Here is a 57671-nt window from a genome sequence, read left to right on the forward strand (position 1 = left end):
CTGCCCTGGTACCTGTTGATCGGTGAACCGCGCAGTGGCAAGACCCAGTTGTTGGCGGCAGCCGGCTTGCAGTCACCGCTCGATCAGGCGGACGCGCGGCCGACGGGCAGTGGCACGCAGTGTGACTGGTACTTTGCCGACGAAGGCGTGCTCATCGAAACCCCAGGGCGCTATCTGACTCAGCCAGACCGGTCGGTGGATGCCGCTGGCTGGACCACACTGTTGACCAGCCTGAGGCGGCGGCATCGGGTCCGCCCGCTTAATGGCGTGGTGGTGACGCTGTCGGTAGACAAGCTCCTGGAGGGTAATGAGCACGACCTGGAGCAACTGGCACGCCATGTTCATTCGCGCGTGCAGGACATTCAGCAGGTGCTGCATGTGGACGTACCTCTGTATCTGGTGTTGACCCAGGCTGACCGACTGCCGGGGTTCATCGAGTACTTCGACTCACCGTCAGGGGACGATGCCGATGCGGTGCTGGGCCAGCCTCTGAACGCTGACACGGCGGGCAATGACATCACCCAGTTACGTCAGGCGTTTGAGCAGTTACTGCAACGCTTGCACAGTGAGTTGATCGAGCGATTGCACCAGGAGCGAGATGTCGAGCGCCGGGGGCAGATGCTTGAATTTCCTCAGCAGACGGCGCGAATAGGCGAGCGTTTATGCCTGTTCATCGAGTGGGCGTTTTGCGCCCATCGCTACCAGCGCATCAACGGATTGCGCGGGTTCTACCTGACCTGCGCCAGCGAAACGCGCAACCATTTTGTGCAGGGGCTGTTCAGTCGGGTGATCTTTGCCGAAGCGGATCTGGCCGCTTTGCAGACCCGCGAGCAACAGCGTATCTGGCGGCGCAACGCGTTGCTGGGGATGGCCGCTACGCTGGTTCTGGCATCTGCCTGCGGGCTGTGGATGCACAGTTATGCGGTCAACCACCAACGTTTGGCTCACATCGCTGCGCTCAGCGCGCCCGTGGCGCAGGCCAGTGATGAAACCTCGACGCTCCTGGCGCTGCTGGACGCTCGCTGGGCCGCGACCCAGGTGTTTCCCGCATCCAGCAACACTGCGCTGATCGAGCGAGCCGGCCTGTACCAAGGCGAGGTCAGCCGCCCGCGTGTGGCACGCGCCTATGAGCTGGCATTGCAGCAGCAACTGCTGGGCCGCACGGTTGGCCTGCTGGAAGAGCAGGTACGCGCCAGCCTCGGCGACCGCGAGCGCCTGCTCGACAGCCTGCGTGCGTATCTGATGCTGAACCTGCGCGAGCGCCGCGATACCCCATGGCTGGCGCAGCATATGGCGAGCTACTGGTCGCTGCGGTTTCCCGGTGATATACCGGTACAGAAGCGCTTGAATGAACACTGGGCGCGACTGCTCGAGCAGCCGTTTGCAGCACCGCTCAATGACGAGCTGGTGGCTCAGGCGCGTGCTGTTCTGCGGGGTGAGTCACTGGCCGATGTGGTGTATCGGGTGCTGCGCGAACAAGCGCGGGACCTCGAGCCATTGCGGCTGGCCGAGGGCAAGGTGTTCGCTGCAATGGAATCGCACGTGCCGGGCTTTTACACCAAACGCTATGTGCAGTACTTCGAGGCGCAAGGCCCACGGCTGGTGAATGCCATCGCCCAGGATAACTGGGTACTGGGGGAGGGCACCGACCTGAGCAGTCAGGATTTGCAGCGCCTGATGGTCCAGCTGCAACAGCGCTACTTCAGTGAATATGCCCAGGCTTGGAGCGATGCCCTCGGTCGCGTCAGGCTGTTGCCAACTGACAACCTGCGCGAGGACGCCGAACGGCTCGCGGGGCTGACCTCGGCTCAATCGCCAGTCAGTCTGCTGTTGCAGCAGCTTCGCGAGCATACCCGCTTACTGCCGGGCCTTGAGCTGCCGGCCACGCTGGCCGAGCCGCCAGGCGCGTTGGGGGTCATTGCCAAAGCTGCGATGGCGCAAGGGCAGGCAGCCTTGGGCGACTCGGCTCGTCGGGCCTTGCAGCGGCGCTTTGAACCGCTGCATCAATTGCTCGATGAGCAACACAACCCAAGCGCTGAGCTGACCCAGGGGTTGCACCTGCTAGGTCAATTGCACCTGCAATTGGCGGCGCTGAACCGTGAGGGCTCGCCGGAGCAGGCGGCCTTCATGCAGGCAAAGCGACGAATGGACGGCCAGCAGGACGTGCTGGGTAACCTGCGTGAAGCGTCCGCCCGTTTGCCGCTGCCGCTTGCCGGTTGGTTTGAAGGGATTGCCGATGAGGCCTGGCGCCACTTATTGGACCAGGCCTACGCCCATGTCAATCAGCGCTATCAGAGCGAGGTGCAGGGGCTTTACGCCAGGGCGATTCGCCAACGGTACCCGTTCAATGCCCACGCGAGCAGTGATGTGGCCCTTGACGATTTCCGTGAGTTCTTTAAACCCCAGGGCGTGTTGGCGCGTTTTTACGAGGGGCATTTGCGCTCTTTTGTCGGCGCAGAGGGCAGTCGCTATCGGTTGCGTGGACTGGACGGACAGAGTTTGCCCATCTCGCGCTCGCTACTGGAGCAACTGACAAAAGCCCAGGTAATTCGACGCAGCTTTTTCAGCGAAGACCAGGGCGAGTTGGCTGTGCGTTTCACCTTGGCGCCCTACAGCCTGGATCAGGCGGTGAACCGGGCGACTCTGCGATTGGGGGAAAAGCAGCTGGAATACCGGCACGGCCCGATCATACCCATGACGTTCCGCTGGCCCATCGAAGCAGACAACGGTCGCGCCAGCCTCGTACTGGAAAGGGACACTGAACTGCGCCCCCTGGGTATCGAGAAAAACACCGGCGCCTGGTCATTGTTCCGGTTCTTCGACTTGCTGCACCGAGAGCCTGCGAGTGACCGCAATGCGCAGATCGTCAAGGCCAACCTGGCCGGGTTGCGCGCCAATTACCTGCTGACCAGCCAACGCACACCCAGCCCATTTGAAATGGACACGTGGCGTACCTTCCGTTTGCCGGAGCAGCTGTGAACCCGGTGCTCCCCACATGGCGCAGCGCCGGGCGTACTCAGCGCGGTCAGGCCCGGCCGCGCAATGAGGATGCCTTGCTCGATTGCCCGCAACGAGGTTGCTGGGCCGTGGCGGACGGCATGGGTGGCCACCGACACGGCGATGTCGCCAGCCAATGGGTGGTCGCCAGCCTGGCTTCGCTGTCTGCGCGGGGCAGCCTTGATCAGCGAGTCAGTGCGGTCCGGCAAAGCTTGCAAGGCGTCGACCAGCGGCTGGCGGATGCGCGGAGGCGGTCTGGGGCAACCGGCAGTTCCATGATGGGGAGCACGGTGGTCGCATTGTTGCTGGAGAATGGACGTGCGGCGTGCGTGTGGGCGGGGGACAGCCGCTGTTATTTGTGGCGCGAACGCAGCCTGTACCAATTATCAAGAGATCATTCGCTGTTGCAGCGGCTTATGGACGAGCGTCGATTGACTGCCACCCAGGCCCGTGCCCACCCCGAGGCCAAAGCCTTGACCCGCGCCATTGGCGCGCACTCGCCGTTGCGGCTTGAGGTGCTGGAGCTCAGCACCCGCCCTGGCGATGTTTTTTTGTTGTGCAGCGACGGCCTGTACCAGGCACTCAGCCCAGTCGAACTGGGCCTGGCGTTGAGTGCAGGCGGCCCGCAGCAAGTCGTGGAACGCTTGTTTGCCAGCGCGCTGCATACCCCGGCACGCGATGATCTGACCGCCGTCGTGGTGCAGCCATGAGTTCTAAATCGACCCTTCCGATTCTGCTCGCCGGGCGTTACCACCTTGAGCATGTATTGGGCCGCGGCGGAATGGGCGTGGTGTACCGCGCGCGCGACCTGTTACAGGAGCAGTTTGGCGAGCCGTGTTCCGGTGTGGCGCTCAAGCTGTTGGACGGGTCTTTATCAGCCTGCCCGGATGCTCATGTCTTGCTGTACAGCGAGTTTGCGATGTCGCGTCGCTTGCGGCATGAGCACGTGGTGAGGGTGTATTCGTTTGAGGTAGATGCGGGCAGCCAGACTGCCTTTTTTACCATGGAGTTGCTACACGGCATGACGCTGGACCGGCTGATTGTGGAACGCCCCGGTGGATTGCCTTGGGAGGAGTTGCAGCCGATTGCCCTGCAACTGCTGGATGCGTTGGGTTATGCCCATCGACACAACGTTCTGCATGGCGACGTCAAGCCGGCCAACGTGATGCTGGGTGAAGAGGGCGTGCGCTTATTTGATTTCGGCTTGGGGCGGTTACTTGCCCAGACCACGGCGGACTTGGCCAGTGTGAGTCGCAGCCGAGTGAACGCCTGGACTCGCGCCTATGCGGCGCCTGAATTGCTGGAGGGTGGCGAGTTGACTCCCGCTGCTGACCTTTATGCCGTGGCATGTGTGCTGTATGAGCTGGCTCACGGGGCTCGCCCGGGTGAACACCCACTGGCTCAAGGACTGCTCCGGCCCAGGCAGTTGCCGCGACGCTGCTGGCCAGCACTGCGGACCGCGTTGGCGCAAGAGCCCCAACGCCGGGCCCTGACGGTTGCCGAATTGCGCGAGGTCATGGGGTGCCGGCGGACTCGCTGGTACCGCTAGCCAGTATCTCAGCCCGCCAAGTCATGCAGTTGGCAGTAGTCGGCCCAACTCATGCCGGCCATTTGGGCGACTTCCTTGTGCACCTCCAGGCGCTGGGCTTCAAAGGCTTCGCTGGACTCGGCAGTCAGCTTGAGGGTCAGCTCCCAAGCGAACAGGCCCAGGCGCTCGGCCTGTGCCTCGAACGCTTCATACAGACGCTCGGTACGATACTGCGCCACCGTTTCACCCCTGGCTTGGGCTGCCAGCGGGTTGAGGCTGTTCAGCTCCGCGGCCACGTCGGGGTTTTCGCGCAGGAACCGGTCCAGTGCGCGTTGGTAATTATCGCCAGGTGCGGACAATGGCTGGCCCTCAGTGAGAGGGGTGGGAGTCGACGTCGGGCGCGTGACTGCTCACGTGGCGCCGAGCGCGCTTGCGCGATCTGCGCTGGATCCAGCGTTGCAGGGGCGCCAGTAAAAAGAACATCAGGTAGGCGACGAGCACCAGCGTCAGGTCTATCCAGGTCTCTGCGACAGGCCCGGTGTACAGCTCAATGACATTCTTGATGATAAATAACAGCGCCACGCTGCACAGCCACAACAGGATGGTGACAAACAGGGGACGCATGGTGCTGGACCGCTTATCGTGCATGGTAAGACTCTCTCTCCTTTGTGCCTGCTTCTGTCCAGGCAAGATTCCCTGAGTAGGCACCTGGTATGCACCAGGTTGTAACATCCTTTAACACACGGACAAGCCGCGGATAATACCGTCTCAGACCGGTTTAGGGGGCAGTTCACGTCGGAAAGTTCGATTTTTAATATAGGAAATTGTCCCGCACCCCGATTTTTTCTGAATACTCCTAGGGGACATGGCGAAAAGCTTTCGCTCCGAGTATCAGGGCGTGTAGCGTTGACGCGTATTCCGGCGCTGATCTCCAGCCCTCGTGAATACGGGCAGAGGGCGGCTCATGAGGCAAACGCTGTTCAAACTTTTCCTTACCCGGCGCCTGGCGACCCTGGCCAGTATCGAATCGTTGCGTGCGATTCGGGAGGGATTGTTGTGGATCCTGCCCTGCCTGCTGGTGTCTGCCGGTTTTCTGATCCTGTCTGAATGCGCCAGAGTGCTGGGTTTCAGCCCGCAGGCAGTGAGCTTCCTGGCGGGCCTGCATGACCGGATCAGCTCGGTGATTCCGCTGCTGGTCGCTGCTTCCATTGGTTATATGCTGGCCATCCAGCACCGCCTGCCACAGTTGCCGATCGCTTTTCTGTGCCTTGCCCATGTCGTGGTGGCCACGTATCTATTGCGCGACTATCCCCGTGCTTCGGCCACCTTCCTGCTGTTTATCGCCATTGCATCGCCCCTGCTCAACGTGCCCGCCATCGCCTGGCTGCACCGTTTGCGCTGGACACGCCTGGTCCACGAAGACCTGATCGGGCACAACCTCAAAGGCACGATCAATATGGTGTTGCCCGGCGCGATCACCGCGTTGGTGTTGGTGGTGGTGCTGTCGTTGCTGTTGCAGATTCCCTATGTGGCGCAACTGCAGGGGCCGCAGGTGCTCAATGTGCTGCAGACGCCTTATGGCAGCGGTTTGTTTGTGACCCTGATGAACTCGCTGTTGTGGTTTTTCGGGGTTCACGGCGTGTACGCCATGCAGCCGCTGTTCGATGTGCTGGATCAGGCCGTGGTGCTCAATGGCGCGGCGCTGGCGGCGGGTGAACCGGTCCAGTACCTGCTCAACAGCGGCCTGTTGGGCAGCTTCGCGTTTATCGGTGGATCGGGCGGCGCGTTGTGCCTGCTCCTGGCGATCCTGCTGTTTTCCAGGAGCACGTCCATGCGGTTGCTGGCGATGGCGAGCTTGCCGCTCTCGTTATTCAACGTCAGCGAAGTGCTGCTGTTCGGTCTGCCAATCATCCTCAACCCGCGGTTGTTCATACCGTTTCTGGTGGTGCCGGCGTTGAACGCGACGCTGGCGTTGGCGGCGGTGCAACTGGGTTGGGTGTCACCGGCGGTGGCCAGTGTGCCGTTTACCGCACCGGTGTTGCTCAATGCTTACCTCAGTACCCAGGGCGACGTGGCGGCCGTGGTGCTGCAGATTGGGCTGATGGGCCTGGGGACGCTGGTGTATGCGCCGTATGTACGTGCGATTCATCGCCAGGCCAGCGAAGGCGGCACGGTGTACCTCAAGTCGCTGGACATGACTTTTCGCGGCCTTGAGGAGAAAGGCCGGTTGCTGGAGTTCGACCCGGTACTGGCTTCGCACCGCACCCTGGCTCGGCAGGCCACGCAATTGAACCGGATCCAGCAGATCAGCGACTACGAGTTCTATCTTGAGTTTCAGCCGCAGGTCTCCACCCGCACCGGGCTGTGCACCGGCTGCGAAGCCTTGATGCGCGCCCGGGACAGCCAGGGCACGGTGCATTCGCCCTGGGAGTTCCTGCAATGGTTGGCGCAGGCCCGGTTGATGCCGGATGTGGACGTGTGGGTGGCGTCCCAGGCGGTACGCCAATACCAGAAGTGGAAGAAGGCCGGGTTTGAATTGCCCATGACCATCAATGTGTCCAGCGTCACGCTCAAGGACGCGGCTTACGGTGATCGCCTGGTGGAGATTCTCGCCCAGGCCGACGGTTGGGTGTCGGTGGAAATCACCGAAGATGCGCTGGTCAGCGATATCCAGGCAACCCGCCAGACCATTCAGAAACTGCAGGCCTTGGGGGCAAAGGTGTATATCGATGACTTCGGCACCGGGTTTTCGGCGTTGAGTTATCTGCACCAGTTTCCGGTCGACTTCATCAAGATCGATCGCAGCTTTGTGGTTGCCCAGCACGACCCCAAGGGCGCTCAGGTGCTGACCGGCATGCTGCGTTTCTGTGAGGCACTGAACCTGGGCGTGGTGGTGGAAGGGGTCGAGACGGCCGAGCAATTGGCATTTTTGAATACGGGGGCTGAACTGTTCATTCAGGGCTGGTATTTCAGCAGGGCGTTGCCGGGAGATGAGGTGCCGCAGTTTGTACGCAAGCGCGCGGCGCTGGCCTGATCTGGCAGTCCTGGGGCCGACCGATCGGGCAGTCGGCCCCGTTCAAAGCATCAAGCCGGCTTGCTAGATCGCCTCGTAGCTGCGATTGGTCCGCTCAATTTCCTCAACCAGTCCGTCTATGGCGTTCAACCGTGCCCGATTGTCATGTTCCCAGGGATGAAAGCTCGGTTTGAAATAGTCCAGCCACGGCCGCAGCATGCGTGGAAAGACACCCTTGGGCCCGTACAGAAACTTGAGCATGCGCCAGAAGCCCTTCAGATGCCCGCCGGACTTGCGGTCGGCAATCAACAGGCGCACGTGGAAGTCGAACACCACCAGCCAGAACAGCAGCGTGGTGAACAGCATGGTGCCGGTGCGCAGCAAGTAGCGCTTGGGCCCAGGCTTGATCACGGTGTTCCACACATCGAAGGCCACCGCTTTATGTTCGGTTTCTTCAAGGGCGTGCCAGTACCACATCTGCCGATAGCCCTTGAGTGAGTCGCCAAAACGCGACGGATCGCTCAGCAGAATTTCCGCGAGCATCGCCGTGTAGTGCTCAAGGGCAATGGTCACCGCGAGGTTGAAGGACGGCGGCAGGTGTTTCTTTTGCAGGTTCAGGAAGAATTTCAAGCGCCGGTCGAGGCTGTGCGCCGGCAGGCCCGCCGTGTGCAGCAGGTTGTTGTAGGCCACGTGTTCTCGGCTGTGCATCGCCTCCTGGCCGATAAAGCCCTGGATCTCCTTTTTCAGAGCCGGATCGTCGATGCGCGACCGGTAGTGGCGCACGCTGTCCATGAAGAACAGCTCGCCCTGGGGAAACAGCAGCGACAGGGCATTGAAAAAATGCGTGATGAATGGGCCTTGTTCATGCCAGTTGGTAATGCGCTCGGCGGGCAGGGCGAAGCGGATGTCACGGCGAATCGGCAACATAGTGAGTGCTCCTGTTCAGAGTCGAGGCTCGTCGTTGGTTTCAAACACGGGCGTGCGTGGTTTGGGGGCCATGCGCTTGCTGGCAAACACCACCAGCGCTTGATAGGCCGCCGGCAGGCAACGGGCGAGCAGGTCGAGGAAATACGCATCGCGGCCGATCAGCACGCGGCGTTTGTTTTTGCGCACACCTTGCAGGATTACGTGGGCGGCCTGATCGGCATCGGTGATAAACAGCTTTTCGAAATCGGCGCGCGCTTGCTGTTCGCTGTGAATCAAAAAGCCGGTCATGTTCGCGTCGATACGGCTGCTGCGGCAGATATCGGTACGAATCCCGCCGGGATGCACGCAGGTGGCGGAGACGCCGCAGCGTTGCAGGTCCAGCTCCTGGCGCAGCGCTTCGGTAAAGCCACGTACCGCGAACTTGCTGGCGTTATAGGCGCTCATGCCAGGCTGCGCGAACAGGCCGAACACGCTGGAGGTGTTGACGATATGCCCGTCGCCGCTGGCCTTGAGGTAAGGCAGGAACGCCTTAGTGCCGTGCACCACCCCCCAGAAATTGATGCCGACAATCCACTCCAGGTCGGCATAGTCCACGCCTTCCACGGTGCTCGACAGCGCCACTCCGGCATTATTGAAAACCAGGTTGACCTGGCCATGCTCGGCTGCACAACGCGCCGCCCAGTCGAGCATGGCTTGGCGGTCGGCGACATCCAGTACCTGGGTGGTGACGTTCACCGGCGACAGGGTCGACGTGCTGATCAGCTCCAGCGTGTGTTCCAGTCCCTGGCTGTTCTTGTCGGCCAGGGCCAGGTGGCAACCTTCTCGTGCCAGGGCCAGGGCCAGTGCGCGGCCCATGCCAGAGGCCGCTCCGGTAATCGCCGCGACGCGGCCGCTGAATGACTTCATGACAGACTGCCTTCTGTGGCGCAATGAGGGGTTTGCGCTGTGCGCGGGATGGACGCAACCGGTTCACGGCTGACGTCATAGTCCTTGAGCGCAAAATGCCGGGTGACCTGCTTGAAGCGCCACGTCGAGGCGGGCCACAGCGTGGTGTTCTTGCCGGTGCGCGGGTCGAGGTACCAGCTCTGGCAACCGCCGGTGTTCCAGATGGTGCGCTTGAGCTTGTCCTGCAGTTGGGCGTTGTAGGCCTGCTCCACGGCGGGTTTGACGTCCACCACGGCGATGCGCTGGCGCTGCATCTGTTGCAACGCATCCAGGATGTAAGTGACCTGGGCCTCGATCATCAGGATCATCGAGTTGTGCCCCAGGCCAGTATTGGGCCCGACGATGAGGAACAGATTGGGGTAGCCCGGCACCGTCGTGCCTTTGTAGGCATGGGCGCCGTCGCGCCAGGTGTCCATCAGGTCGACGCCGTTGCGCCCGATGATGCAATCACGGGGCAGGGGATCGGCGGCCTGGAACCCGGTGCCGAAGATCAGGCAATCGGCGGGGTGCTTGATGCCGTCGCGGGTGATCACGCCATCGGCTTCGATGCGCAGCACGGCGTCGGTCACTACCTCGACATTGCTGCGTGACAACGCGGGGTAGTAGTCGTTGGAGATCAGCACGCGCTTGCAGCCGATGGTGTAGTCCGGTGTAAGGATCTTGCGCAGGGAAGGGCGAGCCACCTGTTTGCGCAAATGACGCAGGGCGATTTTCTGCACCATCTTCATCAGGCGCGGGTGCAGGGCAAAGCCCACCACGCGGCCTTCCAGCGCCCAATAAAAGGCGCCGCGCACCAGCCTTTGGGTAAACGGCAGATGCTTGAACAGCCAGCGTTCAACACTTGATATCGGCCGGTCGGGCTTGGGCATGATCCAGGGCGGGGTGCGCTGGAACAGGTCCAGGTGCGCCACGTGCGATGCGATCTGCGGCACGAACTGAATCGCACTGGCGCCGGTGCCGATCACTGCCACGCGCTTGCCCTTCAGGCTGTAGTCATGATCCCACTGCTGCGAGTGGAAACGCTTGCCCTTGAAACTTTCCAAACCAGGAATATCCGGCAGCGCCGGGCGCGACAAACCGCCCATGCCCGACACCAAGACTCGCGCACTGACCTTTCGACCATCGCTGAACGTCAGTTGCCAGCGCTGCTGCAGTTCATCGAACACCGCCCGTTGCAGGCCTGCACCGAAACGCAGGTACGGCGCCAGCTCGAAACGCTGCGCGCAGTGCTCCAGGTAAGCGCGAATCTCCGCTTGCGGGGCAAATTGGCGCGTCCAGTCGGGGTTGGGGGCGAAGGAAAACGAGTAGACATGGGACTGCACGTCGCAGGCACAGCCAGGGTAGTGGTTGTCACGCCACGTACCGCCGAGCGTGTCAGCCTGCTCGGCAATGAAGAAATCGGTCAATCCTGCCTGCTTGAGCTTGATCGCCATGCACAGGCCGGCGAAGCCTGAGCCGATGATGGCGATGTCGACGGTGTCGCTGTGGGCGTTCATAGGCTGTCCTTGGTGGGCATCGGATGCGCTCCTGTTTTTGTTTTGCGTTTTAGATAGAACACCATTGCAAAGGAAAATTGAATTAATTATTTTAAAAAAGATTTTAAATAATCTACCTGAAAATTTCGCCTACGCTAGGACCTTGTTCGATCTGCGGGACTTGTCCGACAGACGACACAGAAGTTGAGTCCAGGGTGTGGACGAAGGCTGAGCCATGATCAATCCCGATCAGGTCGTCAGCGGCAGGGAAGCAGAGGACCGAACTATGGCTGTCGAGTGGGTTGTCGCTGCGGGTGTGGTGGTAGCTGCGAGCGCTGTGTTGTGGGCGTTCAGTGCCTGGATGACACGGCGCATTGAAGTGGCCGTTCCGATCAACGGGCGCTTCGTCGAAGTGGATGGCGAGCGCTTTCATTATGTAGAAGAAGGGCAGGGCCCAGCGCTGGTGATGATTCACGGGCTGATGGGCAGCAGCCGCAATCTGACCTACGCGTTATCCGCTCAGTTACGTGGGCAGTTTCGCGTGATCAGCGTGGACCGCCCAGGGTCGGGCTATTCCAGTCGGCGCAGCGGCACGGCGGCAGATCTTCCCGCCCAGGCACGCCAGATGGCCGCGTTTATCAAGACCCTGGACCTGGACCAACCGCTGGTGCTCGGGCACTCCCTGGGCGGTGCGATTGCCCTGGCATTGGCCCTCGACCATCCCCACGCGGTGTCCGGCCTGATCCTGGTGGCGCCGCTGACCCATCCCCAGCGCATGTTGCCGTTGGTGTTCCTGGCATTGGCGGTGCGCCCCGCCTGGTTGCGACGCTGGATGTCGCGCACCTTGACGATGCCCGTCGGCCTGCTGACCCAGGGCTCGGTGGTCAAGGGCGTATTCGCCCCCGATGCCGCCCCGCCAGACTTCGCCACCCGTGGTGGTGGTTTGCTGGGTATGCGTCCCGACAATTTCTACGCAGCGTCCACTGAGATCAACCGGGTAAACGATCACTTGCCCGGCATGCTCAAGCGCTACCCGCAGCTGACGCTGCCGATCGGCCTTATCTACGGCGCCAGGGACAACGTGCTCGACTTCCAGAAACACGGTCAGGGCTTGGCCAGCACGGTGCCAGGGCTGAAGCTGCAGGTGGTAGAAAACCGTGGGCACATGTTGCCAATTACCGCCCCGGAACGTGTGGCGGCGTTGGTTGAACAGGTTGCCAAACGGGTTCGACCTGCGCAAAGCGCCACCGTATTGCAGGCGCCGTTTGCCATGGCGAGCAAATAAACATGCCATCCGATCCGCGGTTCCAACCCGTCGACGCCTGCCCTAGACACCTGACCACAGCACTTGAAAAGAGACTGTCCGGTCACGGGAAAAAGGCGTGGATAAACCAGTTGACGACCTAACGATTCCGCGCTATTTATTTAAAAAATTATTTCAATTTCTAATTTGAAACAGTTTTTGAAATGCCTAAGAGCGAATAAAATAATGAAAAAAACGCCTTTTATCGCATGTATGACTTTTCGCAGTGTTCAGCGCTGCGTAACCCTCTCGGCCGCCTCCGCACGCGTTCGGAGGCTGTCATGAACCAGACCCTCGCTGCGCCAAATGTGTGGGCCGACGGCAAGCGTCACCTCTGGTGGCTCGGCATCATGCCCCTGGCGACCCCACTGCTCTCAGGTGCCCTGGCCATCGGCACCGGTGTTCAGCAACTGTGGTGGGTCGGTGTACTGGTCATCTTCGGCTTGATCCCACTGATCGACGGCCTGTTGGGTGAAGACGTCAGCAACCCGCCTGAATCCGCCGTCAGCCACCTTGAATCCCAACGCTACTACCGCTGGATCGTCTACACCGGCGTGCTGTTTGTGATCGCCTCGGTGGTGGTCACCGGTTGGCTCGCCGCCGGCGGCATCGACTGGATTATCGGCGGCGGGCTCATGCACGCCACCGCCTCGCTCGACCCGTCGAGTTGGGCGGCAAAAGCCGCTGCTTTCATCACCGCACGCACTGAGCTGCATGGTGAAGTCAGCGTGTTTACCTATCTGGGCATGGCGATGTCCACCGGCGCCGCCACCGGCATCGCCATCAATACCGCCCATGAGCTGGGGCACAAACCCAAGCCACTGGAAGTGTTCCTGGCCAAAGTCACTTTGGCGCCGACGTTCTACGGGCACTTCTACACCGAACACAATCGGGGCCATCACGTACGCGTTGCCACATCGGAAGACCCGGCCAGTTCGCGCCTGGGTGAAAGCTTCTGGGCCTTCCTGCCACGTTCGGTATGGTTCAGCGCGCGCTCGGCCTGGAACCTGGAGCGCGAACGCCTGCGCAAACTCGGCCTGCCAGCCTGGCACTGGAAGAACGCCGTGCTCAGCGCCTGGATGTACAGCGTGCTGCTGTGGGGCGCGATGATTGCCTGGCTCGGAGTGGCCGTGATTCCGTTCCTGATCATCCAGGGCATTTACGGCTTCTCGTTGCTGGAGGTGGTGAACTACGTCGAGCATTACGGCCTCAAGCGCCAGAAATTGCCCAACGGTCGTTATGAACGGTGTTCACCGCGGCACTCCTGGAACAGTAATCGGATTGTCACCAATATCTTCCTGTTTCAATTACAACGGCATTCCGATCACCATGCCAATCCAACTCGTAGTTATCAGTCGTTGCGCCACTTTGATGAGTCGCCGCAACTTCCCTATGGTTATGCAAGCATGATTGTCTGGGCCTACGTTCCGTACTTGTGGCGGCGGCGTATGGATCATCGTGTGTTAAATCATTATGCCGGTGATATCAGCCTGGCCAATCTGCAGCCGTCACAGCGTTTGAAGTACCTGGAGAAGTATAGCGGCAGCGCCACTCCGTTCTGATTTGAAATAAAACGTCTTATCGACCGTATGTCGAGACGGACGCTTTCGCCCACTGTTTTCTGATTTAGACGAAAGAAAGTTGTTTAACTCGAACAAAAATAAAATAATTTCAAGGGAAGGGCGTACTATGCAAGTAACTGCCAAGTTCACCAGCCACATCGTATTGGCCGCGCTGGGCCTGATCGCCTATCACCAGGCGCAGGCTGCGCGCATTGAACCGGCCGGCAGTGCCTTCACCGCGCAGGGCCCCATCAGCTTTTCCAAGGGCAAGCTGATCAGCGCGGACTGCACCATCAAGGTGGCCGGCAAGGTGGCGGCCGATGGGGCATCGGTGAATGTCGACAAGGTTGAATTTGACGGCGGGCTCAAATGCAGCCGAGTTGAAGCCATCAACTTACCCTGGGTGTTAATTGCAAAAAATACAAAGAGCGGCTCGATGTCGAACATCAGCGTAGATGTGCATGCCTTCGGCCTGGGCGGCAAGTGTGGTCCTTCGACGGCGGAGGGGACTTGGGATAATGCCACTGGAAAGTTGGAAGCCGCGAATGTACCCATTGGTGATGACTGTCAGATAAAAACGGTGTCGATCAAGATGCCGCCCAGCTTTAAGGTCGTCGAATAAATCAATCGAATCGAAATGAATTTGGCTGGTGTGCGTCGTTCTGCAGTTTCACCGTAACTTCGTGCTCATGGCCATTACCCAGGCGAAATCATTCGCCATTCACTGTGAGGCAAAAATAATGAAAAGTTTGAAAACCCTCGTTTGTGCTACTTCGTTCGCCCTGTGCTTCGGTGCAGTTTCGGTGGCCAATGCAGCCACCATCGCGCCTGCCGGTACCGCATTCACCACCGCCGGTTCCATCACTGTAACGTCGCCCGCTTCGTTGAACCTGCCAGTCACTTGCAACATCGTCTTCACCGGTTCCGTAGCTGCCAATGGGGCGAGCGCCGCGATTACCGGTGCACAGGTCAGCGGTTCCAACGCGCTGTGTGGCGTCCCTCAGTTGCTGGGCCTGCCATGGACCTTGAATGTGGCCAGTGGCGGTCCTGACGCTTTCAACGGTACGGTTTCGGGTGTGAATTTCAAAATTCTCAACAACTGCTCGGCGTCGCCGGTGACCATCAATGTCGGCTTCAAAAACTCCACCAACACGCTGTCCGTACCCAGCGCACAAACGGTTGGTTCCTGCAAGATTACGGCTCTGACCGCTACACCAAGCCCGGCCTTTACCGTTACCCCGTAAGTGCCGTGAGTATTTGACGTGATGATCACACGTTGAAAGACGCCAGTGCCTCGCAAGAGGCACTGGCTGCGGGAAGCCAGGTCGGGACAACCGATCTCGGAGGATAAAAACAATAAGGAGTGGAGCATGAATAATAAGAAGCAACAGGCACGTACGTTATTGAGCCTGGCAATTCTCGGCGGCCTGATCACGGCAACCGGGTACGCACACGCCGGCGGTTTTTCCACGCCGACCTTCGGCGCTCCGGGATGGGGACGTGCCTTCGGTGGTGGCTCACTGTTCCAGAACGATCCTTCTTCGGCCTACAACAACCCGGCCGGCATGGCTTTCATCGACCGCACGATTTCTCAATTCACCGTCGATTACGCGCGTATCAATGTTAAATACAAGGGCACAGCCACGGACTATGCCGGCAACGCACCGGCGGCAGTCGACCCCACGGATTTGAGTTCCACGCCCCGCACGGGCGATGGCGGACAAGGCGGCTTTACCGCCTGGTTGCCAACCGGCTTCATGGTGATACCGATCAACGACCGTTTTGCGTTCGGGCTCAGCCAGGTGGTACCACTGGGTGCGCGCACCACCTGGGACGAGGACTGGATCGGGCGCGATTTTGCCGTCGACACACGCATTGAAACGGTAGGGGTCACAGGCTCCCTGTCGTTCAAGGTCAATGACCAGTTTTCGGTGGGTGCCGGTGCAATTGTCCAGCACACCAAAGGCTTCGTCAGCCAGAACCTCGACCTGTATTCCGCGGCGGCGTTGTCGCCTGAAATCGGCATTCCATTCCCGTCCGGCGTGGGCTCATCACTGATGCGGGTCAAGGTGGATAACACCTCGGTCGGCTGGTTTGCCGGTGTGGTCTGGAAGCCGACCGAGTTCGATACCCTGGGCTTGAACTACCACGCCAAGATCAAAAACAAACTGGAAGGCAAGTACAGCATCTACGCCGACGAGGCCAACAAGTCCCTCATCGAAGGCGGTTTGCCAGCGCTTGCATACCCGGGGCTGGACCTCAACGTGAATGGCGCCAAGGCCTCGACGCAACTGGACGTTCCCGCCAACGCGTCCATCGACTGGGTGCACCAGTTCAATGACCGCCTCACGCTGGGCGCCAGCGTCACCTGGACGCAATGGTCGTCGTTCAAGGCGCTGACCTTGAAGTCCGAGGGCACGCAGATTGTGTCGATTCCCTATAACTACAAGGACGCCTGGATGGTGTCGCTGGGTGGCGACTACAAATTCACCGACGACTTCACCTTCCGCGCCGGTGTCGCGACCGACCAGACGCCCACTCGCAACTCGACGCGTGACCCGCGTATCCCGGACGGTGATCGTATTTTTGCCTCCCTGGGGTTTGGCTACAACATCCGTGCCGTTCCCGGTCTGAGCATCGACGGTGCCTACTCGCGGCAATTCGTCGAGAAGGCCAAGCTCAGGACGCACAACCAGGATCGCCTGGGCGGCGCAACGCTTGATGGTAAAGCGGACGCCAAGGGTGAGGTTGTCAGCCTTTCAGCGACCTACGCGTTTTGATCTGCCACAGGCGAAGGGGTTGAAACACGCCTGTGATCAACGGGTCGCATAGGCGACCCGTGTTGATGCAATCGGATTTGAGTGGAGGAGGCTGGCTTGTTCAGCCGATATTTTTTCGTCCAATCATTAAATAAAAATTTCAAAACAAAATTTGAATTTGTCTTTCCGAGTTTGTAGTGTGGCTCTACGCCGTCGCTCAATCGGAGCGACCCACGCGGGTGTCACGCCCTGAATCAAGTGAGGTATCCCATGGTTATCTGGTTATTGGTGGGTTTCGCCGCGGCGATGGCCCTGGCGTATCGACAAGCCGCTGCCACGTCGTGGCTGGTCGCCGGCCTGGCATGGTTGGCGGCGGGCTATCTGTTCAACGTCGTCGGCGCATTCGGCGCCGGCGTCGCGGCGGTGCTGGTGGTGCTACCGGCCTTGCTGCTGGCGATCAAACCCCTGCGCCGGGCGCTGTTGACCAGCAAGGCCCTGGGGCTGTTTCGGACGATCATGCCGGCGATGTCCGACACCGAACGGGCGGCCATCGAGTCTGGCACCGTGTGGTGGGACGCCGAGCTGTTCAGCGGCACGCCCAACTGGCAGCGCCTGTTGCAAGCCGCACCGGCCAGCCTGAGCGCCGAAGAGCAGGCCTTCCTCGACAACGAAGTCGAAACCCTGTGCGACATCGCCAATGACTGGGAAACCACTCAGGTATGGCAAGACATGTCCCCCGAGGGCTGGCAGTACACCAAGGACGCCGGCTTTCTCGGCATGATCATTCCCAAGCAATACGGCGGCAAGGGCTTCTCCCACTACGCCCACTCCCAGGTGGTGATGAAGCTGTCGACGCGCTGCTCGGCGGCGGCCATTTCGGTGATGGTGCCCAATTCCCTGGGCCCCGCCGAACTGTTGCTGCATTACGGCACCGACGCCCAGCGCAACTACTACCTCCCACGTCTGGCCCGAGGTGAGGACATTCCGTGCTTTGCCTTGACCAGCCCCTACGCCGGCTCCGACGCCGGGGCCATCCCCGACGTAGGCGTTGTGTGCAAGGGCCTGCACGAAGGCGAGGAGGTGTTGGGCTTCAGCGTGACCTGGGACAAGCGCTACATCACCCTCGGCCCGATTGCCACGGTGCTGGGCCTAGCCTTCCGTGCCGAAGACCCGGACGGCTTGCTCGGCGTTGCAGGCTCACTGGGTATCACGTGCGCGCTGATTCCCACCGCCCATCCGGGGGTGAACAGCGGCCGGCGTCATTGGCCACTGAATGCGGTATTCCAGAACGGCCCCACCACCGGCAAGGATGTGTTCATTCCGCTGGAATGGGTGATCGGCGGCCGCGACCAAGTCGGTAACGGCTGGCGCATGCTGATGGAATGCCTGGCGGCGGGCCGGGCGATTTCGCTGCCGTCGGCCAACGTCGGCCTGGGCAAAGTCGCGGTACGTGGCACCACCGCCTACGCCGCGATGCGTAAACAGTTCGGCCTGCCCATCGGCAAGTTCGAAGGCGTGCAGGCACCGTTGGCGCGCATGGCCGGGCACCTGTATGCCTGTGATGCGGTGCGCAAGGTGTCGGTGGCGTCGCTGGATGCCGGCGAGAAACCGTCGGTCATCTCCGCCATCGCCAAGTACCACGTCACCGAGCGCGCGCGCATGATCGTCAACGATGGCATGGACATTGTTGCCGGCAAAGGCATCTGCATGGGGCCCAACAACTTCCTGGCCCGTGCCTACCAGCAAAGCCCCATCGCCATCACGGTGGAAGGCGCGAACATCATGACCCGCTGCCTGATCATCTACGGCCAGGGCCTGATCCGCTGCCATCCCTATGTGTTCCGCGAAATGGAAGCGGCGCGCAACCCGGATCGGCGCAAGGCCCTGGAGGCGTTCGACAGCGCGATGTTCGGCCATGTGAGTTTCGTGCTGGCCAATACCGTGCGCGCGGCGGTGCATGCGCTGACCGGCGGCCGACTGCTGGCTGCCCCGGCCAAGACCGACCCGGCGCTGGCGTCCTACTACCGCCAGGCCAATCGTCTGTCGGTGGTGCTGGCGTTGGTCTCGGACGTGTCCATGGGCGTGCTGGGAGGGGCGCTCAAGCGCAAGGAAAGTATCACCGGGCGCCTGGGCGATGTGCTGTCGCAGTTGTACATCCTCTCCTGCGTGCTCAAGCGCTTTGAGGACGACGGCCGGCCCCAGTCCGATTTGCCGCTGGTGCATTGGGCGGCCCAGGATGCCTTGCTGCGCGCCCATGAAGCACTGGCCGAGGTGCTCGACAATTACCCATCCAAAGCTGCGGCAGCGGTGCTGCGCACCTTGAGTTTTCCATTCGGCATTCCTTTGCGCAAACCGTCGGATCGCCTGTTGGCGCAGGTTGCCGATGTGGTGCAGACCCCCGGCGAGACCCGCGACCGTCTGCTGGCCAATTCCTACATCCCCCGTCCGGAAATCGACAAGCTGGCGTATGGCGAACTGGGTTTTCGCTTGTTACCCCAAGTGGAGTTGATCGAGGCGCGGCTCAAGCCCGCCGTCAAGCAAGGCCTGCTCGCGCCGATGCCGATCTCGTCTGCGGCCTTTACCGGCTGGCGCGTCAAGGCACGGGCGCTGGACCTGATCAGCGACGACGAAGACGCGTTGCTCGCACGCTATGTGGAATACGCCGACCACGGCATCCAGGTCGACGATTTCCCTCAGGACTTCGGTTTGCTGGAGGCCCTGCAGCAGCGCAAACAAGCGTTGGAACCGGCCACCAAGCGTCGCACCAGCCAAAGCGAAAGCGCCTCGGTGAACTAAGTGCAACCGGGTCAATGTGGGAGGGGGCTTGCCCCCTCCCACATTCGATTGGGTTTTCAAGACAGGATGGTGATATGAGTGACCGCTACCTTTCGTTCGTCAATTCCCCCTGGGGTCGCCGCCTCGCCCAGGCCGTCGGCTTGCCGCAACCCTTGGCATTGCAACGCCATCGCAGCGGCCAGGCAGGGTTGGTCAACCCGGTGATTCTCGCCGGGGCAGGGCGCCTGGCTGAGTCTGTACAACGCCTTTTCAGCGCCACTGACACCGTCGCGGCCACCCCGGCAACCCTGCGGGCGCCGTCCACGGTGAAGGTGCAGGGCGCGGTGTTCGATGCCACGAGCGTGACCGATCTGCCGCACCTGGACGAGCTTTACGCCTTCTTTCACAGCAACGCCAAACGCCTGGGCCAACACGCCCGCGTGGTGGTGCTCGGCACCGCGCCGGAACACTGCAAGGACTTGCCCCAGGCCGTCGCCCAGCGTGCGCTTGAGGGCCTGGTTCGCTCATTGGCCAAGGAGTTGCGCCGGGCGATCACCGTGCAACTGCTCTACGTGGCGCCGGGCGCCGAAGACGCGCTGGACAGCAGCCTACGCTTCTTTCTGTCGCGTCGTTCGGCCTATGTGTCGGGGCAAGTGATCCGCCTGGAGCCGCCTGTCGACAGCACTACCGCCATCCACTGGGACACGCCGCTGGCCGGCCGTCGCGCCCTGGTGACCGGCGCGTCGCGCGGCATTGGCCTGGCCATCGCCCAGGTGCTGGCGCGCGACGGTGCCCACGTGGTGTGCGTCGACGTACCCCAGGCCCAGCAGGCGCTGCAACAGGCCGCCGACAGCGTGAACGGTTCGGCGTTGCCCCTGGACATCACCGCGCCGGATGCCGCCGCGTTACTGCAGGCGCATGTCAGCCAATACGGCGCCTTCGATGTGGTGGTGCACAACGCCGGCATTACCCGCGACAAGACCATCGCCAAGATGACCGACGCCGCTTGGCGCAGTGTGCTGGCGGTGAACCTTCAAGCACCGTTGCAGCTCAGCCAGGCGCTGCTGGACCACCAGGGCCTGAACCCCGGCGGGCGTATCGTGTGCGTCTCGTCGATTTCTGGGATCGCCGGCAACCTTGGGCAGAGCAATTACGCCACGTCCAAGGCCGGGGTGATCGGCCTGGTGCAAGGCCTGGCCCCGCGCGCGGCGGTGCGGCAAGTGACGGTGAATGCCGTGGCGCCGGGCTTTATCGAGACGCAGATGACCGCGAAAATCCCGCTGTTGATCCGCGAGGCCGGACGGCGCATGAATTCCCTGTCCCAGGGCGGCCAACCGGTCGACGTGGCCGAGGCCATCGCCTGGCTGGCGCATCCGGCGTCCGGTGGGGTCAACGGCCAGGTGGTGCGGGTGTGCGGGCAAAGCCTGCTGGGGGCCTGAATGGACTACGTGACGCAGATCATCGACCCGCCGCCTTCGCGCGCCCAACTGTTGCTCGCCGGGGTGCGCGGCTTGCGCAAGCCCCAGCCCGAAGCCGTGCCGTTATTGCCCAGGGAGCGTCTGGTACGCCCGGCGGTGGAGTTGTCGGGCGGCGCAATCGCCGCCTATGGCCGTGCCTGTGGTTTTCGTCCCGAGCAGGGCGTGCCGCTGTCCTATCCCCATGTGCTGGCGTTCCCGTTGCACTTGATGCTGCTGACCCGGCCCAGTTTCCCGTATCCGGCCAGCGGCATGGTGCACCTGGCCAATCGTATTCGTCAGCACCAGCGCCTGCATGAAGGCGATGCGCTGCGCCTGGAAGTGTTCTGTGAGCGCTGGGTCGCCCATCCCAAGGGGCAGGCATTGAGCATCGCGACCCGGGCCTACGGCGCCGACGCGCTGGTGTGGGAAAGCGACAGCCTGTACCTGCGCCGTGCGGTGAAGAATCCGCTGGGAGAGCCGTGGGTGGACGCACTGCCGTTGCAGGAAGACGGCTTGCTGCGCACCCAGCGCTGGGTGTTGCCCGCCGATCTGGGGCGCCGATTTGCCAAGGTCTCGGGAGATTTCAATCCGATCCATACCTCGGTAATAGGCGCGAAGCTCTTCGGCTTTCGCCGCGCCATCGCCCACGGCATGTGGACCTTGGGCCGCGCACTGGCGGCGCAGCAGCCAGCGGGCGGCCTGGACCGCGCCGAGGCCCACTGCGATTTCAAGGTGCCGATCTTCCTGCCCGGCCAGGTCGCCCTATGGAGTCGCCCGGTGACGGGCCCGCTCCGTGAGTTCGAAGTGCGCAATGCCGCTGGCGACACACCGCATATGCGCGGGTTGCTGCTGTGGGATCAAACGCCAGGAGTGAGAGCCTTACATGAGTGAATACAGTTTCAATCCGCCGCCGACTCGACGCGTGGCGATCATCGGCGGCAACCGCCTGCCGTTTGCGCGATCCAACACCGTCTATGCCCATGACAGCAATCAGGACTTGCTGGTGGCCGCGCTGCAAGGCCTGGTGGATCGCTACAACCTGCACGGTCAGTGCCTGGGTGAATTTGTCGCCGGCGCGGTGATCAAGCATTCGCGCGATTTCAACCTGGCCCGTGAGTCACTGCTGTCCACCACATTGTCGGCGCGGACGCCGGCCTACGATGTGCAGCAAGCCTGCGGCACGGGCCTGGAAGCGGCGTTGCTGGTGGCCAATAAAATCGCCCTCGGCCAGATCGAGGTGGGCATTGCAGGCGGCGCGGACACCACCTCCGACGCGCCGATTGGCATCAACGAGTCCCTGCGCCACACCTTGCTCGCGGCCAATCGGGCCAAGGGCATGGGCGACAAGCTGAAAAGCCTGCTGAAGGTGCGCCCGTCGATGTTTTTCAAGCCGCTGCTGCCGCGCAATGGCGAACCCCGCACCGGCCTGTCGATGGGCGAGCACTGCGAAGAAATGGCCAAGCGCTGGCAGATCAAGCGCCTGGCCCAGGATGAATTGACCCTGTGCAGTCATCAACGCCTCGACGCGGCGTACCAGCGCGGCTTCTTCGATGACCTGATCAGCCCCCATCGCGGCCTGGCCCGTGATAACAACCTGCGCAACGATATCAGCCTGGAAAAACTCGCCAGCCTGGCGCCGGCATTCGACCGCCAGAACGGTACGCTTACCGCCGGCAACTCAACGCCCCTCACCGACGGCGCCTCGGTGGTGCTGCTGGCCAGCGAAGCCTGGGCTGCTGCAAATGGCTGGCCCGTGCTGGCCTACCTGCGCACCGGCGAAACGGCGGCGGTGAATTTCGTCGACGGCACCGAAGGCCTGTTGATGGCCCCAGCCTACGCCGTACCGCGCATGCTCAAGCGCGAAGGCCTGGGGCTGGCCGACTTTGATTTTTTCGAGATTCACGAAGCCTTCGCCGCCCAGGTGCTGTGCACGCTCAAGGCCTGGGAAGACCCCGACTACTGCCGCGAGCGCCTTGGCCTGGAGGCACCGCTGGGCGCCATCGATCGCGCAAAGATGAACGTCAACGGCGGCTCGCTTGGCTGCGGTCATCCGTTTGCCGCCACGGGTGGCCGGCAACTCGCAGCATTGGCCAAGGCCATCCATGAGCGCGGCGGCGGTCGCGGCTTGATCTCGATCTGTGCGGCAGGCGGGTTGGGTATTACCGCCATCGTCGAAAAGTAGCCCAAACCACAACAACAATAAGGACACTGCCATGAACGCCATCAGCCTGGAACACACTGAACGTATCTGGTTGAACGCCTACCTGCCCGGCGTGCCGGCGGACATCGATGCCGCCATCGAGGAATATCCCTCATTGCGTGAAGTGTTCCTGGAACATCTGGAAAAATTCAGCGAGCGGGTGGCGTATGTCAGCATTGGCACGCCCATGACCTACGCCGACTGGCACATTCAGGGCAGCGCCTTTGCCGCCTGGCTGCAGGGCCAGGGGGTGAAGAAAGGCGACCGCGTCGCGCTGATGATGCCTAATTGCTTGCAGTACCCCATCTGCCTGTTGGGCACGATCCTGGCCGGCGCGGTGGTGGTCAATGTCAACCCGCTGTACACCTCCCATGAGCTCAAGCACTTGCTCAAGGACAGTGGCGCCGAGACGGTGGTGATCTTCGAAAACTTCGCCCACACCCTGGAAAAAGTCATCGCTGGCAGCAGCGTCAAACGCGTGGTAGTGGCGGCCATCGGCGACTTGCTCGGCACCTTCAAGGGTGCGGCGATGAACTTCATCCTGCGTAGCGTGCAGAAGCAGGTGCCGGCCTTCAGACTGCCCGGCTCGGTACGTTTCAACCAAGTGCTCAAGCAGGGGCGGGCGCTCACTTATCTGCCCGTCAGCCTGAACCGCGATGAACTGGCCTTCCTGCAATACACCGGCGGCACCACCGGCGATGCCAAGGGCGTGATGCTCAGCCATCGCAATATCATTGCCAACCTGTTGCAAGCCAAGGCCTGGGTCGGTGACCAACTGGACCAGGACAAGCAGGAGACCAACGTCACCTTGCTGCCGCTGTACCACATCTTTTCCCTCACGGTGAACTGCCTGATGTTCATGTGCCTGGGCGGGCGCAATATCCTGATCGCCAACCCACGGGACGTGAAGCGGGTGCAGATGATCCTGCGCAAGGAGCGCTTCAACGGCATTGCCGGGGTCAACACGCTGTTCAACGGTTTGCTGGAGAACAAGGAGTTTTGCGCGCGGGACTTTTCCGACCTGCGCATGGTGATCGCCGGCGGCATGGCCACGCACACGGCGGTGGCCAAGCGCTGGAAGGAAGTCACCGGCTTGCCGATCATCGAGGGCTACGGGCTGACCGAGTGTTCACCGGTGGTGAGCATCAGCCCCATCGACATCAGCCGCATGCGCGAAATGGAGTTCACCGGCAGCATCGGCGTGCCATTGCCGTCGACCTGGGTGCGCTTTGTGCGTGAAGACGGCGAAATCGCCGAGGTTGGCGAGCAGGGTGAACTGCAAGTGCGCGGTCCTCAAGTCATGCAGGGCTATTGGAAGCGCCCTAGGGAAACCGCCGAAGTGCTGGACGCCGAGGGTTGGTTGTCCACCGGTGATATCGGGGTGATGGATGAGCGTGGCTACATCCGGCTGGTGGACCGCAAGAAGGACATGATCCTGGTCTCGGGCTTCAACGTGTACCCGAACGAAATCGAGGACGTGGTGGCGATGCACCCCGGTGTGGCGGAAGTGGCGGCGATTGGCGTGGAAGATGGCGTGACCGGCGAGAAGGTCAAGATCATCGTGGTGCGCAAGGACCCGAGCCTGACCCAGGCGCAGATCCTCGCCCATTGCCGGGAATACCTGACCGGCTACAAGGTGCCGCGCTACGTGGAATTTCGCACCACCGAACTGCCCAAAACCACGGTAGGCAAAGTGCTACGCCGCGCCTTGCGCTAATAGTGAAGGTGACTGCGATCAAATGTGGGAGGGGGCTTGCCCCCGATGGCGGCCTGACAGCCGACCAGGATATTGGATCAGGGCGAGTACATATCCGTTGCTGCGGTAACGGCGACTTAGGGTTCCGCCCTTACGGCGGCTCACTTTTGAAAAGCGCAAAAGTGAGCAAAACGCTCTTGCCCCACCACTCGGCACCTCGCCCAGGCTCGGTGTGCCCGTAATCCGATATTGATTTGGAGGGCCGCCGCCACGCGCCATCCATGGCGCGGGGCGGCTAAACCGGCATCCCTGCCGGTTTACCCTCCAAATCAATATCGAATTCCGGCCGGCGTGGTTTAACGGGGCGCCTCAGATCAAAAGCAAGATCAAGAGCGGCTCGCTTCGCATCGTGGTTACCGTTGGCTGCTACAAAGTTGTGTAGATACCTATGCCCCGATAGCGGTACACCAGTCACCACATTCAGCGAATGACACACCGCTATCGGGAGCAAGCCCCCTCCCACATTTAGACTGAGTTCACATTGACCCAGCGCTCTTCAAGGGCCGCCACCCGAATCGCCGTCGCCAGCCGCTCCACCGCCCACGCCGCCTCGAAATCAGTGCCATCGGTGCCTTGCCCCGCCAGCGCCATGATCAGTTCGTGAACCTCCAGCGTCTTCAACTCGTTGTACCCAAGCTGATGGCCCGCCGCCGGGCTGAACGCGGCGTAACCGGGCAGGGCAGGGCCGGCGAGCAGGCGCTGGAAGCCGTCCTGGCCGACGCGGCACAGGCGCAGTTCGTTCAGGCGCTCCTGATCGAACGCCAGCGTGCCCAGGGTGCCGCTGATTTCAAAACTCAGGTGGTTCTTATAGCCATGCTTGAGCCAACTGCTGCTCACGGTGCCGCGCGCGCCGTTGGCGAAACGCAACAGGGCGTGGACCTGGTCATCCACGGCGATGGCCTTCAGCTCGTGGCTGCCTTTGAGGGCCGGCCGTTGCGCGTGGACGGTCTGGGTGTCGGCGCACACGCTGACCACATCGCCCACCAGGTAATGGGCCATCGACAGCAAATGGCTGCCCAGGTCAGCCAGCGCGCCGCCAGCGTGTTCCACCTCGCAGCGCCACGACCAGGGCGAGGTCGGGTCGGCCATGAAGTCTTCGCTGAACTCGCCCTGGAAACTGATGATCTGGCCAAGCTCGCCGCTCGCGATCATCTGACGCGCCAACGCGATCATCGGGTTGTGCTGGTAGTTGTAGCCCACGCGTGTGACCACCCCGGCCGCGCTGGCGGCGCGACGCATGGCATCGGCCTGTTCCAGGCTGACGGCCAGTGGCTTTTCGCAATACACCGCCTTGCCCGCCGCGATCGCGGCCATGGCCATGGGGTAGTGCAGATGATTAGGCGTGGTGATGGCCACGACATCGACCTTGGGATCGTCGATCAATGCCTGCCAATCCGCATGGGCCTGGGCAAAGCCCCAGGCGTTGGCGCAACGTTGCGCCCGCTCGATGTCGGCATCGGCCAGCGCAGCCAGCGTGAGCGTGACGGGCAGTTCGAACACCGCCCTGGCATTGTTGAACGCCAGCGCGTGGGCGCGCCCCATGAAGCCTGTGCCGATCAAGCCGATTCCGAGTTCACGCATCGCCGTGGTCCTTTGGATTATTATTTTCGGGAGGCGTATTAATGGAATAAATATTCACAAAACTCAATAGATAGAATAAAAATTCTCACGATAGCCTGATCGTTCCCATGCTCCGCGTGGTAACGCCGCCCGAGACGCTCCGCATCCTGTAGCACCATCATTTCCACTGATGCAGCTATATTCAGCGAGTGGCCAAACGCCGCCAGTTAACAAAAGATAACGTAGCGCCGATTGTCAGACGATTCCAAAGCCCGATAGGATGGCCCGTGCTTGCTTGCGGCGCTCTAGATTGCAGGTTTCAGAGCTGCGCGCAACGCACCGCGACCTAACAATAATAAATGGGAGAAAGGTCTATGAGTGAGCCTGTCATGGGTTGGGTTGTTTGCCGCCCACGCGCCGCACGCAAGCTTGCGTTGCTGGCCACAGCGCTCTCGCTGTTTGGAGCCGTCGCGATACCCGGCGGCGTCCAGGCCGCCGGCGATACCCCCGCCGCGGCGGTGTTTGCGATTGAATCCCCCAAGGCCGCCAAAGGCCTGATGATTGACGTGGTCCACGCCGGCCAGCGCCTGGTGGCGGTGGGTGATCGCGGCCACATCCTCTATTCCGATGACCAGGGCAGCACCTGGACCCAAGCCAAAGTGCCTACCCGGCAATTGCTCACGGCGGTGTTTTTCGTCGATGCCAAGCACGGCTGGGCGGTCGGCCATGATGCGCAGATCCTTGTCAGCAGCGACGGCGGCGCCAACTGGACCCAGCAATACCAGGACCTCAAGCGCGAAGCGCCGTTGCTCGACCTGTGGTTCAACGACGCCAATCACGGCCTGGCCGTGGGCGCCTACGGTGCGCTGGTCGAGACCAACGACGGCGGCAAGACCTGGGAAGACGTCAGCGAGCGCCTCGACAACGAAGACCAGTTCCACCTCAATGCCATCGCCTCCATCAAGGACGCCGGCCTGTTTATCGTCGGCGAGCAGGGCAGCATGTTCCGCTCCAGCGATGACGGCCAGACCTGGGAAAAGCTCGAAGGCCCCTACGAGGGCTCGCTGTTTGGCGTGATCGGCACCGCTCAACCGCACACCCTGTTGGCCTACGGCCTGCGCGGCAACCTTTACCGCTCCACCGACTTCGGCAGCACTTGGGAGCAGGTGGAGTTGAATGCGGCCCGTGGCGCCCTCGAATTCGGCCTGTCGGGCGCCACCTTGCTGGACGACGGTTCCATCGTGGTGGTGGGCAATGGCGGCAGCGTGGTAGTCAGCCACGACGACGGCCAGAGCTTCAGCGTGTTCAACCGCCCGGACCGCATTTCGCTGTCGGCGGTGACGGCAGCGGGTAACGGTAATTTGATTCTGGCCGGACAGGGTGGTGTTCGCGTCGCAATGCCCACTGGCGCAGAACCGATAAAACAATAAGAAGGCGGGGCAAGCATGAGCAGTCATCACAACGATAAAGCGACCTTCCTTGAGCGCCTGATCTTCAACAACCGCCCGGCAGTGATCGTTATCTGCCTGCTGGTGAGCATTTTCCTGTTCTGGCAGGCGACCTTGATTCGCCCGTCCACCAGCTTTGAAAAAATGATCCCCCTCAAACACCCCTTCATCGAAAAGATGATGGAGCACCGCAACGACCTGGCCAACCTGGGCAACACGGTGCGTATTTCGGTAGAAGCCAGGGACGGTGACATCTTTACCCAGTCCTACATGGAGACCCTGAGGCAGATCAACGACGAGGTGTTCTACATCTCCGGCGTCGACCGCTCGGGCCTCAAGTCGCTGTGGAGCCCCAGCGTGCGCTGGACCGAAGTGACCGAGGAAGGTTTTGCCGGCGGTGAAGTGATCCCGCAAAGCTACAACGGCTCGCCGCAAAGCCTCGACCAGCTGCGCAACAACGTGCTCAAGTCCGGCCAGGTCGGGCGCCTGGTGTCCAACGACTTCAAGTCGAGCATCGTCGATATCCCGCTGCTGGAGTCCTACCCGGACCCGCAGGACCAGGGCAAGTTGCTGGCCCTGGACTACCGCAAGTTCTCCCATGAGCTCGAAGAAAAGATCCGCGACAAGTTCGAAGCGCAGAACCCCAACGTCAAGATTCACATCGTCGGCTTCGCCAAAAAGGTTGGTGACCTGATCGATGGTCTGGTGATGGTGGTGATGTTCTTCGGCATCGCCTTCGTCATCACCCTGATCCTGCTGCTGTGGTTCACCAACTGCCTGCGCAGCACCATCGCGGTGCTGAGCACCACGCTGGTGGCGGTGGTCTGGCAGCTCGGCCTGATGCACTTCTTCGGCTTCGGGCTCGACCCGTACTCGATGCTGGTGCCGTTCCTGATCTTCGCCATCGGTATTTCCCACGGGGTCCAGAAGATCAACGGGATCGCCCTGCAGTCCAGCGAGGCGGACAACGCCCTGACCGCCGCGCGGCGCACCTTCCGCCAACTGTTCCTGCCGGGCATGATCGCGATCCTCGCCGACGCGGTCGGCTTTATCACCTTGCTGATCATCGACATCGGCGTGATCCGCGAACTGGCCATCGGTGCGTCCATCGGCGTGGCGGTGATCGTGTTCACCAACCTGATCCTGCTGCCGGTGGCGATTTCCTATGTGGGTATCAGCCCGCGGGCCATCGCCAAAAGCAAAAAAGACGCGAACCGCGAACACCCGTTCTGGCGCCTGCTGTCGAACTTCGCCAGCCCGAAAGTCGCGCCGATTTCCATCGCGCTGGCGCTGGTCGCCTTTGGCGGCGGCCTCTGGTACAGCCAGAACCTCAAGATCGGCGACCTGGACCAGGGCGCGCCGGAACTGCGCCCGGATTCGCGCTACAACAAGGACAACAACTTCATCATCAGCAACTACTCCACCAGCTCCGACGTGCTGGTGGTGATGGTCAAGACGAAAGCCGAAGGCTGCTCGCGCTATGAAGCCATGGCGCCGATCGACCAGTTGATGTGGAAAATGCAGAACACCGAGGGCGTGCAGTCGGCGATCTCGCTGGTGACCGTGTCCAAGCAGATGATCAAGGGCATGAACGAGGGCAACCTGAAATGGGAAACCCTGTCGCGCAACCCTGACGTGCTGAACAATTCCATCGCCCGCGCCGATGGCCTTTACAACAACAACTGCTCCCTGGCCCCGGTGCTGGTGTTCCTCAACGACCACAAGGCCGAGACCCTCGACCGTGCGGTGCATGCGGTGCAGGACTTCGCCAAGGAAAACAACAAGGAAGGCCTGGAATTCATCCTCGCCGCCGGTAACGCCGGGATCGAGGCGGCCACCAACGAGGTGATCAAGGAATCGGAGCTGATCATCCTGATCCTGGTGTACCTGTGCGTGGCTACCATGTGCATGATCACCTTCCGCTCGTGGGCGGCAACCCTGTGCATCGTGTTGCCCCTGGTGCTGACCTCGGTGCTGGGCAACGCGCTGATGGCGTTCATGGGCATCGGCGTCAAGGTCGCGACCTTGCCGGTGGTGGCGTTGGGCGTGGGCATCGGCGTGGACTACGGCATCTACATCTACAGCCGTCTGGAAAGCTTCCTGCGTGCGGGGTTGCCGTTGCAGGAAGCCTATTACCAGACGCTGAAGTCCACCGGTAAAGCCGTGCTGTTTACCGGCCTGTGCCTGGCCATCGGCGTGTGCACCTGGATCTTCTCGGCCATCAAGTTCCAGGCCGACATGGGCCTGATGCTCACCTTCATGCTGCTGTGGAACATGTTCGGTGCGCTATGGCTGTTGCCGGCGCTGGCGCGGTTTTTGATCAAGCCCGAGAAGCTGGCCGGACAGAAAGGCAACTCGCTGTTCGCCCATTGACCCGCCGGCAGGCGCGATACCTCTTCGCGCCTGCCGGTGTGCCGCCTCAGGGGTTGACAGGTTGCGGGGCGATCGCGAGAAACAGCTGATCCAGCGGCGGCTTGATCAGCACATACACGATCTGCTTAACCGGTTCCTCGCTTGACGACGCGCCGCTCAATTGTTCCTGCACGTGCTGCTTGAGCAAATCCTTCTGCGTGAATTTGCGCTGCTCGCGCAGCTTGAGGTGCGCCCGGCTGTAGCTGGCCGCCGCGGTGGTGGCCGACGGGTAGTGGAAGTGCGCGTACCACAGCACCTGCGGCGGACGGGTAGCTTTGTCGTATACCGCGTATTCGGTGAAGAAGTCGCCGCTGAGGGTAGGGCGCTCCGGGTCCGCCGCGCTGGTCAGGTTGATGTCGATCTGCTGGTGATCCCAGAGGTACGTCACGCTTTGCGGCGTCGGCCACTGCTGCTTGTACGCGCTACTGCAGTCAAGCACTGCCTTGCGCCTCAGGTCCTGGGCGTGGGCGTGATACTCAGCGATCAGTCTCTGGGCGGTGGGGCTGTTGGCGTGATCGCGCTCCAGGCGGACGGCGAGGTCGGTGAGCTTGCGCGCATGCCCGGTGAGCAAAATGTCCCAATCGGCCGGGTCGACCTGTTGCCGGGTGAGGGGCGAGTCGAGCTGGCGCTTCTGGTCGTTGACTTGCCGTTCTATGTCCGCGCGCTGGCCGATCAACTTCTGGCCCTGGGTGCGCAGCTCGACCACTGTCTGAAGCGGCTGCAGGTTTAGGGAGGGGAGTTCGAGGGGTGGCGCCTTGTCGACCCACTCGTCCTCAATCCGCTCGAACGAGGCGATGGTTTCGCCGGTGCCCGAGTCCGTAATGGTCATCTGTTCGCGACCGGCCGGCCCGGCAGCGCCGCCCACGTCACCGATCAGGTAGCCACGCCGACGGGACTTGAACACTCGCCGTGTGGCCGGCTTGGCGGGCAGGGTCTTCGAAATCGGCAGCGTGACGTCCAGTTGTTCCTGCTTGCTGACCACCGTTTCCAGTTCGCGCTGAGCCAGGGCTTGAGCGTTGGCGAGCGCCTCCAGCAGGCGTTCGGAGGATGGATGCAGGCGCTTGGAATTCAGGGATTTAAGTGCCTGGAGGGCGTTTGCATAACGGCGGTATTTATCGATGATGGACTCGTAGACATTGCGCTGGTCTTCCAGGGCGTAGTCGTTGCTGCTGCGCACTTCGATGTGTGACAGCACAGTCTGTGGTAGCTCGAGGTTGCGCAGGCGCTGGTAATACAGACTTTCCTGCGGCGGCAGGATGATGTCCGATCTGTCCACACTAGCGAGCGCCAGTGACGACATGGCATTGAGTTTCAGGTTTTGCGCAAAGATCAGCCGTACGTCGGTGATGTTCTTCAGCCAGGCCAACCGTTTGGCGACGCCGCCGGGTGAGTAATCCGCCAATTGCTCAAGCACGGTTTCCACCTGGGCGGCGGCATCCGCCATGCGCAGCCAGGTGTCCGCTGACTCGACCGCTTTGGCGATGTACTCATCGTAGGCAGTGCGATCATTTCTAAGAAAATCCACAAACATGCTCTGCGCCAGATCACGCATGGACTGGCCGGTGCGGGACGTCTGCAGGCCTTGCAACCACTCGCGTTCAAAATTACAGACGCTCAAAGCCTCGTTCGCCGACTGCTCCAGGATCGTTTCCATTTCCTTGATATCGGCGCCAGCGAGGGCGACCTGCCTGAGTTCCCGAGCCAGGGGCACGAGGGTCAGGCGGGTCTCGATCAAGGGCGTCACGCGCTTCGTGAGGTTTTCCAACAAAGCCCGATAGAGGGTGCTGCGGCTGGCGTAGTCTTTGACTTCCCTCTGGTGACTGGCCTCCAGAACAGGCCGCTGCGCGGGAGCAGCCCGTTGCAGTGCGTCCCAGGCCTGTACCAGCGCCTGGCGTTGGGCCTTGAGGGTGCCGAGCATCTTCGCCATTTGATCGAGTGACTGCCTGACCGGGGGTTCCAGGGAACCGCCCAGTACCGCGTTGATCTGCTCCATACGGTCGAGCAGCTGGTTTTTTTTCTCAAGATTCTGTGCGCGCAATGTGGCCACGCGCTTGGGGCCGCCGCCGGCCAGGCGCAGGCCGAAATCCAGGCGCCAGTGGCCACTGTCGTCGGACCTGATCGGGATGCCGGGGTGGTCGAGCCGATCGGGGTGAATGATGAATACCTCGCCAAAACCCGGGATGATACCGATGCGGAACAACAGGCCGCTCACCGAGGCGTGCAACTTCCCGTCGATCCGGTACAGGCCTTTGTAAAAGCCGACCTCGATTTGCTCCGGTATCGGGTCTGGCCAGGGCACGTTGTAGGCCAGCAGTTTTTCCAGCAAACGGGCTGCCTGACGGGTGCTGGCCACGGAACGGTCGAAGTCCAGCAGCGTTCGCCCGCCTCCCGCAGGTTCGGAGGGCAGGCCCACCACGCCGCGCCGAACCTGTACGGGCGGTGCGCTGGCTGGCACGGTCTGCGAGCGCCTGAAGGGCAACCGGGCCAGTGCCTGCTCCGTTTCAGGCTGATCACGCCGTACATTGAGGGGGGGCTCAGGGGGTGGAAGTTGATGCAACAGCAGCAGGCCGATGTTCATCAGTACATCCACCCAGGCCAGCTCCCGAGTGGTGGGGTCTGTGCTTTCCAGCGCGGGCAGGTCCTGTTTCAGACTTTGCATCAGTTGCAACAACCAGCCCACCACCGCCAGCGGCCCGCGCACGGCCATCAACAGCGTATTGAAGCCCAGCAGCATGCCCTCCACGATCAGCGCCCAGCGGCTCTCGGTATCGGAGGTGGACGCTTCCTCGGCCTGGGCCAGCAGCTGATGAGCTTCGCACTCGAAGAGGTATTCCCATAACGTGCCGGTGCTCAATGCAAGAAGCATTTTCGCTGCGCTTTCATCGTCGGCGCCGGCCAGTGTTGCCGGGGCGGGCACGCTGGGCAGTGGATCGAATTCCGAACCGCCGATGACCCGTACGTAATGGGGTTGGACGAACCCGCCGTTGCTGTAGATCGGCCTGGCGCGCTCCGGCAGCCAGGTCAGCACACTGGTCTGCAGTTCGCCAGTCTCGACAATGGCGGCCAGCAGGTCGGCACGGCTGCCGAACTCGCGCAGCGCCTGGGCATAGGCCGGGCGGTACAGCACATGCGGCCCGGCCGTTGGGTCACGGGCCTCGATGACAAACATGTTTTGCACCACATCGGCGCTGGCACCGGGTTTGCGCAGGAACGCCAGGGGGCGCATGACGATTTCAGTCTCGCCGACCCAGCGGCCCGCGCGCTCCTCGTTGAGCACCGCCGCCACATAACGCACACCGCGCGCGGTCAGCCCGGCGAGCCCCTGAAGCTTGTATTCCAGCGCCTGGGTCTTGAGTTGCAGAGGGCGTTGCTGCTTGAACAGGCGTCGGCGTTTTTGCGCCGCCTCGGTATCGTCTATCAATTCCTGGCGGATGTAGTTGGGGTAGTTCAGGCCGATGTTCACCCGCTGGATCAATTGGAAAATGTAGTCCGGCGTCAACCAGTCTTCCAGCATTCGGCCTTTGCGGTGGCTCAGGGTCACGGAGCCCAACGGGCGTCCCGATAAGTTTTTCAGGGCCAGGTCCACCAGGCTCATCGCCACCGGCTCCACGTAGCTGCTGCCACTGTCGCCGACCGGCACGCGGAACGTCAGTTGCAGGTCGTCGGCATCGTAGCCTTCGGCGAGTGCCGTTTCAGTGCAGGTCCGCGTGCCGTGCAGGGCTTGGTTGCGGTCCAGGCACAACTGGTGGTTCAGGTGGCTGGTGGCATAGGCGCCAATGCTGTCCAACTCAGCCAGTTGCGGGTCGCCAAGGGCTTCACGCTTGATAATGGCCTGTTCGAGCACATAGTGATGGTAGGTAAACCGGTCCGCCGGCGAAGCGTTTTGCAACCAGTCGGGCAGCGCCGCCTTGAGCGAGGGCTGGCGTTGTGAATACGCGCCAGGCAGGGCGGATAGCTGGCGGGCCGGGTCGGTGACGACGGCGAAAAGTTGTTCCAGGGCGCTCACGCTGATGTCCGCGGGCAGGCGAATGGCGGCCAGGTCGTCCAGTTGCTGGTTAAACACCAGCGCCGCCTGGACCTCGAAAATATTGCCGTCCGGCTCGTACTGATTCCACGTGATTCGGCCGGCCACATACTGCTTGGACATGCGCTCGCCCCACGCTTTGCCAAAGGCATCCAGGCTGGCGAAGGACTCGATCCTTCCGGACAGGCCACACAGCAACACTTGCGTGTCGTCGACCAGCAACAGGTCGGTCGACTGCACGGTCAGGCTTTTGGCGCCCTGGTCCAGGCAGGTTTCAAGGGTATAGGCATGCAGGGATTTGTCGGGCCATGGCTGGCGTGCGCGGTCTTCCCGGTCGGGGCAACGGGCCAGGGCGCTGAGCATCCGCAGATGCCCGGCGTTGCTCCCCTCCTGCTTCACGGCCAGGAGGCGCAGCCGGGCCTGCAGCATGTCCGCCAGCCATTTCCAGCGGCTGTCGTGGGCGTCGTCGGCTTGTCCCCAATACATCGCCAAAGCGTCCTGAAAGCTGATGAACAGGACCTGGGCCAACTCACGGATAACCGCTTCGATGGTGTGCAGGTCGTAGTAGCGTAGACCGTCGCTTTGATAGGTGAGCCGGTTGCCCGTGGCGTCGCTCAGGTAGCAGTCCAGTCCGTCACGTGTCGACATATCCGGGTAACTGCCCGTGGCCAGGTACTTCAGGGCCACCGTCAACAGCGGGAGCAAGGCCCGGCCGCCTCCGTCACTCGGCTGCGCCAGGCGCAGTTCCGAGGGCGGCAAGGTCAGCGGCGGGTATTTTTCCTTGAGCAGGTACGACAGCATCTGCGCGGTGGTGTCGCGCAGGGTCGGGCGTGTGGCGAATTGTGTGGCAACCGCTTGTTGCAGCGGGTCTGTGGAGGTGTCGCGGGTTGAAGCAGGCATTGGCGTTCCTTTACGTTGGCCTGGGAAGTCATCGCCAAAGGTAGTGTCGGCCTGCTGCGCGAGGTGGTAGCCGGTTAGGGCTTTAGGTTCGAGGCGCAAACTGACCTATGATGGGTGTTTTGAACCTGATGAAAGATGGTTATGACTGATAGATTGCTCAGCGCCCTTGGCACCTGCGACATGGTGGAAATCGACGGGCTGCACACCTTTGACTTCCAACTGAGCGCGCAAACGCTGCGCATTACCTGCCTGGACGGGCGGGTGCCCAAGCATTGGACATTCAGCCTGGCGCAGCTGCAGGCGGCGACCCTGGACGACGCCTCACAGTGCTGGAGGCTGAGCAGCGATGCCGGCGAGCACCGCTTGATCTGCATGCAAGGTTTTACCGGGAACAATGACAATAACGACGAGGACGAAACGGATGAACATGCGTAAATTCTGGCCCCTGCTGATGGCGGGCAGCGTCGGCGCGATGTCGGTGCAAGCCGCACCCGCTGACACCTACGAGCTGCTGGTCGGCAGCTACACCGCCGGCACCAGCGAAGGCATCTACCGGCTGCAATTCGACAGCCGTACCGGGCAATTCCAAGGCCCGCCGGTGCTGGCGGCGAAAGCGGCGAACCCGTCCTGGCTGACGGTTTCCAAGGACCAGAAGCACCTGTTCGTGGTCAATGAAAACGGCCCTGGGCAAAAGGACCCGGTTGGTCGCGTCAGCAGCTACAGCATTGACCCCGGCAACCATCAGCTGACCTTGATCAACCAGGTCCAGAGCCTGGGCAATGAGCCGACCCATTCGAGCGTGGCCGGCGATGGCCGTTACCTGTTCGTCGCCAACTATTCGGTGCTGCAGGACCCCGGCGGCAGCCTGGCGATCCTGCCGATCGACGCCCAGGGCAAGCTGTCGGCGCCGGTACAGATGAGCGGTCACCCGGCCAGCGGCGTCAACCCGGAGCGCCAGGCGTCCAACCATGTGCATTCGGTGGTCTCGTCACCGGATGGCAAGTATGTGTTCGTCCAGGACCTGGGGGCCGACAAGGTGTTCGCCTACCGCTACGACCCCAAGGCCAACCATGAGCTGCCATTGACCCCGGCCGACCCGGCCGCTGTGCAGCTGCCGCCCGGTAGCGGCCCGCGCCACCTGCTGTTCAGTGCCGACGGCAAGCATGCCTGGCTGACCACTGAAATGAGCGCGCAAGTGGCGGTGTTCGACTACCACGACGGCAAACTGAGCCAAACCCAGTTGGTGGACTTCGCCGCCGGCCAGCCGGTGTCCGACAAGGCGGGAGCGGCGCTGCACGCCTCAAGCGATGGCAAATTCCTGTACGTCAGCAACCGTGGCACCACCAATCAGATGCTGGTGTTCAGCATCGACCCGGCCACCGCGCACCTGAAGGAGCTGCAACGCCGTTCCGTTGAAGGCGATCACCCGCGCGAGTTCAGCCTGGACCCCAGCGGCAAGTTCCTGTTGGTGGCCAACCAGAAAAGCAACGAAATCGTGGTGATCGAACGCGACCCCAAGACCGGTCTGCTGGGTAAAACCGTGCAGAAACAGCCGATCGATGCGCCCAGCGACCTCAAGTTCCTGGTGCGTCAATAAGCGAGAGGCCGCGCTTGACGACTTTTGCCTTAATTAAACTAGTTAAGGGTTATCCCGGACAAATGCACGCATAAATTATGCATTAAACTTTACGTATAAAACCTACATCATCTACCTTTGCTCCGGAAGTCAAGAGGACCAAACCCGGAAGTAGAGGTAGGGATGTGGCCTAGGTTTGCTAGGCTGTATCGGTCGCGCTGACCTTCGACTGCGCCGTCACCTCCTGAGTCTGTCGTTTTTTCAGTGTCCAATCGCGGTCCATTCAGTTCCTGACAGTTGACGCCCAGTCCATGACACTCAATTGCATGCTCAACTATGTTGCTAGTTCTGGAATGACTTCCAGTGGCAGCGTGGTGGAAGTACTAACTCTCCAGCCAAGTCATTAATCTTTCGACACCGTGAAGGAAAGTCTCGACCGCCAACTCAACAGTGGACATATCAACTTCTTGTCGTTTTGTTCCAAGGTTACCCATGATAATGAAATAAATCTTTCATAGCTCCGTTCAACCTCAAAATCAACGGACGCTCGGTCAGGCGTATTTCGGTCTGCTTGGGACCTGTTCGGAGATTTCCGAGTGAACTGAATGGTTAGTTATTTATTTGTTTAAATTACCCGGGCCAGCGTTTACGGGGATTTTAAGTTGGCGAAGTAGGTGGTTAGTCACTAAATATTTCAGTTTTCACCTAGTATTGACTTTGATGTGGCGGGGGTAGATTCTTTTCGACGGTGCCGCTGAAAACCATTCAGAATCGTTTCTAAAAATATAAAAATAGTATTATTTATTTCGTATGCAGAAAAGTAACGCTTTGTTTTATCCGGCAGTAAATGGAGGGATTCTCGCGTATGCCATCGTCCATGCGCTTATGCGCAAAGAGGCGAGCGTTGAATTTTTAGGCTTTATTGATGTTCCCGCGCCGCACAAGTTGCCTTACAAGAATCAGGATATTAAGCACTACTTTATTGAGCATATTAAGACGGTAGCTTCCGAGGCCGAACGGTATAAATTCCATGTGTTAAATGAGGGTGGCGAGCTTGCTGAGCTGATTAAAAAAGCACAGAGTTTGGGAGGCTATGATTTAAATGCAGATACCTCGCTGGAAACAGTCATATGGCAAGCCATTTATAATTTTTCGCAGATTGCAAGTGCTTATAAACCATCTCCATTGCCGGTCAATCTCCATCACTTTTATGCGGCTGATCGTGACCGCACCTCTCTGCCGCAGGGCGATATGGTAGCCGGGTGGAGAGAACTCTTGCCTGATATGGCGATTAGTTCTGTTGCTATTCCAGGTGGGCATGTTTCCATGATGGAGGACCACGGTAATCGCAGGCATTTGGCTGAGGCATTGAATCGAGCGCTTTCGTGAGAGGTGATGATTGAGCGTTTCGCTCATCCACATTCAAGTGGGCGTGTAACTGTCCACTTGTCTATTCGCTCAAATAACCACTCGGGCGCCTATCTGCCGCTTCATTAGTTCGCCTCGCCTCCACTTGGGTATTTATCAGTTTCAAATTATAAAAAGGAAGAATCATGGCAAATCACTACCGCGAACTGTTCACCACCCCGGGCGTCATGGGGTTGGTGATCGCAAGTTCCATTGCCCGTCTGCCACAGGCAATGATCGGCATCGGCATCATTACGATGTTGGTGCAGCAGACGGGGCTTTATTGGCTGGCGGGCTCGGTCGCCGGTACGTTTACCCTGGCGAATGCGCTTATCGGTCCGCACGTATCGAAACTGGTTGATCGGCGCGGGCAACGTAGGGTTCTGCCCGTTGTGACGGCCTTCAGCATTGGTATGTTGCTGGCGCTGATCATCGCCGTCTACATGAGGGCTCCCGCCACGCTGCTGTTTATTCTTGCGGCATTGGCCGGCACGATGCCGAGCATGCCCGCGATGATTAGAGCACGCTGGACCCAGCTTTTTCGGGGCAAGCCACAGCTGCACACGGCCTTCTCTCTGGACACGGTGCTGACTGAACTCGCCTATATCATCGGCCCGCCAATTGCCATTGGTTTGAGCGTCAGCTTTTTCGCCGAAGCCGGGCCTCTAGTGGCCGTCGTGTTGCTGGTGGTTGGCGTGACGACTTTTCTGATGCAGCGCCAGACAGAACCGAAGGTGGTCGTAGGCCTTAAAAAGAGCACGGGCTCGACCCTGCTTATCCCCGGCGTTCGCACCATCGTACTGGCGCTCCTGGCGATGGGTGTGATTGGCGGATCAGTCGATGTGACGGTGGTTGCCTTCGCCAACGCACAAGGCTGGCCGGCGTCTGCCACGTTCATCCTGGCAGCCTATGCGCTCGGCTCCATGATCGCGGGTCTGACGTTCGGCGCTTTGAGGATTTCCCTGCCGATTGAAAAGCAGTTCTTTATCGGGGTATTGATAACGGCGGCGACTGCCGTGTTGCCCATCCTTTCACCCGACGTCTACATCCTTTCCGGGATGTTGTTTGTGGCAGGTATGTCATTTGCGCCAACGATGGTCGTCGTCATGAACCTCGGTACGAACATTGTTCCGCCGTCCAGGATCACCGAAGGACTTACGTGGATGACGACAGGCATCAGCATTGGCGTCGCGCTCGGTGGCGTATTGGCGGGTTTGGTCATCGATGGCTATGGCGCGCAGGCAGGGTTCGGTGTCGCGATTGTCGCGGGGCTGTTCATGGTGGTGATTGTGCTTTTAGGGCTGCATACGCTTCGTGCCACGTCTGCTGTGGGTGCCGAGCTGAATTTCCAATGATCCGTAACCAACGGGGGCATGCGCCTTACTATTAATTCCATTGATGACGGCTACTGTTTCAAAGCATTTCTAAGGTTCAACCCTCGGGCGTAAGTTGGGTTCCAAGGCCTCACTGGCCACCCAACCAAACGAACACAAGGGTTACCCTCATGAACTTCAATCTCTTCTCGGTCATCGCTGCTTCTGCTGTTTCCGCCAGCGTGGTCTTGCCGGCATCCGCCAGCGTCGAAGTGACCGGCAAACCATCGAGCAGCAGTGCCTACACTCAGAAATACCTGCAGCAAAGCGCCAATTTTTACGCCGCGCTGGATCACAAGACGCGCGCCTGAGCCGCGACAGGATAGCCCTTGGGCAGCCGCCATTGATCTGGCGGCTGCCCAAGGGTTTTTTTGTGGCAGTTACGGCGCCAATGGGAGGAAATGGCTGTTGGCCAGTTCCGGCGTAATCAGCGCGCGGTGGATCTCGATCACTTTTCCTGGGTCCTGTTCCTTAACCAGCAGTGAGGCGTAGGTTTCGTAGCGCTGCTCGGGTGTCTTGAAGTGGGCAACACTGTACTGCGCCTTGGGCGTGTCCTGGGCAGGGTAGTGAAAGTGCGCGTAGCCGTATGCCCGGTTTGTAAGCGTGGTCAGCGCATATTCCTGCAGGAAGTCTTTAAGCCCGTCTTGAGTGCGGTGCGCGGGGTTTTGCGTTGCGCACGCAGCTTTCCGAGCTGCAGAAGAAACTCCACGTTGTCACTGGTGGGCGGCTGGCCAGTGCCATCTGGGTGCGCAGTTGCACGCCCTTTCTAGTCAGGGTGACGGCGCCTTCGCTCAGGTTATGGATCAGTCGCGTGTCTTTCGGGGCTTGGCCACGGCGCTGCTCGTCAAACCGCTGTCGAGGTCTCGCACCAGTTGCTCGAACTTGGCGGCCTCACGCTGCAGCTGCTCTTGGATTCCCTTGGGTGTCGACGCTTTCTGAACATAGCTTTCGATGCGCTGCAGATTGCCTTGCATGTGCTCGAGCAGCTTTTTCCCCTTGGGCTTTCAAAATGGCCAGGGCGTAGGGCACGCGCGGCGGTACGGGCACTTCGGGCTGGGTGATTCGCACCCAGACGTCCGGCGCATGTTCGTGAAAGGAGGCTAAGGTCCGTTCCTCAAACGGCGCGATCACATCGACAATATCGCCTGCCTGGTCGACGACGCGCGGACGCGTCCTGCCGACCAGCGCACCCGAGGGGGTCTTGATCACGGGTTTGTTGCCGGTACGGCGCGGCGGCGTCGGCACGGCGGGCGGTGCCTCTTTCAGTGCTTGCACCAATTGCAACTGGGCATCGGCCGCCATCTCCCGCACGGTAGTGAGCAGCTGCGTCAGGCGGTCGCGGTCGAGCAGTGCCTCGTTGAACACCTCGAGGCTCTGCAGGCCGTCGGCGGTGACAGCGGCGGGTAGAGCTCCTTGAGGTTATCGGCTAACAATTGGGCGATAACGATGCGCAGGGTCGGGCGGTCGGCGAATTGCTGATGGATGGCTTGGTGGATGAGATCCGTGGGGGGTTCTCGGTCATCTGATCGTTCCTGTGGGTGGGGTTGCATCACAGGAAAAACCTTTATCGCACCTTGGGTGAGGTAGCCGGTTAGTGCGCCGCCTCCTTGGCCATGACCCCGACAAACAACGGCGACTCAATGAAGCGCTGCAGCCATGTTTGCAACAGCGGGTAGGGCGCCGCAGCGAACCACTGGCGATCCACATGGGCGAACTGACGGATGAACGGTGCCACAGCCATATCCGCCAGGCTCAAGTGCTCGGCGAGCAAATACCTGTGCTTGGTCAGCAAGGTTTCCAGCTCGCGCAGGAACACCTCGCCTGCCGCGCGGTAATGGGCCGCCGGATGCTGCGGATAGCGCTCGGCGTACTTGTAATGATTGAGGTGGGCTTTGAATTCTCGATCATTGCGCTCGATCAGCTCGGCGCTCCTGGCCTGCGCCGCCGGTTGTGCGCTCAGCCGCCAGTCGTCGGGGTCGTGCCGGGCCAGCGCCCAGGCCATGATCGCCAGGCTTTCGTCGAACACCTGGCCGTCAACCCACAGCACCGGCACCGTGCCTTTGGGCGACAGCGCGAGCATCTCGGCCGGCTTGGCCTTGAGGCTGACCTCGACGATGTCTACCGGTACGCCTGCATAGCGCAACGCCAACCGCGCACGCATCGCGTAGGGGCAGCGCCGGAACGAATACAGCGGTGTCTTGCTCACTTGACCTCCAGGGTACTCAAGCCATTGCCCTGGCGTTTGACCTGAATCTGCACCGGGATGCGCTCGTGCATTTCCTGCACGTGGGAAATCACCGCCACCTTGCGGCCCTGGGCCTGCAAGCCGTCGAGGGCGTCCATGGCCAGTTGCAGTGACTCGGGGTCGAGGCTGCCGAACCCTTCGTCGATAAACAGCGACTCGATCTTCAAGGTGCTCGACGCCATTGATGCCAGGCCCAGGGCCAGCGCCAGCGAAACCAGGAACGTTTCGCCACCGGACAGCGAATGCACCGAGCGCAGTTCATCGCCCATTTCCGTGTCCATCACCAGCAACCCGAGCATGCTGCCGCCGCGTTTTAGGCGATAGCGGCGCACCAGTTGGCGCAGTTGCACGTTGGCGTGGTGCACCAGCAGGTCCAGGTTGTAGGCCTGGGCGATTTTGCGGAAGGTGTCGCCGGTGGCCGAGCCGATCAGCGCACTCAGGCGCGCCCAGCGCTGCCATTCGTCATAGGCCCTGGCGATCTGCTCGGCGAGGGCGTGGTTGGCGTCCTGGCGACGTTGGTCTTCGGCCTGGCGTGCGCGCAGTTCGGCGCAGTGTTTCTCGCTGTCCGCCAGCTGTTGATTGAGCGCGGCCAGGGCGGCGTCCAACTGTTCGGCGTCGAGGTTGCCATTGTGTAAGGCCTGGTGCCCGGCGAGGCGTTCCTCGCGCTCGCGCAACAGGACGCTGGCTTGTTCCACGGCCTTTTCGCTGTGTTGCAGCTGTTGGCGCAGTTGGTTGACCTGTGCCTCATCAAAGGCCAGCAGGTGGGTCAGGCCGTCGTCGTCCAGTTCCGGGTGCTGGGCGCGCCATTCGCCCAGGCGCACGTCGAGGCTTTGCTGTTCGGCGGCCAGTGCCTGTTGGCGCTCCTGCTGGGCTTTGAGGTCGGCGGCCAGTTGGATCAGGGCGTTGCGCAATTCTTGCAACTGCTGGTTGGCGTCGGCCTCGCTTTGGCGTGCCTGGGCCAGCGCCTGGTCCAGTTGCAGTTGCCACTGTTCGGCACTGGCGTGGTCGCCCAGCAGGTCACGGAGTGTTTGCTGGGCGGCTTGTTGCTGTTGGGTCAGATCCGTGACTTGCTGCACCGCGGCATCCAGTTGTTGCTGGCGATGCTGCTGATGGGTCTGTTCCTTCTCGATGGCCTGCTGGCGCTCGTGCTGCTCAGTCAATTCATCGCGCTGATGGCCCAATTGCTCAAGGCGCTGGCTGACCTGCTGGTCCAACTGCATGAAAGTCGCCGCCGGTTCGCTGCGTAAACCCTCCAGCGTCTCGGCCGGCAACAGGCCGGTGAAGGCGTGGAGTTCTGCGTCGAGGCGTTCGCGGTCGTTGGCCAGTTCGCGCTCTTGGTCCACCAGCAACTGACGGGCTTGCTGGCTCGCGTCCTGCGCAGCTTGCAACTGTTGCTGCAAACGCCCGGCGTTTTGCTGCAGGTTGAGCAGGGCGCCTTGGCGTTGTTCATCCTGGGTGATGCTTTGCGTGAGTTGATCGAGTTGCTGGGCCAGCCAGGCGCCGCGTTTGGCGCCCTCCTGGTTGAACAGCGCGGCGCCCAGCGGATGCGCTTGCAGGCTGGGCGTGAGGCCCTGTTGCTGCGTCGCCAGTTGCTCCTGCTGTTGCAAGAACTCTTTCTGCTGGGCGATCAACCCGCCCACTTCGCCGCGCAGTTCGGTGAGCCTTTCCTTGAGGCTGTCCACGGCTTTCTGCGCCGTGGCTTCTTCGTTCTCGTCATGCCGGCCGAGGCTCTGCAACAACGCTTCAGGCTGGTGATAGGGATGCTCATGGCTGCCGCACACCGGGCACGGCTGGTCATCCTGCAACTGCTCGCGCAATTCCTCGACACTGGCGCTTCGCGCCAAACGCTGGCGCTCCAGCAGTTGCTTGGTCACCGTCAGGGTTTGCTCGGCCACGGCCAGTTCGGCCTTGGTGTGCAGGCCGGTCTGGTTCAATTGTTCGCGTTGCTGCTGCGCGTGGGCCAGTTTCTGCGTGAGGTTGGCCGCCTGTTGATCCAGCTGCTGCTGGCTGTCCCATAGCCGCGTGAGGTCTTCGAAGGCGCGTTGCTGCTTGCGATTGTCTTGCAACAGGCTGGCGAGCAGTTGGATCTGCTCGGCGACGGCCTGCGGTTCGGCGCCGGCTTCCTGATACAGCAGGTTCAGCGCGTCACGTTGCTGGGCGAACTGTTCGGCGGAAGCAGTGGCGCGCGCCTCGAGCTGCGCCAGCTCGGCCTGGCCTTTGTTCAGACGGTTGCCGACCAGCACCAACTGTTGCAGGCGGTCGCGGTAGGCGCTCCAGGCATCGCTTAACGGGGCGAGGGCGGCGCTGCGTTCAAGCTCGGTGGCCAGGCGTTGCAGGCGCTCGGCGACTTCGGCCTGCTTGGCTTGCAAGCCAGTGAGCAAGACCTGGCCTTCGCTGCAGGCGCTGTCGTGCTGCTGCTTGTCCTCGGTGCGCTTGGCCAATTCCTTGGTCAAGTGGGCGAGGGTGGTCTGTGCTTCGAAGGCCTGGCGCAACAAGGGCGCGGCGTTCGCCTGGTCGTGCTGGGCTTGGGCGAGAGCCGACTGGGCGCTGGCCTGCTGCTGTTGCGCCTGTTCCTGGCGGCTGTGCAGCGCGGTTTGCTGGTCCAGGTGCTGTCGAATCTGCTCGGCAAGCGGGGCCAGCAATGCGTCGAGTTCCGCGCGGCGTACGAAGTGATGGCGCTGCGGGGCGAGTTGGTCCAGGCGTGTCAAATCCTGGCGTTGCTGGCCCTGGCTGTCCCAGTGTTGCCGGGCTTGCTGCAACTGCTCGGCGGCGCTTTGCTGGCGCTCCTGCCACTCGCCCAGTTCCTTGAGCCAGGTGTGTTGCAGCTCCAGCTGCTTGAGCTGGGCCTGCTGGGTCTTGAGCTGGTGTTGCGCCAGGGCCAACTGCTGGTCGAGTTCGGCGCGGGCTTCGGGCGCCAGGGGCACCACGCCGGTGGCCTGGTCCTGCAGCTGCTTATGGGCGTCTCTGGCGTCCTTGGCCTTGTCGAAGGCGCGGCGCCCAAGCTGGGTGTAGAGCGCGGTGTCGGTGAGCTTTTCCAGCAGTTCGCTGCGCTCGTTGTCGTTGGCCTTGAGAAAGGCGCTGAACTCGCTCTGCGCCAGCAGCACGGCGCGGGTGAACTGCTCGAAGTTCAGGCCCAGGGCCAGTTCCAGTTGGGTTTTGTATTCGGTTTTCTGGCTGGCCAGCAGTTGCTCGCTGTCCAGGTCGATCAGGCTTTGCCGGCTGGCCTGTAACTTGCCGCTGGCCTTGTCGCGGGCGCGGTTGGCCTCCCAGCGAGCGCGGTAACGGCGGCCGCTGACGCCGACGAAATCCACCTCGGCATAGCCGCCGCCGGTACCGCGACGCAACAGGGTACGCGGGTCGCCGATGGAAATATCGCTGTCGGCGTCCGGCATCTTCGCCTGGCCGGTATCGCCCAGGCGCGGCACCGCGCCGAACAATGCCAGGCACAAGGCATCGAGCAGGGTGCTTTTACCGGCGCCGGTGGGCCCGGTGATGGCGAACAGACCGGCGCTGGCCAGCGGCTCGGCGGTGAAGTCGATCTCGAACGGCCCGGCCAGGGAGGCGAGGTTTTTCAGGCGGATGGCGAGGATCTTCATGGCTGTTCGCCCTCCTGTTGCACTTCCTGGAGCAGCACGGCGAAGTCCTTCAAGGTCTGTTCATCCACCTCGCTGCCGTAGCTGTCCTGCCAGGCGCGGCTGAACAGCTCCTGGGGCGTGAGTTGGTCGAGTTCGATCAGGCGGTCTGCGTCGCCGTCTTCGCGCGGGCCAATGCCTGCGTATTCGGCAGCGATGCGCACCAGGCGCACGGCCTTGCCTTGCAGCGCGGTTTCGATCTGCTGGCGTAGGTCCGGTTGAGGTTCGTCAAGCAGCACGCGCACCTCCAGCCAGGGGTGGCGCTGGGTTTCAGCGAGCAGATCGACGTCCGGCAGCTCGGCCAGGGCCTTGAGGATGTCCGCCAGGGGCGCAGCGTCCAGGCGTTGCAGGTTGACCGAGCGCGGAATCAGCAGCGGTTCGACGCTGACCAGTCTTTCGCCCTGAAACGTCACGTCGAGAATCTGGTGCTTGTAGCCAATTTCGGAAAACGACAGCGGAATCGGCGAGCCGCTGTAGCGAATGCGCTCTTCGCCATTCACCTTTTGCGGCTTGTGCAAATGGCCCAGGGCAACATAGCCGACACTTCTATCGAACAGGGTGGCCGGCAGTGCCTCGGCGTTGCCGATGATCAGGCTGCGCTCGGAGTCTTCCGACACCGAACCCCCGGCCATGTGCGCATGGCTGATGGCAATCAGCGCCTGGCCTTTGTTGCGCTTGGCGTTGGCGGCGGCAATCAGCCATTCATGCACCTGGCCGATACCGCGCAGGTAGTCATCGCCCAGGTGTGCGCCGGTGACTTCCGCCGGGCGCAGGAAGGGCAGCGCCAGGCACCAGGCGGCGATCTTGCCTTTGGCGTTCGGCAATGGGATCAACAGGCGTTCGGCATCCAATTGGCCATCATCCAGCCACAGCACACGGCCCAACGCATGGGTGCGCAGACGGCGCATCAGCGGGGCGGGCAGTTCGATGCGCGAGCCGGAGTCATGATTGCCGGCAATCATCACAATCGTCAGTGCCGGGTTCTGTTCGTGGGCGCCGATGATGAAGTCATACAGCCGCTCCTGGGCCTTGAGCGGCGGGTTGACTGTATCGAATATATCGCCGGCGATCAGCAGCGCATCCGGGCGCTCGGCCTTCAACTGGCTGAGCAGCCATTCAAGGAAACAGGCATGTTCGAAGTCGCGTTCCTGGCCATGCAGGTTTTGCCCAAGGTGCCAGTCGGAGGTATGAAACAGACGCAAGGCGAACTCCGTGGAGAAGATGAAAAGGAGGGGAGTTTACCTGTTATATGAACACGCTGCTCCGGGCGGTGCAGGTCAAATGTGGGAGAGGGCAAGCCCTAATGCCAGTCAGTTAAGGCTTTTTTTGTAGGAGCGAGCTTGCTCGCGAAAAACTCACAGGCACCGCGTTCATTCAGAAAGCACGCGTTATCGTTGACGTTTTTCGCGAGCAAGCTCGCTCCTACAGACGGCGGTGTACGCTTAACTGACTGGCATTAGGGCAAGCCCCCTCCCACAGGGGTTGTGCATTATGCCTGGGGCTGCAGGCACTCCAAGGCCTGGTCCGCCAGGGTAAGGGCCATGTCGATCAGATGGGCGGTGGAACAGGCCATGTCGCGTTGGGCGCCGTTGAGGTTTTCGGCGGTTTGCGTTGCGGTGGTGGCGGCGCAGCGTAATAGCGAGGCAATGCTGGCGATGGCGTCTTCGAAGCTCAGGTCTTCGTGAGCGATAAAAACGGGAAAGGGGGGATCGGGGACGAGTTTGTTCATGCGTGAAGCTCCTGCTTGGGTTGGGAGCCACTCTTTTGCCGATCTCACACGTCAAAAGGTGGCAGCTATGTGCGGGGTGAGATACCGGAAAGCAGGATCCGGCCAGACCAAAGCCTGCCCGCACATAGCCGCCATAGACGGTCGTAGCGCATGGCGCCTGCTAATACACGGGATCTCACACCCGATCGCTGATATGCAGCGACGAAGCGAAGGCTATCCAGCGAAATGAGCAGGGGCAAGGCCGAAGGATTGTCTAGGAAACGTCCTGCAAATTAAAGGGATAGGGATTGCTGGCCTTTAACAATGCATGTCCAGCAGGCGATGCAGGTCAACTGTGGGAGGGGGCTTGCTCCCGATAGCGGTGTGTCAGTGAAAGGTGTGTTGACTGACCCACCGCCATCGGGAGCAAGCCCCCTCCTACAATTGGTTCGCGTGGTGTTCGGGGTTATTTGGGGTACAGCGGCGGCAAACTGGTGGTGTCGGTGGCCGGGTCTTGTTGGCGTTCGGCCACGGGAATCGCCTTGATCGCCCGCCACAGGTCTTCACCCAGCCAATACTGGCCGCTCTCGCTGTATAACGCGCCGTTCAACCCGTCCAACGCATCCGATAATGGCACGAACCGCGCGGCCATGTCGGCCAGGGTTTCCGGTTGCTGGCGTGCCCAGGCATCCAGGGCCTGGCGGGTGGCCTGGGGGTCGTTGGCCTGGGTGGCGCGCTTGAGGTCGTCGAGCAGGGTGCGTGGGCTCGGCCCGGTTTGCGCGGCGCGTTGCACGGCGGGTTGGCGGCGGGCGCGCCACCACAGGCCGAAGCCCAGCAAGGTGGTGCAGGCCAGCAGCAGGGTGCTGAGCTGCCAGAGCCACAGGCGCTCGTCATCCGGCGCGGTGATGACGGTCGGCGTGGCGGGGGTGTCCACCACCAGGCTCGGGTTGACGGCTACCTGCAGGGTACGCGCCGGCAGGGTGGTGCGTTCAAGGTGGTCTTCGTGGGTGTTCCACCACACCACTTCCACGGCGGGCAGTTCCAGCGCGCCGGCACGGGTGGGCACCAGGGCTTCGCGGTCTTCGCGACTGCCGATCAGGCCGCGGTCGCTGGTCTGGTTGCCCAGTACCGGCTGATCCGGATAGCGCCGCAGGCCGTTGACCTCGGTACTGGGCAGCGCCGGCAGTTGCGCACTGGACAGGCCCTCGACCTTGACCGTGAGGCTGCGCGTCAGCGAGTCACCGACCTGCACATGCTCAGGCGTGGGGTTCCAGGTTTCATCCAGGCTCAGGCTGCGCGCCGGCAGCCACGGCGTGTCGGCGGGGTAGAACTCGGGCTTGGGCTTGACGGTCAACGCCAGGGGCGCCGAGCTTGCGTGGATCAGCTTGCCCGGTTTGGTGCCCTGCAGCGTGTTCTCCTGAGGCGGTCGTGATTCCACCAGAGTGGCGCTGAAGGTCTGCGCCGCAATCGTCAACGTGCCGCTGTGCTGCGGATAGATTGCATAGCGGGTTTCGATCACGCCATGGCGGATGCTGTTGATGACTTTTTCATAGGTGCGCGACTCGCCCAGTTGCTCCACACGTGCATCCGGGAGCTGCAGTGGCGTGAGGCTGCTGTCGTCGTACAGCGACACCGAATGGTATACGCGCACGGTCAACAGGGCCTGGGCCTGCACGTAGACGCTGGTCTGGTCGAGGTTGGCTTCGACAAACACCGGCGCTAGTTCGGCGCTGGTGTTCTGGCTGGCGGTCTCCAGTATCTGCAAGGTGATCGGCTGGGTCTTGAGTTCGCCCACTTGCAGCGGCGGGATCACCACGGTGCCGTTTTCCCTGGGCAGCAGGGTGATAATCCAGCGTGTGGTGGCGTGGTTATCGCCGCCCAGGGTGGTGAGCTGGTTGATCTGGCGCGTGCCGCTGACTTCGAACTGCGCGTCCAGCGGCGACAGGTCGGGCTTGCCGAACTGGGTCACGTCGCTGGATTCCACCGTCAGTTCCACCGTTTCCCCGGAATTGAGGCGGCTGCGGTCGACGCTGGCCACCAGGTTCGCCGCCTGGGCGTGGCCTGCCGACAAGGCGAGCAAGAGCAGAAGGGTGGTGCGGCGGCTCATCGAGTCTTGTCCTGATGTTGTTGCTGTTCGTACCAGAATTTGCGTCGCAGCAGTTCGCCGGGGTTGTCCGGGATCTGCTGCAGCCATTGCTCCAGCGCCTGCCGGTGCTCGCCTTCGAGGCTGGCATCGGCCGGACGTAGCGGCGGTGTGGTGGTTTGCTCGTCGCCCAGCTCGCTGCCTGGCACTTCGTTGCTGGCGGTTGGCGGGGGGGCAGCGCTGTCGGTCGTGCCGTTTCCAGCTTCGCCCTGGCCCTGGGTGGATTGCTCGCCACCCTTGGCATTTTGCCCGTCGGCGCCCGGTTGCGCAGTTTGGCCGGGTTGAGTGGTTTCGTCATCCTGGTTTTTTTCCGGTTCGTCGGGCTCCGGTTGCGCCTGTTCCTGGAGCAGACTTTCCACCAGCGCCTTGTTTTTCAGGGCTGGCTGCAGGTCGGGTTGGGCTTCGAGGGCCTGTTCGTAGGCATCGACCGCCGCTTCCAGTGCACCGGACCTGGCCAGGGCATTCCCCCGATTGTAGTGGGCGTAGGCGTCGTCACCTTCGGCAAAGCGCTTGATGGCCTCGGCATAGTTGCCGGCCTGGTAGAGGGCCACGCCTTGCCACTGCCGGTCCTGGAAGCGTTCGGCGGCCTCGGCGGGGCGCTTTTTCTTGAGCAGGTACTGGCCTTGCTGGTCGGGGCGCAGCCACAGGTCCTGGAACTCGAAGGCGTAGCTGGGCTGCGGTGCGGCCATCAACAGCAGCGGCAGGCAAAACAGCCAGCCGCGGCGCCCGGCGCAAGCGGCCAGCAGCAGCAGTGGCAGCAGCAACCAGTAGCCCTGATCGGCCCAGGTGTCCAGGCGCAGCAGTTGGCCGTCGTCGCGCAGGGCTTGCGGCGGATCGAGTACGCCCAGTTGCCGCAGGTCTTTCTCGTCCAGGCGAGCGGCCCGGTAGCGGCCGCCCATTTCGCTGGCGAAGGCCTTCAAGGTCGGGCTGTCGAGGCGTGGGATCAGGATCGCGCCCTGTTCGTCCTTGAGAAATTCGCCGCTTTCCTGGGTCACTGGCGTGCCTTCACGGCTGCCGATGCCGAGGATCGACAAGCTCGGCGCCTGGTTACCTTGCAGCAGCAGGCGAATACCCTGGCGCTCCTGCTTGGACAGCGACGAGCCGATCAGCAGCAGGCGCCCCTGGCCGAGGCCGCCGTGCTTGAGCAGGGCCAGGGCTTTTTCCACCGCCAGGTCGGCGCGGTGGCCGGGCTCGGGCATGATCGAGGGCCGCAGCGCTTCCAGCAGGTTACGGCTGGTGGCCAGGTCATCTGACAGCGGCACCAGGGTGTGGGCGCTGCCGGCATACACGACGATGGCCGTTTGCGCATCGGTGCGCGCTTGCAGCAAGTCATACAGCTTGCGCCGCGCCTGTTCGAGGCGGTTGGGCGGGCTGTCGGTGGCGAGCATCTCCGGCGTGAGTTCCAGCAGCACCACCAGCGGGTCGGACGGCTTCTGGCTGAGTTGTTCAACCCGTTGCCAACTGGGCCCCAGCAGTGCGAGCAACGCCAGCAGCCAGGCGATGCCCAGCACCACCCAGGGGGATTTGCTTTCGCGACCGCTGCCGCCACTGAGCAACGTGGCATGGAACGCCGGCGGCAGGATGATCTGCCAGCGCCCGGCGCGTTTTTGCCGGTGCCACAGCTGCCACAACAACCAGCCGAGCAGCGGCAGCAGCAACAGCCACCAGGGGCGCAACCAATGTGGCCACAAGGCGATCATCGACGCCTCCGCAAGCGCAGGCGCTTGAGGCGCTGGCGCCATTCAGGGCTTTGCGGCAGGAACATGCCCTTGCTCGACAGTTTGTTGTATAGCCGCTGCAAGGCGTTGTTCGGCCAGCGTTCCTGCACCACCAGCAACAGGCTGAGGATCAGCGCCAGGGCCAGAGGGCCGCTGTATAAAGGGTGGGCCGGGCGGGCCTGGGTGGGCTGCTGTTCGACCGGCTCCAGCGTGTCGAGGGTTGCCTTGATCTGCTCCAGCTCCTTGCCATCGCGGGCGCGGAAATACTGGCCGCCGGTCGCTTCGGCGATCGCCCTGAGCGCCGGTTCATCGAGGTCCAGGCTCGGGTTCACGCCGAGAATGCCCAAGGAACCGGTTTGTTCGGGGTCGGCGCCGATGCCGATCGGGTAGATTTTCACGCCTTCCTCGGCGGCCAGGCGTGCGGCGGTGAGCGGGTCGATTTGCCCGGCGTTATTGGCGCCGTCGGTCACCAGGATCAGCACGCGGCTCTGCGCCGGGCGCTGGCGCAGGCGTTTCAAGGCCAGGCCGATGGCGTCGCCGATTGCGGTGTTTTTGCCGGCAATGCCGATGCGCGCTTCGTCCAGCCAGGTGCGCACGGTGCGCCGGTCGAAGGTCAGTGGTGCTTGCAGGTAGGCTTGGCTGCCGAACAGGATTAGGCCCACGCGGTCGCCTTCACGGCTTTGAAGAAAATCCCCGAGCAGGTGCTTGACCAGGGCCAGGCGACTGACGTCCTCGTCCTGCCAGTGCATGTCGGGAAAATCCATGGAGCCGGACACATCCACCGCCACCAGCAAGTCGCGGCCACTGGCGGCAATCGGCAACGGCTCACCCAGCCATTCCGGGCGTGCGGCAGCGGTCAACAGCAACAGCCACAGCACCACGAACGGTGCCTGCTGGCGCCAGCCCGGCAGGTTCACCCGGGCGCGGCGCCGGGCCAGGCTTTCGAGGTCGTTGAGGTAGCTGACCTTCAGGGCGGGTTCGCCACTGTCGGCCACTGGCAGGACGAGGCGCATCAGCCACGGCAAAGGCAACAGGGCGAAGATCCACGGCCAGGCGAACTCAAACATGTTTGCGGATCCAGGTGTCGACGGCTTGGGTCAGGCCGGCGATGGCCTTGTCGTCGAGCTTGCATTCGGGCTTGTAGGCGCCCTCGACCAGCACCATCCAGCGCGTGAGGCCGGCGGCGGGGCAGCGGTTGTCAAGAAACGCCAGCCATTTGCGGCCGTTGAGGGTGTGGCTCTGGCTGTAGGGGTAGTCGTTGCGGCACAGGCGCTTGAGCAGGCCATTGAGCTGTTGCAGCCAGGCGCCGGCGGGCGCGCCGTCATAGGGTTTGGGCATCAGCGCCAGCTCGGCCAGGGGCCGCGATGCGCAGTGGGTCCAGCGGTTGTTCGGCGCGGGCCACCGGGCGTCGCGTGGGCAGGAAACGGCGCAGCCACCACAGGCCCCAGCCAAGCAGCGGGATCACCAGCAACAGCAGCCACCAGCCCGGCGCTGGCGGCCAGAAGCCAACGGGCGGTGGGGCGATCAGTGGTTGCAGTTGGTCGAGGCTGCTCATTGTTTTTTGACCGGGCGTTGCGGGTTGAGGTATTCGCGCAGTTGCTCGACCATTTCGCTCTGGGTGCTCAGCGGCATCAACAATACGCGCAGTTTTTGCGCGAGCAGTTCCCAGCGGGCGATGCGTGCTTCGGCCTGGGCCTTGTAGGCCTGGCGCAAATCGTAATTGAGCGTGTCCAGTTCCAGCTGCGCACCGCGTTGCGCGAAACGCAGCAACCCGGCGGCGGGCAGGGCGTGGTCCAGCGGATCGGAGATGGGCAGCAGCAACAGGTCGCAATGGCGCGACAGCAGGCTCAACTGTTGCTCGGCGCCTTCAGTCAGCGCCCGTTCATCGCAGATCACAATCCCAAGGCTGCCGGGGCGCAGCACTTCACGGCCACGGCGCAGGGCCATGCCCAAGGCGTCGGCTTCCGGGAGGCTTTCGGTGTTCAGGCTCTGGTTGACCCGCACCAGGCGGTTCAGCAGTTGCAGCAGGCTTTGCTTGCTGCGCCGGGGTTTGATTTCGTAGTGCTCGCTGTCGCCGAACACCAGGCCGCCCACGCGGTCGTTATGCCCCAGCGCCGCCCAGCCGATCAGGCTGGCGGCTTGAGCGGCCAGCACCGACTTGAACATCTGCCCCGAGCCGAAAAACAGCCGACAGCTTTGCTCGACCATGATGAAAATGGGCCGCTCGCGCTCTTCGTGGAACAGCTTGGTGTGCGGCTCCTGGGTGCGCGCCGTGACGCGCCAGTCGATGGTGCGCACGTCGTCCCCGGCCTGATACACGCGCACTTGGTCGAAGTCGACACCGCGCCCGCGCAGCTTGGAATGGTGCAGGCCGATCAACGGGCTGCGCTGACCGGGCGTGGAAAACAACTGCACTTCGCGCACGCGATGGCGCATCTCGATCAGCTCGCTGAGCGTGACGTGGATACCCGCGCTCGCGTTCATCGGCTTCAAGCGACGGCAACAACGTCAAGAATGCGCTGCACCACGCGGTCCTGGTCAACGCCTGCGGCTTCGGCTTCGAACGACAGAATGATGCGGTGGCGCAACACGTCGAACAGCACCGCCTGGATATCCTCGGGGCTGACGAAGTCGCGCCCGGCCAGCCAGGCATGGGCGCGGGCGCAGCGGTCCAGGGCGATGGAGCCGCGCGGGCTGGCGCCATAGGCAATCCACTCGGCCATTTCCGGGTCGAACTTGGCCGGTGTGCGCGTGGCCATGACCAGTTGCACCAGGTATTCCTCCACCGCATCGGCCATGTACAAGCCGAGGATTTCCTTGCGTGCGGCAAATATTGCCTGCTGGCTGACGCGGCGCTCGGGCTTGGTTTCGCCATTGAGCGCTTCGCCGCGTGCCTGTTGCAGGATGCGCCGTTCGACGGCGGCATCCGGGAAGCCGATCTTGACGTGCATCAGAAAACGGTCGAGCTGGGCTTCCGGCAGCGGGTAGGTGCCTTCCTGTTCGATGGGGTTCTGCGTGGCCATCACCAGAAACAGCGGTGACAGCTCGTAGGTGCTGCGGCCCACGCTGACCTGGCGCTCGGCCATGGCCTCAAGCAGGGCCGACTGGACCTTGGCCGGTGCGCGGTTGATTTCGTCGGCCAATACCAGGTTGTGGAAGATCGGCCCTTGCTGAAACACGAAACTGCCGGTTTCCGGACGGTAGATCTCGGTGCCGGTGATGTCGGCGGGCAACAGGTCGGGGGTGAACTGGATACGATGGAACTGCGCTTCGATACCTTCAGCCAGCTCTTTGATCGCTTTGGTCTTGGCCAGGCCCGGCGCGCCTTCCACCAGCATATGGCCGTCGGCGAGCAGGGCGATCAGCAGGCGATCGATGAGTTTTTCCTGGCCGAGAATCTGCGTAGAAAGAAAGGTTCGCAGCGCAAGCAGCGCTTCACGATGTTCCATCGATGACGGTTCCTGGAGAGATGAGCTCGGGTGTCAGGGAGAAACACCGGCCTGGGGCGCTTACTTTAATGCATCGTGGGGTGTGGCGACTAACGGCGTGACGGGTATTTTTGGCAAAACTTGTAGGAAATTTGTGTGGAGTGCGGTCAATGTGGGAGGGGGCTTGCCCCCGATGACGGTGGGTCAGTCAATATTTCTGGCGACTGGCACACCGCTATCGGGGGCAAGCCCCCTCCCACATTGGATTTGTGGTGGTCTTAAATTCGGGTGTAGGTGCCGGTGCCTTTGAGGATGTTCTGCAAGGTTTGCTCAACCTCGGCCATATCCGACGCGGCGGTGGCATGAGTGATCTGCAGTTGAACCTTGCCCCCCAGCGCATCGGTATCGCCGGCTGCCAGCTCAATCAACAAGGTGGTATCGCCCAAGCTGACTTTCAGCCCATCCAGGGTCGAGGGCTCGTAATCCCAGGTCAGTTCCACCTCGTCTTCATCCGGATAGCGGCTGAGCATGAACATCTCGTCGTTCTTGCCGTGGCAGCAGAGCATGGCCATGTTGTCTTCTTCGTCGTCACACGGCGTGGCCATCAGGGCATCGGTTTTCAGTTGCAGCATGGGGAATCCTGTCTGGGGTAGGGCGTTGCGCAGGCAATTGTGCCATTGCGGCGAATTTTGTGCTGCATGCTCTGTCAGACCCTCATGCATGACCTGACGCACACTGTCAGTCATTTTTGATACTCACAGGCAGGCGAACAGGCAGATTTTCCGCTGGAAATCGCCGGTTGCACAAGTCGCAACCCCGCGCCTGCTTATCGATGACCGAATATGTCGCAGCACCGCAAGCAGCGGGTTTCCTACACTCGTTAAGCTGCGCAACGGATGTGCCCCGCGCCGGGCGCCTGACCTGCCCGTCGTACCGTCACCCGGCAAGGTGTGCATCTTGTGGAAGTTGTATGTGACCTGACTGTCTTGTCCAGCTTCACCCACCTGTCACTCTGATTGGTTTATGGTGCTGATCATCCATACCAGCTAACAGAGCTGACGGTCTCCCCGCGAGGGGATAACACGCGACGCTTCCATCAATAACAAGCCCAAGCGGAGTACCACAGATGGCGTTCTTCACCGCAGCCAGCAAGGCCGACTTCCAGCATCAACTGCAAGCGGCACTGGCGCAGCACATCAGTGAACAGGCACTGCCACAAGTGGCGCTGTTCGCTGAGCAATTCTTCGGCATTATTTCCCTGGACGAACTGACCCAGCGTCGCCTTTCCGACCTGGCCGGTTGCACCCTGTCTGCCTGGCGCCTGCTTGAGCGCTTCGATCACACCCAACCGCAAGTGCGGGTCTACAACCCCGATTACGAACGTCATGGCTGGCAGTCGACCCACACCGCGGTCGAAGTGCTGCACCATGACCTGCCATTTCTGGTGGACTCGGTACGTACCGAGCTGAACCGCCGTGGCTACAGCATCCACACCTTGCAAACCACCGTGCTCAGCGTGCGCCGTGGCAGCAAGGGCGAACTGCTGGAAATCCTGCCCAAGGGCACCCAGGGTGAAGGCATCCAGCAAGAATCGCTGATGTACCTGGAAATCGACCGCTGTGCCAATGCCGCCGAGCTGAATGTGCTGAGCAAAGAGCTCGAGCAGGTGCTGGGCGAAGTGCGCGTGGCCGTGGCTGATTTCGAACCGATGAAAGCCAAGGTCCAGGACCTGCTGGCCGGTATCGACGCCAGCGCGTTCACGATCGACGGTGAAGAAAAAGCCGAGATCAAGAACTTCCTCGAATGGCTGGTGGGCAACCATTTCACCTTCCTGGGCTACGAAGAGTTTGTGGTACGTGACGAGGCGGACGGCGGTCATATCGAATATGACGCCAGCTCTTTCCTCGGTCTGACCAAGCTGCTGCGCGCCGGCCTCACCGCCGAAGACCTGCGCATCGAAGACTACGCCGTCGCCTACCTGCGCGAACCGACCGTGCTGTCGTTCGCCAAGGCGGCACACCCGAGCCGCGTGCACCGTCCGGCGTATCCGGATTATGTGTCGATCCGTGAGATCAGCGCCGACGGCAAGGTCCTCAAGGAACACCGTTTCATGGGCCTGTACACCTCCTCGGTGTACGGCGAAAGCGTGCGGGTGATCCCTTATATCCGCCGCAAGGTCGCGGAAATCGAGCGTCGCTCGGGCTTCCAGGCCAAGGCGCACCTGGGCAAGGAACTGGCCCAGGTGGTTGAAGTACTGCCCCGTGACGACCTGTTCCAGACTCCGGTGGATGAGCTGTTCAGCACGGTGATGTCGATCGTGCAGATCCAGGAACGCAACAAGATCCGCGTATTCCTGCGCAAAGACCCGTATGGCCGTTTCTGCTACTGCCTGGCCTACGTGCCGCGTGACATCTATTCCACCGAAGTGCGCCAGAAGATCCAGCAAGTGCTGATGGATCGCCTGAAAGCCTCTGACTGCGAGTTCTGGACGTTCTTCTCTGAATCCGTGCTGGCCCGCGTGCAGCTGATTCTGCGGGTAGACCCGAAGAACCGCCTGGACATCGACCCGCTGCAACTGGAAAAAGAAGTGGTGCAGGCCTGCCGCAGTTGGCAGGACGACTACGCCAGCCTGGTGGTGGAAAGCTTCGGCGAAGCGCAAGGCACCAACGTGCTGGCCGATTTCCCGAAAGGCTTCCCGGCCGGCTACCGCGAGCGGTTCGCCGCGCATTCGGCCGTGGTCGACATGCAGCACCTCAACAGCCTAACCGAAGCCAACCCGCTGGTGATGAGCTTCTATCAGCCGTTGGGTCAGGTCTCCGGCCAGCGTGAGCTGCATTGCAAGCTCTACCACGCCGACACCCCGCTGGCGCTGTCCGACGTGCTGCCGATCCTGGAAAACCTCGGCCTGCGCGTGCTGGGCGAGTTCCCGTATCGCCTGCGCCACGCCAATGGCCGCGAGTTCTGGATCCATGATTTCGCGTTCATCGCCGCCGAAGGCGTGAACCTGGATATCCAGCAGCTCAACGACACCCTGCAGGACGCGTTCGTGCATATCGTCCACGGCGATGCCGAAAACGATGCGTTCAACCGCCTGGTACTCACTGCCGGCCTGCCATGGCGCGACGTGGCGCTGCTGCGCGCTTACGCCCGTTACCTCAAGCAGATCCGCCTGGGCTTCGACCTCGGCTACATCGCCAGCACCCTGAACAACCACACCGACATCGCCCGCGAATTGACGCGGTTGTTCAAGACGCGTTTCTACCTGGCGCGCAAGCTCACCGCCGACGACCTGGAAGACAAGCAGCAGCGCCTGGAACAAGCGATCCTCAGCGCCCTGGACGACGTTCAGGTGCTCAACGAAGACCGCATCCTGCGTCGCTACCTGGACCTGATCAAGGCG

General features: G+C 61.8%; 40 protein-coding genes and 1 pseudogene (2 of these 41 cut by a window edge). 22 read left to right on the plus strand and 19 right to left on the minus strand.

Translation table 11 applies throughout. The annotated features are described in order from the left end of the window. The 3 genes in view from tssM to QF045_RS14270 are tightly spaced (each overlapping or abutting the next) and all read left to right on the plus strand, a layout consistent with a single transcriptional unit that may run on beyond the window. Positions 1–2979, plus strand: the 3' portion of a protein-coding gene (gene tssM, locus QF045_RS14260; RefSeq protein ID WP_306492752.1) for a type VI secretion system membrane subunit TssM. The gene continues 378 nt to the left of window position 1, outside the view; the window shows 2979 of its 3357 coding nt (coding positions 379–3357); the start codon falls outside the window, past its left edge; its stop codon occupies positions 2977–2979. Continuing rightward, positions 2976–3707: a PP2C family serine/threonine-protein phosphatase gene (locus QF045_RS14265; RefSeq protein ID WP_373424442.1), complete on the plus strand. Its 732-nt coding sequence runs from the start codon at positions 2976–2978 to the stop codon at positions 3705–3707. The genes tssM and QF045_RS14265 overlap by 4 nt, the downstream gene beginning before the upstream one ends. Beyond that, complete coding sequence (locus tag QF045_RS14270) at positions 3704–4546, plus strand: serine/threonine-protein kinase (protein WP_306492753.1); 843 nt, start codon at positions 3704–3706, stop codon at positions 4544–4546. Before QF045_RS14265 ends, QF045_RS14270 begins: the two co-directional genes overlap by 4 nt. Before the next feature lie 8 nt (positions 4547–4554). Here QF045_RS14270 and QF045_RS14275 read toward each other — a convergent pair whose 3' ends face one another. Together QF045_RS14275 and QF045_RS14280 are read right to left on the minus strand one after the other, a co-directional pair. Then, the gene (locus QF045_RS14275) at positions 4555–4884 is read right to left on the minus strand and encodes a DUF6388 family protein (RefSeq protein WP_306492754.1); all 330 of its coding nucleotides are present in this window, start codon (positions 4882–4884) and stop codon (positions 4555–4557) included. A gap of 10 nt (positions 4885–4894) precedes the next feature. Then, complete coding sequence (locus QF045_RS14280; RefSeq protein WP_306492755.1) at positions 4895–5173, minus strand: hypothetical protein; 279 nt, start codon at positions 5171–5173, stop codon at positions 4895–4897. Between the two features lie 316 nt (positions 5174–5489). On the opposite strand from QF045_RS14280, the gene QF045_RS14285 reads away from it, so the two are divergent. Further along, positions 5490–7559, plus strand: a complete 2070-nt coding sequence (locus QF045_RS14285; RefSeq protein WP_306492756.1) for an EAL domain-containing protein — start codon at positions 5490–5492, stop codon at positions 7557–7559. 63 nt (positions 7560–7622) lie between these two features. Here QF045_RS14285 and QF045_RS14290 read toward each other — a convergent pair whose 3' ends face one another. Genes QF045_RS14290 through QF045_RS14300 form a run of 3 tightly spaced genes read right to left on the minus strand, consistent with a single transcriptional unit; the run spans position 7623 to position 10906 of the window. Then, positions 7623–8465 (minus strand): metal-dependent hydrolase, encoded by an 843-nt coding sequence (locus tag QF045_RS14290; protein WP_306492757.1) that lies wholly within the window; start codon positions 8463–8465, stop codon positions 7623–7625. A gap of 15 nt (positions 8466–8480) precedes the next feature. Then, complete coding sequence (locus QF045_RS14295) at positions 8481–9371, minus strand: SDR family oxidoreductase (RefSeq protein WP_306492758.1); 891 nt, start codon at positions 9369–9371, stop codon at positions 8481–8483. After that, positions 9368–10906: an NAD(P)/FAD-dependent oxidoreductase gene (locus QF045_RS14300; protein ID WP_306492759.1), complete on the minus strand. Its 1539-nt coding sequence runs from the start codon at positions 10904–10906 to the stop codon at positions 9368–9370. Before QF045_RS14300 ends, QF045_RS14295 begins: the two co-directional genes overlap by 4 nt. 265 nt (positions 10907–11171) lie before the next feature. Here QF045_RS14300 and QF045_RS14305 point away from each other — a divergent pair, with 265 nt between their 5' ends. From QF045_RS14305 to QF045_RS14350, 10 genes are all read left to right on the plus strand, one after another. Next, positions 11172–12170, plus strand: a complete 999-nt coding sequence (locus QF045_RS14305; RefSeq protein WP_306492760.1) for an alpha/beta fold hydrolase — start codon at positions 11172–11174, stop codon at positions 12168–12170. A gap of 299 nt (positions 12171–12469) precedes the next feature. Further along, positions 12470–13750, plus strand: coding sequence for an alkane 1-monooxygenase (locus tag QF045_RS14310; protein WP_306492761.1), 1281 nt, complete (start codon positions 12470–12472; stop codon positions 13748–13750). 127 nt (positions 13751–13877) lie between these two features. Beyond that, complete coding sequence (gene praA, locus QF045_RS14315; RefSeq protein ID WP_306492762.1) at positions 13878–14372, plus strand: alkane oxidation protein activator PraA; 495 nt, start codon at positions 13878–13880, stop codon at positions 14370–14372. Positions 14373–14490: 118 nt separating this feature from the next. Then, the gene (praB, locus tag QF045_RS14320; protein ID WP_306494895.1) at positions 14491–14994 is read left to right on the plus strand and encodes an alkane oxidation protein activator PraB; all 504 of its coding nucleotides are present in this window, start codon (positions 14491–14493) and stop codon (positions 14992–14994) included. Between the two features lie 126 nt (positions 14995–15120). Beyond that, positions 15121–16530, plus strand: a complete 1410-nt coding sequence (locus QF045_RS14325) for an outer membrane protein transport protein (protein WP_306492763.1) — start codon at positions 15121–15123, stop codon at positions 16528–16530. 249 nt (positions 16531–16779) lie between these two features. Continuing rightward, entirely contained in the window at positions 16780–19305 is a 2526-nt protein-coding gene (locus QF045_RS14330; RefSeq protein ID WP_306492764.1) for an acyl-CoA dehydrogenase, read from the plus strand. Positions 19306–19379: 74 nt separating this feature from the next. Continuing rightward, positions 19380–20723, plus strand: a complete 1344-nt coding sequence (locus QF045_RS14335) for a 3-oxoacyl-ACP reductase (protein WP_306492765.1) — start codon at positions 19380–19382, stop codon at positions 20721–20723. Continuing rightward, positions 20724–21632: a MaoC/PaaZ C-terminal domain-containing protein gene (locus QF045_RS14340; protein WP_306492766.1), complete on the plus strand. Its 909-nt coding sequence runs from the start codon at positions 20724–20726 to the stop codon at positions 21630–21632. Then, on the plus strand, positions 21625–22923 hold the full coding sequence (locus QF045_RS14345) for an acetyl-CoA C-acetyltransferase (protein WP_306492767.1): 1299 nt from the start codon (positions 21625–21627) through the stop codon (positions 22921–22923). Before QF045_RS14340 ends, QF045_RS14345 begins: the two co-directional genes overlap by 8 nt. A gap of 31 nt (positions 22924–22954) precedes the next feature. After that, on the plus strand, positions 22955–24658 hold the full coding sequence (locus tag QF045_RS14350; RefSeq protein ID WP_306492768.1) for an AMP-binding protein: 1704 nt from the start codon (positions 22955–22957) through the stop codon (positions 24656–24658). Between the two features lie 504 nt (positions 24659–25162). Here the strand turns inward: QF045_RS14350 and QF045_RS14355 are convergent. Beyond that, positions 25163–26278: a Gfo/Idh/MocA family protein gene (locus tag QF045_RS14355; RefSeq protein WP_306492769.1), complete on the minus strand. Its 1116-nt coding sequence runs from the start codon at positions 26276–26278 to the stop codon at positions 25163–25165. Between the two features lie 368 nt (positions 26279–26646). On the opposite strand from QF045_RS14355, the gene QF045_RS14360 reads away from it, so the two are divergent. Continuing rightward, positions 26647–27687 (plus strand): YCF48-related protein, encoded by a 1041-nt coding sequence (locus QF045_RS14360; RefSeq protein ID WP_306494896.1) that lies wholly within the window; start codon positions 26647–26649, stop codon positions 27685–27687. 15 nt (positions 27688–27702) lie between these two features. Then, a complete protein-coding gene (locus QF045_RS14365) occupies positions 27703–30078 on the plus strand; it encodes an RND family transporter (protein ID WP_306492770.1) in 2376 nt (791 codons plus the stop codon). Between the two features lie 46 nt (positions 30079–30124). Here QF045_RS14365 and QF045_RS14370 read toward each other — a convergent pair whose 3' ends face one another. Continuing rightward, the gene (locus QF045_RS14370; protein ID WP_306492771.1) at positions 30125–35041 is read right to left on the minus strand and encodes a hypothetical protein; all 4917 of its coding nucleotides are present in this window, start codon (positions 35039–35041) and stop codon (positions 30125–30127) included. Between the two features lie 141 nt (positions 35042–35182). Here QF045_RS14370 and QF045_RS14375 point away from each other — a divergent pair, with 141 nt between their 5' ends. From QF045_RS14375 to QF045_RS14395, 5 genes are all read left to right on the plus strand, one after another. Further along, complete coding sequence (locus QF045_RS14375; RefSeq protein WP_306492772.1) at positions 35183–35476, plus strand: DUF5629 family protein; 294 nt, start codon at positions 35183–35185, stop codon at positions 35474–35476. Beyond that, positions 35463–36638: a lactonase family protein gene (locus QF045_RS14380; RefSeq protein ID WP_306492773.1), complete on the plus strand. Its 1176-nt coding sequence runs from the start codon at positions 35463–35465 to the stop codon at positions 36636–36638. Before QF045_RS14375 ends, QF045_RS14380 begins: the two co-directional genes overlap by 14 nt. A 789-nt stretch (positions 36639–37427) precedes the next feature. Next, positions 37428–38006 carry a hypothetical protein gene (locus tag QF045_RS14385; protein WP_306492774.1) on the plus strand — a complete coding sequence of 193 codons (579 nt, stop codon included), beginning with the start codon at positions 37428–37430 and terminating at the stop codon, positions 38004–38006. Positions 38007–38170: 164 nt separating this feature from the next. Next, positions 38171–39379, plus strand: coding sequence for an MFS transporter (locus QF045_RS14390; protein ID WP_306492775.1), 1209 nt, complete (start codon positions 38171–38173; stop codon positions 39377–39379). 149 nt (positions 39380–39528) lie between these two features. Then, positions 39529–39708: a hypothetical protein gene (locus QF045_RS14395; protein ID WP_306492776.1), complete on the plus strand. Its 180-nt coding sequence runs from the start codon at positions 39529–39531 to the stop codon at positions 39706–39708. Positions 39709–40288: 580 nt separating this feature from the next. On the opposite strand, the gene QF045_RS14400 is transcribed toward QF045_RS14395, so the two are convergent. The 12 genes and pseudogenes from QF045_RS14400 to QF045_RS14455 form a co-directional block, all read right to left on the minus strand. Beyond that, positions 40289–40762 carry a hypothetical protein gene (locus QF045_RS14400; RefSeq protein ID WP_306492777.1) on the minus strand — a complete coding sequence of 158 codons (474 nt, stop codon included), beginning with the start codon at positions 40760–40762 and terminating at the stop codon, positions 40289–40291. A gap of 226 nt (positions 40763–40988) precedes the next feature. Beyond that, on the minus strand, positions 40989–41603 hold the full coding sequence (locus tag QF045_RS14405; RefSeq protein WP_306492778.1) for a glutathione S-transferase: 615 nt from the start codon (positions 41601–41603) through the stop codon (positions 40989–40991). Continuing rightward, positions 41600–45238 (minus strand): AAA family ATPase, encoded by a 3639-nt coding sequence (locus QF045_RS14410; RefSeq protein ID WP_306492779.1) that lies wholly within the window; start codon positions 45236–45238, stop codon positions 41600–41602. The genes QF045_RS14405 and QF045_RS14410 overlap by 4 nt, the downstream gene beginning before the upstream one ends. Continuing rightward, the gene (locus QF045_RS14415) at positions 45235–46476 is read right to left on the minus strand and encodes an exonuclease SbcCD subunit D C-terminal domain-containing protein (protein ID WP_306492780.1); all 1242 of its coding nucleotides are present in this window, start codon (positions 46474–46476) and stop codon (positions 45235–45237) included. The genes QF045_RS14410 and QF045_RS14415 overlap by 4 nt, the downstream gene beginning before the upstream one ends. 287 nt (positions 46477–46763) lie before the next feature. Further along, a complete protein-coding gene (locus tag QF045_RS14420; protein WP_306492781.1) occupies positions 46764–47003 on the minus strand; it encodes a DUF6124 family protein in 240 nt (79 codons plus the stop codon). 445 nt (positions 47004–47448) lie between these two features. Further along, positions 47449–49089 carry a BatD family protein gene (locus tag QF045_RS14425; protein ID WP_306492782.1) on the minus strand — a complete coding sequence of 547 codons (1641 nt, stop codon included), beginning with the start codon at positions 49087–49089 and terminating at the stop codon, positions 47449–47451. Continuing rightward, the gene (locus QF045_RS14430) at positions 49086–50825 is read right to left on the minus strand and encodes a VWA domain-containing protein (RefSeq protein WP_306492783.1); all 1740 of its coding nucleotides are present in this window, start codon (positions 50823–50825) and stop codon (positions 49086–49088) included. The genes QF045_RS14425 and QF045_RS14430 overlap by 4 nt, the downstream gene beginning before the upstream one ends. Beyond that, entirely contained in the window at positions 50822–51910 is a 1089-nt protein-coding gene (locus tag QF045_RS14435; RefSeq protein WP_306492784.1) for a VWA domain-containing protein, read from the minus strand. Before QF045_RS14435 ends, QF045_RS14430 begins: the two co-directional genes overlap by 4 nt. Then, a pseudogene (locus QF045_RS14440) lies at positions 51903–52398 on the minus strand (DUF4381 domain-containing protein). Before QF045_RS14440 ends, QF045_RS14435 begins: the two are co-directional and overlap by 8 nt. Beyond that, positions 52395–53327, minus strand: coding sequence for a DUF58 domain-containing protein (locus QF045_RS14445; protein ID WP_306492785.1), 933 nt, complete (start codon positions 53325–53327; stop codon positions 52395–52397). The pseudogene QF045_RS14440 and the gene QF045_RS14445 overlap by 4 nt, the downstream one beginning before the upstream one ends. Before the next feature lie 5 nt (positions 53328–53332). After that, positions 53333–54292 carry a MoxR family ATPase gene (locus tag QF045_RS14450; RefSeq protein WP_020301524.1) on the minus strand — a complete coding sequence of 320 codons (960 nt, stop codon included), beginning with the start codon at positions 54290–54292 and terminating at the stop codon, positions 53333–53335. A gap of 257 nt (positions 54293–54549) precedes the next feature. Then, a complete protein-coding gene (locus QF045_RS14455) occupies positions 54550–54903 on the minus strand; it encodes a hypothetical protein (RefSeq protein WP_306492786.1) in 354 nt (117 codons plus the stop codon). 494 nt (positions 54904–55397) lie between these two features. Between QF045_RS14455 and QF045_RS14460 the strand changes: the two genes are divergently transcribed. After that, positions 55398–57671 carry the 5' portion of an NAD-glutamate dehydrogenase gene (locus QF045_RS14460; RefSeq protein ID WP_306492787.1) on the plus strand. 2595 nt of this gene lie beyond the right edge of the window, so 2274 of the gene's 4869 nt are visible here — the first part of the coding sequence; its start codon is at positions 55398–55400; its stop codon lies off the right edge, out of view.

It is taken from the genome of Pseudomonas sp. W4I3, assembly GCF_030816195.1.
In the GTDB taxonomy this organism is placed as follows: domain Bacteria; phylum Pseudomonadota; class Gammaproteobacteria; order Pseudomonadales; family Pseudomonadaceae; genus Aquipseudomonas.

What these genes read in the sequence shown, in the direction of transcription:
- QF045_RS14425 (WP_306492782.1), bottom strand. Translation starts at nt 49,089, where the DNA reads ATGAGCCGCCGCACCACCCTTCTGCTCTTGCTCGCCTTGTCGGCAGGC.
- QF045_RS14435 (WP_306492784.1), bottom strand. Translation starts at nt 51,910, where the DNA reads ATGTTTGAGTTCGCCTGGCCGTGGATCTTCGCCCTGTTGCCTTTGCCG.
- QF045_RS14380 (WP_306492773.1), top strand. Translation starts at nt 35,463, where the DNA reads ATGAACATGCGTAAATTCTGGCCCCTGCTGATGGCGGGCAGCGTCGGC.
- QF045_RS14335 (WP_306492765.1), top strand. Translation starts at nt 19,380, where the DNA reads ATGAGTGACCGCTACCTTTCGTTCGTCAATTCCCCCTGGGGTCGCCGC.
- praA (WP_306492762.1), top strand. Translation starts at nt 13,878, where the DNA reads ATGCAAGTAACTGCCAAGTTCACCAGCCACATCGTATTGGCCGCGCTG.
- QF045_RS14285 (WP_306492756.1), top strand. Translation starts at nt 5,490, where the DNA reads ATGAGGCAAACGCTGTTCAAACTTTTCCTTACCCGGCGCCTGGCGACC.
- QF045_RS14375 (WP_306492772.1), top strand. Translation starts at nt 35,183, where the DNA reads ATGACTGATAGATTGCTCAGCGCCCTTGGCACCTGCGACATGGTGGAA.
- QF045_RS14370 (WP_306492771.1), bottom strand. Translation starts at nt 35,041, where the DNA reads ATGCCTGCTTCAACCCGCGACACCTCCACAGACCCGCTGCAACAAGCG.
- QF045_RS14295 (WP_306492758.1), bottom strand. Translation starts at nt 9,371, where the DNA reads ATGAAGTCATTCAGCGGCCGCGTCGCGGCGATTACCGGAGCGGCCTCT.
- QF045_RS14360 (WP_306494896.1), top strand. Translation starts at nt 26,647, where the DNA reads ATGGGTTGGGTTGTTTGCCGCCCACGCGCCGCACGCAAGCTTGCGTTG.
- QF045_RS14330 (WP_306492764.1), top strand. Translation starts at nt 16,780, where the DNA reads ATGGTTATCTGGTTATTGGTGGGTTTCGCCGCGGCGATGGCCCTGGCG.
- praB (WP_306494895.1), top strand. Translation starts at nt 14,491, where the DNA reads ATGAAAAGTTTGAAAACCCTCGTTTGTGCTACTTCGTTCGCCCTGTGC.
- QF045_RS14305 (WP_306492760.1), top strand. Translation starts at nt 11,172, where the DNA reads ATGGCTGTCGAGTGGGTTGTCGCTGCGGGTGTGGTGGTAGCTGCGAGC.
- QF045_RS14290 (WP_306492757.1), bottom strand. Translation starts at nt 8,465, where the DNA reads ATGTTGCCGATTCGCCGTGACATCCGCTTCGCCCTGCCCGCCGAGCGC.
- QF045_RS14455 (WP_306492786.1), bottom strand. Translation starts at nt 54,903, where the DNA reads ATGCTGCAACTGAAAACCGATGCCCTGATGGCCACGCCGTGTGACGAC.
- QF045_RS14410 (WP_306492779.1), bottom strand. Translation starts at nt 45,238, where the DNA reads ATGAAGATCCTCGCCATCCGCCTGAAAAACCTCGCCTCCCTGGCCGGG.
- QF045_RS14420 (WP_306492781.1), bottom strand. Translation starts at nt 47,003, where the DNA reads ATGAACAAACTCGTCCCCGATCCCCCCTTTCCCGTTTTTATCGCTCAC.
- QF045_RS14280 (WP_306492755.1), bottom strand. Translation starts at nt 5,173, where the DNA reads ATGCACGATAAGCGGTCCAGCACCATGCGTCCCCTGTTTGTCACCATC.
- QF045_RS14300 (WP_306492759.1), bottom strand. Translation starts at nt 10,906, where the DNA reads ATGAACGCCCACAGCGACACCGTCGACATCGCCATCATCGGCTCAGGC.
- QF045_RS14395 (WP_306492776.1), top strand. Translation starts at nt 39,529, where the DNA reads ATGAACTTCAATCTCTTCTCGGTCATCGCTGCTTCTGCTGTTTCCGCC.
- QF045_RS14350 (WP_306492768.1), top strand. Translation starts at nt 22,955, where the DNA reads ATGAACGCCATCAGCCTGGAACACACTGAACGTATCTGGTTGAACGCC.
- QF045_RS14385 (WP_306492774.1), top strand. Translation starts at nt 37,428, where the DNA reads ATGCAGAAAAGTAACGCTTTGTTTTATCCGGCAGTAAATGGAGGGATT.
- QF045_RS14450 (WP_020301524.1), bottom strand. Translation starts at nt 54,292, where the DNA reads ATGGAACATCGTGAAGCGCTGCTTGCGCTGCGAACCTTTCTTTCTACG.
- QF045_RS14365 (WP_306492770.1), top strand. Translation starts at nt 27,703, where the DNA reads ATGAGCAGTCATCACAACGATAAAGCGACCTTCCTTGAGCGCCTGATC.
- QF045_RS14340 (WP_306492766.1), top strand. Translation starts at nt 20,724, where the DNA reads ATGGACTACGTGACGCAGATCATCGACCCGCCGCCTTCGCGCGCCCAA.
- QF045_RS14325 (WP_306492763.1), top strand. Translation starts at nt 15,121, where the DNA reads ATGAATAATAAGAAGCAACAGGCACGTACGTTATTGAGCCTGGCAATT.
- QF045_RS14355 (WP_306492769.1), bottom strand. Translation starts at nt 26,278, where the DNA reads ATGCGTGAACTCGGAATCGGCTTGATCGGCACAGGCTTCATGGGGCGC.
- QF045_RS14390 (WP_306492775.1), top strand. Translation starts at nt 38,171, where the DNA reads ATGGCAAATCACTACCGCGAACTGTTCACCACCCCGGGCGTCATGGGG.
- QF045_RS14345 (WP_306492767.1), top strand. Translation starts at nt 21,625, where the DNA reads ATGAGTGAATACAGTTTCAATCCGCCGCCGACTCGACGCGTGGCGATC.
- QF045_RS14270 (WP_306492753.1), top strand. Translation starts at nt 3,704, where the DNA reads ATGAGTTCTAAATCGACCCTTCCGATTCTGCTCGCCGGGCGTTACCAC.
- QF045_RS14430 (WP_306492783.1), bottom strand. Translation starts at nt 50,825, where the DNA reads ATGATCGCCTTGTGGCCACATTGGTTGCGCCCCTGGTGGCTGTTGCTG.
- QF045_RS14445 (WP_306492785.1), bottom strand. Translation starts at nt 53,327, where the DNA reads ATGAACGCGAGCGCGGGTATCCACGTCACGCTCAGCGAGCTGATCGAG.
- QF045_RS14310 (WP_306492761.1), top strand. Translation starts at nt 12,470, where the DNA reads ATGAACCAGACCCTCGCTGCGCCAAATGTGTGGGCCGACGGCAAGCGT.